Annotated in this window: 43 protein-coding genes (1 of these 43 running past the window's edge); 29 read left to right on the top strand and 14 right to left on the bottom strand. The window is 59.5% G+C overall.

The window, feature by feature from the left end; translation table 11 throughout:
• Together HNR46_RS11790 and HNR46_RS11785 are read left to right on the top strand one after the other, a co-directional pair.
• Positions 1 to 704 carry the 3' portion of a hypothetical protein gene (locus tag HNR46_RS11790; protein ID WP_184019026.1) on the top strand. 28 nt of this gene lie to the left of the window's left edge, so 704 of the gene's 732 nt are visible here — the last part of the coding sequence; the start codon falls outside the window, past its left edge; its stop codon occupies positions 702 to 704.
• Positions 701 to 1420: a hypothetical protein gene (locus HNR46_RS11785; RefSeq protein WP_184019024.1), complete on the top strand. Its 720-nt coding sequence runs from the start codon at positions 701 to 703 to the stop codon at positions 1418 to 1420. The genes HNR46_RS11790 and HNR46_RS11785 overlap by 4 nt, the downstream gene beginning before the upstream one ends.
• 15 nt (positions 1421 to 1435) lie before the next feature.
• Here HNR46_RS11785 and hpt read toward each other — a convergent pair whose 3' ends face one another.
• Positions 1436 to 1969, bottom strand: coding sequence for a hypoxanthine phosphoribosyltransferase (gene hpt, locus HNR46_RS11780; protein WP_184019022.1), 534 nt, complete (start codon positions 1967 to 1969; stop codon positions 1436 to 1438).
• Positions 1969 to 2241: an FtsB family cell division protein gene (locus HNR46_RS11775; protein WP_184019020.1), complete on the bottom strand. Its 273-nt coding sequence runs from the start codon at positions 2239 to 2241 to the stop codon at positions 1969 to 1971. The genes hpt and HNR46_RS11775 overlap by 1 nt, the downstream gene beginning before the upstream one ends.
• 262 nt (positions 2242 to 2503) lie before the next feature.
• On the opposite strand from HNR46_RS11775, the gene HNR46_RS11770 reads away from it, so the two are divergent.
• From HNR46_RS11770 to speA, 7 genes are all read left to right on the top strand, one after another.
• A complete protein-coding gene (locus HNR46_RS11770) occupies positions 2504 to 3493 on the top strand; it encodes a malate dehydrogenase (RefSeq protein ID WP_184019018.1) in 990 nt (329 codons plus the stop codon).
• A 122-nt stretch (positions 3494 to 3615) separates the two neighbouring features.
• Entirely contained in the window at positions 3616 to 4398 is a 783-nt protein-coding gene (locus tag HNR46_RS11765; RefSeq protein ID WP_184019016.1) for a thiazole synthase, read from the top strand.
• A 63-nt stretch (positions 4399 to 4461) separates the two neighbouring features.
• Positions 4462 to 5004, top strand: coding sequence for a peptidylprolyl isomerase (locus tag HNR46_RS11760; RefSeq protein WP_184019014.1), 543 nt, complete (start codon positions 4462 to 4464; stop codon positions 5002 to 5004).
• A 327-nt stretch (positions 5005 to 5331) separates the two neighbouring features.
• On the top strand, positions 5332 to 5805 hold the full coding sequence (locus HNR46_RS11755; RefSeq protein WP_184019012.1) for a hypothetical protein: 474 nt from the start codon (positions 5332 to 5334) through the stop codon (positions 5803 to 5805).
• Between the two features lie 136 nt (positions 5806 to 5941).
• Positions 5942 to 7918 (top strand): ABC-F family ATP-binding cassette domain-containing protein, encoded by a 1977-nt coding sequence (locus HNR46_RS11750; RefSeq protein ID WP_184019010.1) that lies wholly within the window; start codon positions 5942 to 5944, stop codon positions 7916 to 7918.
• 66 nt (positions 7919 to 7984) lie between these two features.
• Positions 7985 to 8686 (top strand): peroxiredoxin-like family protein, encoded by a 702-nt coding sequence (locus tag HNR46_RS11745; RefSeq protein WP_184019008.1) that lies wholly within the window; start codon positions 7985 to 7987, stop codon positions 8684 to 8686.
• A gap of 181 nt (positions 8687 to 8867) precedes the next feature.
• The gene (speA, locus tag HNR46_RS11740; RefSeq protein ID WP_184019006.1) at positions 8868 to 10823 is read left to right on the top strand and encodes a biosynthetic arginine decarboxylase; all 1956 of its coding nucleotides are present in this window, start codon (positions 8868 to 8870) and stop codon (positions 10821 to 10823) included.
• A gap of 63 nt (positions 10824 to 10886) precedes the next feature.
• Here the strand turns inward: speA and HNR46_RS11735 are convergent, their stop codons facing one another.
• The 3 genes from HNR46_RS11735 to HNR46_RS11725 form a co-directional block, all read right to left on the bottom strand.
• The gene (locus tag HNR46_RS11735) at positions 10887 to 11600 is read right to left on the bottom strand and encodes a hypothetical protein (RefSeq protein ID WP_184019004.1); all 714 of its coding nucleotides are present in this window, start codon (positions 11598 to 11600) and stop codon (positions 10887 to 10889) included.
• Positions 11601 to 11714: 114 nt separating this feature from the next.
• Positions 11715 to 13898, bottom strand: a complete 2184-nt coding sequence (locus HNR46_RS11730; RefSeq protein WP_184019002.1) for a sulfatase family protein — start codon at positions 13896 to 13898, stop codon at positions 11715 to 11717.
• A 5-nt stretch (positions 13899 to 13903) separates the two neighbouring features.
• The gene (locus HNR46_RS11725) at positions 13904 to 15007 is read right to left on the bottom strand and encodes a hypothetical protein (RefSeq protein WP_184019000.1); all 1104 of its coding nucleotides are present in this window, start codon (positions 15005 to 15007) and stop codon (positions 13904 to 13906) included.
• 74 nt (positions 15008 to 15081) lie between these two features.
• Here HNR46_RS11725 and HNR46_RS11720 point away from each other — a divergent pair, with 74 nt between their 5' ends.
• From HNR46_RS11720 to HNR46_RS11705, 4 genes are all read left to right on the top strand, one after another.
• Positions 15082 to 16188, top strand: coding sequence for an MGDG synthase family glycosyltransferase (locus tag HNR46_RS11720; RefSeq protein WP_184018998.1), 1107 nt, complete (start codon positions 15082 to 15084; stop codon positions 16186 to 16188).
• Between the two features lie 145 nt (positions 16189 to 16333).
• Complete coding sequence (locus tag HNR46_RS11715; RefSeq protein ID WP_184018996.1) at positions 16334 to 16858, top strand: hypothetical protein; 525 nt, start codon at positions 16334 to 16336, stop codon at positions 16856 to 16858.
• A gap of 48 nt (positions 16859 to 16906) precedes the next feature.
• The gene (mgtE, locus tag HNR46_RS11710; RefSeq protein WP_184018995.1) at positions 16907 to 18307 is read left to right on the top strand and encodes a magnesium transporter; all 1401 of its coding nucleotides are present in this window, start codon (positions 16907 to 16909) and stop codon (positions 18305 to 18307) included.
• Between the two features lie 4 nt (positions 18308 to 18311).
• Positions 18312 to 18707, top strand: a complete 396-nt coding sequence (locus HNR46_RS11705; protein WP_184018993.1) for a BUD32 family EKC/KEOPS complex subunit — start codon at positions 18312 to 18314, stop codon at positions 18705 to 18707.
• 27 nt (positions 18708 to 18734) lie between these two features.
• Here the strand turns inward: HNR46_RS11705 and HNR46_RS11700 are convergent, their stop codons facing one another.
• Positions 18735 to 19112, bottom strand: coding sequence for a globin domain-containing protein (locus HNR46_RS11700; RefSeq protein WP_184018992.1), 378 nt, complete (start codon positions 19110 to 19112; stop codon positions 18735 to 18737).
• 62 nt (positions 19113 to 19174) lie between these two features.
• Between HNR46_RS11700 and uvrA the strand changes: the two genes are divergently transcribed.
• The 3 genes from uvrA to fabV are packed head-to-tail and all read left to right on the top strand — an operon-like array spanning position 19175 to position 27502.
• Positions 19175 to 24952 carry an excinuclease ABC subunit UvrA gene (gene uvrA, locus HNR46_RS21410; RefSeq protein ID WP_343076037.1) on the top strand — a complete coding sequence of 1926 codons (5778 nt, stop codon included), beginning with the start codon at positions 19175 to 19177 and terminating at the stop codon, positions 24950 to 24952.
• A gap of 54 nt (positions 24953 to 25006) precedes the next feature.
• The gene (locus HNR46_RS11690; RefSeq protein WP_184018990.1) at positions 25007 to 26263 is read left to right on the top strand and encodes a hydantoinase/carbamoylase family amidase; all 1257 of its coding nucleotides are present in this window, start codon (positions 25007 to 25009) and stop codon (positions 26261 to 26263) included.
• Between the two features lie 45 nt (positions 26264 to 26308).
• Positions 26309 to 27502: an enoyl-ACP reductase FabV gene (gene fabV / locus HNR46_RS11685; RefSeq protein ID WP_184018988.1), complete on the top strand. Its 1194-nt coding sequence runs from the start codon at positions 26309 to 26311 to the stop codon at positions 27500 to 27502.
• A 498-nt stretch (positions 27503 to 28000) separates the two neighbouring features.
• On the opposite strand, the gene HNR46_RS11680 is transcribed toward fabV, so the two are convergent.
• From HNR46_RS11680 to HNR46_RS11670, 3 genes are read right to left on the bottom strand one after another with little or no spacing between them, the layout of a single operon-like run.
• On the bottom strand, positions 28001 to 28726 hold the full coding sequence (locus tag HNR46_RS11680; protein WP_221285134.1) for a DUF2459 domain-containing protein: 726 nt from the start codon (positions 28724 to 28726) through the stop codon (positions 28001 to 28003).
• Between the two features lie 23 nt (positions 28727 to 28749).
• Positions 28750 to 29955: an FKBP-type peptidyl-prolyl cis-trans isomerase gene (locus HNR46_RS11675; RefSeq protein ID WP_246418061.1), complete on the bottom strand. Its 1206-nt coding sequence runs from the start codon at positions 29953 to 29955 to the stop codon at positions 28750 to 28752.
• A gap of 34 nt (positions 29956 to 29989) precedes the next feature.
• Positions 29990 to 30304, bottom strand: a complete 315-nt coding sequence (locus HNR46_RS11670) for a DUF3817 domain-containing protein (RefSeq protein WP_184018984.1) — start codon at positions 30302 to 30304, stop codon at positions 29990 to 29992.
• A 120-nt stretch (positions 30305 to 30424) separates the two neighbouring features.
• On the opposite strand from HNR46_RS11670, the gene HNR46_RS11665 reads away from it, so the two are divergent.
• The 4 genes from HNR46_RS11665 (at position 30425) to ptsP (ending at position 34845) form a co-directional block, all read left to right on the top strand.
• On the top strand, positions 30425 to 31648 hold the full coding sequence (locus tag HNR46_RS11665; RefSeq protein WP_184018982.1) for an OmpP1/FadL family transporter: 1224 nt from the start codon (positions 30425 to 30427) through the stop codon (positions 31646 to 31648).
• Positions 31649 to 31735: 87 nt separating this feature from the next.
• Positions 31736 to 32704, top strand: coding sequence for an HPr(Ser) kinase/phosphatase (gene hprK / locus HNR46_RS11660; protein ID WP_184018980.1), 969 nt, complete (start codon positions 31736 to 31738; stop codon positions 32702 to 32704).
• 65 nt (positions 32705 to 32769) lie between these two features.
• Complete coding sequence (locus HNR46_RS11655; RefSeq protein ID WP_184018978.1) at positions 32770 to 33036, top strand: HPr family phosphocarrier protein; 267 nt, start codon at positions 32770 to 32772, stop codon at positions 33034 to 33036.
• Positions 33037 to 33078: 42 nt separating this feature from the next.
• Positions 33079 to 34845 carry a phosphoenolpyruvate--protein phosphotransferase gene (gene ptsP, locus HNR46_RS11650; protein ID WP_184018976.1) on the top strand — a complete coding sequence of 589 codons (1767 nt, stop codon included), beginning with the start codon at positions 33079 to 33081 and terminating at the stop codon, positions 34843 to 34845.
• A 341-nt stretch (positions 34846 to 35186) separates the two neighbouring features.
• On the opposite strand, the gene HNR46_RS11645 is transcribed toward ptsP, so the two are convergent.
• Together HNR46_RS11645 and fabG are read right to left on the bottom strand one after the other, a co-directional pair.
• A complete protein-coding gene (locus HNR46_RS11645) occupies positions 35187 to 35660 on the bottom strand; it encodes a SixA phosphatase family protein (RefSeq protein WP_184018974.1) in 474 nt (157 codons plus the stop codon).
• Positions 35661 to 35668: 8 nt separating this feature from the next.
• The gene (fabG, locus tag HNR46_RS11640) at positions 35669 to 36418 is read right to left on the bottom strand and encodes a 3-oxoacyl-[acyl-carrier-protein] reductase (protein ID WP_184018972.1); all 750 of its coding nucleotides are present in this window, start codon (positions 36416 to 36418) and stop codon (positions 35669 to 35671) included.
• A gap of 211 nt (positions 36419 to 36629) precedes the next feature.
• Between fabG and HNR46_RS11635 the strand changes: the two genes are divergently transcribed.
• The 3 genes from HNR46_RS11635 (at position 36630) to HNR46_RS11625 (ending at position 44449) form a co-directional block, all read left to right on the top strand.
• Positions 36630 to 42191: a LamG-like jellyroll fold domain-containing protein gene (locus tag HNR46_RS11635; RefSeq protein ID WP_184018970.1), complete on the top strand. Its 5562-nt coding sequence runs from the start codon at positions 36630 to 36632 to the stop codon at positions 42189 to 42191.
• A gap of 41 nt (positions 42192 to 42232) precedes the next feature.
• On the top strand, positions 42233 to 43306 hold the full coding sequence (locus HNR46_RS11630) for a pyridoxal-phosphate-dependent aminotransferase family protein (protein WP_184018968.1): 1074 nt from the start codon (positions 42233 to 42235) through the stop codon (positions 43304 to 43306).
• Positions 43307 to 43741: 435 nt separating this feature from the next.
• The gene (locus HNR46_RS11625) at positions 43742 to 44449 is read left to right on the top strand and encodes a 3-keto-disaccharide hydrolase (protein WP_184018966.1); all 708 of its coding nucleotides are present in this window, start codon (positions 43742 to 43744) and stop codon (positions 44447 to 44449) included.
• 16 nt (positions 44450 to 44465) lie between these two features.
• On the opposite strand, the gene HNR46_RS11620 is transcribed toward HNR46_RS11625, so the two are convergent.
• Genes HNR46_RS11620 through HNR46_RS11610 form a run of 3 tightly spaced genes read right to left on the bottom strand, consistent with a single transcriptional unit; the run spans position 44466 to position 47827 of the window.
• Positions 44466 to 45566: a hypothetical protein gene (locus HNR46_RS11620; RefSeq protein ID WP_184018965.1), complete on the bottom strand. Its 1101-nt coding sequence runs from the start codon at positions 45564 to 45566 to the stop codon at positions 44466 to 44468.
• A 52-nt stretch (positions 45567 to 45618) separates the two neighbouring features.
• A complete protein-coding gene (locus tag HNR46_RS11615; RefSeq protein ID WP_184018963.1) occupies positions 45619 to 47388 on the bottom strand; it encodes an Hsp70 family protein in 1770 nt (589 codons plus the stop codon).
• Between the two features lie 55 nt (positions 47389 to 47443).
• Positions 47444 to 47827, bottom strand: coding sequence for a hypothetical protein (locus HNR46_RS11610; RefSeq protein WP_184018961.1), 384 nt, complete (start codon positions 47825 to 47827; stop codon positions 47444 to 47446).
• 797 nt (positions 47828 to 48624) lie between these two features.
• Between HNR46_RS11610 and HNR46_RS11605 the strand changes: the two genes are divergently transcribed.
• The 6 genes from HNR46_RS11605 (at position 48625) to HNR46_RS11580 (ending at position 57592) form a co-directional block, all read left to right on the top strand.
• On the top strand, positions 48625 to 51396 hold the full coding sequence (locus HNR46_RS11605; protein WP_184018959.1) for a bifunctional aconitate hydratase 2/2-methylisocitrate dehydratase: 2772 nt from the start codon (positions 48625 to 48627) through the stop codon (positions 51394 to 51396).
• A 298-nt stretch (positions 51397 to 51694) separates the two neighbouring features.
• The gene (gene acnA / locus HNR46_RS11600; protein ID WP_184018956.1) at positions 51695 to 54535 is read left to right on the top strand and encodes an aconitate hydratase; all 2841 of its coding nucleotides are present in this window, start codon (positions 51695 to 51697) and stop codon (positions 54533 to 54535) included.
• A 161-nt stretch (positions 54536 to 54696) separates the two neighbouring features.
• The gene (locus HNR46_RS11595; RefSeq protein WP_184018954.1) at positions 54697 to 55392 is read left to right on the top strand and encodes a class I SAM-dependent methyltransferase; all 696 of its coding nucleotides are present in this window, start codon (positions 54697 to 54699) and stop codon (positions 55390 to 55392) included.
• Between the two features lie 364 nt (positions 55393 to 55756).
• The gene (locus HNR46_RS11590; RefSeq protein ID WP_184018952.1) at positions 55757 to 56236 is read left to right on the top strand and encodes an EF-hand domain-containing protein; all 480 of its coding nucleotides are present in this window, start codon (positions 55757 to 55759) and stop codon (positions 56234 to 56236) included.
• A 196-nt stretch (positions 56237 to 56432) separates the two neighbouring features.
• The gene (locus HNR46_RS11585; protein ID WP_184018950.1) at positions 56433 to 56921 is read left to right on the top strand and encodes a DUF6515 family protein; all 489 of its coding nucleotides are present in this window, start codon (positions 56433 to 56435) and stop codon (positions 56919 to 56921) included.
• A 98-nt stretch (positions 56922 to 57019) separates the two neighbouring features.
• On the top strand, positions 57020 to 57592 hold the full coding sequence (locus HNR46_RS11580) for a rhomboid family intramembrane serine protease (RefSeq protein WP_184018948.1): 573 nt from the start codon (positions 57020 to 57022) through the stop codon (positions 57590 to 57592).
• The last annotated feature ends 79 nt before the right edge of the window (positions 57593 to 57671 follow it).

The following is a 57671-nucleotide window of genomic DNA, read 5'->3' as shown; positions in this document are numbered from 1 at the left end:
TTCGATGGGGACTCGTGGTCAGCCTCTCCTTGTTCGGGTGGATGCTCCTCTTTGGATCCGGTCCGGTGGTTTGGATCTTCCTCATCATCTGGCATCTCGGCACTGGTTGGATCCGCCACCCGATCGTCAATTTACCCCACCTCTCGTGGGATCCACTCACTCTTGCTTTCTCTCTCTTCGCGACTGCTGCCGCCGTGCTCCTGCTCCACGGATTTCTTCGCCGAATGACCACGTGGATCCAGCCATTCTCCACCACTCTCCGCGCGACCGGACTTCTTCTCGCTGCCATGGCAGCCGCCACCTCCATGATCGGCATCGTCCACGAAAGCGTCTGGCTGGGCAGGAATCGCATGATCGTTCACTCCTTCCGCTTAGCAAGAGTCATGGCCCTCAATCGGGGGATTCATCTCCATCATTGGCTCATGGAATCCGCAGCCAAAGGTAGGCATCCTCGCACCATTGAGGACATCGTCGCCGCGGATCCTGCGGCCGTCCATCTGGTCCGCTACCCTCCATCCCAGTCGAGCCGTCACATGGAGCCGTTCATCCTGCTCCAACCCGGGGCCGACATCACCACTCTCCCGTCCTCGACGCCCATCCTCGTCGCTACCGAAGTGGAAGGAAACGCTCCGCTGATCATCTTCGCGGATGGTTCCCACCAATTCGTTTCTCCTCAAAAGCTCGACGCCCTCCTCCCGCCATGAAGAGTTCAAGCTTCTCCCGATGGGCGCTCGGAGCGTTCCTTTTCGTTCTCGTCCTGTTCCTTACCGGTCGAGGGCTTCCCGCAACCCTCTCCTTTCTCAAGCATCTCCTTTGGGGTTGGATGGGGTTTTTGAGGAGAAACCTTTCCTCGATGTCGATCGATCCCGAGATTCTCGTCGCGTGGGGAGTGGCCAGCTTGGCGACCATCGGGATCCTCCACCACCTCGCCCGCCGTGCCTTTCGCCTCCCCGGCTGGAGATTCCGCACCTCGCTTGCCGTCGTTGCGGGGACGAGTGTGCTCTTTGGGGCTTCGTTCCTCATTCCTGGGATCTTACTCATGGTTCGAACGCCGATGGATGGATCCTGGACCCAGACTCATCGTCCCTCCCATCTCGGTCACCTCAAGATGCTGGCACTTGTCTTGGAGGACTCGGTGGGTGATGCCAGCCGGTATCCCGAATCTTTGGAATCCATCTTCCTTTCGGAAGACATGGATGCCTTCGACACCCGGGCACTGTCGTGGACACGCCAAAAGGGTGTGCTGTATCCCGCAGCCGGTCAGCCGTTGAGTCAGAGCGACACATTCCCACTGCTCATCTTGCCGCCGGATGAGGATCAAAGGGGAGGCGTTGTGTTCGCGGACCTCCACATGGCACCCATCTCCGCGGAAGATATCGAAGGACTTCTCGATCGGGTCCCCACTGCTTCGACTCCCTGAGCCGCGCGGGGCGGATCAGATCGCGTCCGGACTCAGGGTGCCGACATAGGGCAAATTCCGGTATCGACCCTGATAGTCGAGTCCGTAGCCAATGACGAATTCATCGCCGATGACGAACCCCACATAGTCCGCCTCCACCTCGGCGTTGCGTTCTTTGTCCTTGGCCAGCAACACGGCGGTTTTCACCTGCGCGGCACCTTCCAATTTCAAGCGGTCGACTACGGCTCTCAAAGTGAGCCCAGTATCGAGAATGTCGTCCAGCACCAGCACCTGGCGGCCTTTCACCTCCGGGAGCTTGTGATCGAGGAAGTTCACCTGACCGGAACTCTCCATTCCTCCGTGGTAACTCGCCACATTGATGCACTCGATCTCCAGCATCCGCGGAATTCGCCTCGTCAAATCGGCCGCAAACACCAGGGCCCCTTTCAGCAAAACAACCACCTGAATCACCTCACCGGGAAAGTCCGATTCGATCCGCTTCGCGAGCACGTCCAGTCGCTTGTCGATCACGTCCTCAGCGATCAGCACCCGTTCGACATCCTGTTCCATTAGCGTTGGCGTTCGATGCGGTAAACCGTCGTACCCGGGCGGTACAAATTGAGGCGGTCCACCGCGTGAAGCTCAAGGTATTCCTGATCGTCCCGCATCGCGTCAAGGGCAGCCTGATGATCCTCTTTTTCGGCAATCACCTTTCGCTCCTGTTCGAGAATCTGCGCCAGCTCCAGCTCTTTCTCGTCAAGCTTGCGGCGCTGCGGCCACGCAGAAGCCACCGTGAGAGCCCCAATGGAAATGCCCAAAAGACACAAAATCACCCCGTTCATCCCACGGATCGCCTTCGTTTGCGCACGCAAACGGCTGATCTTGGCCCGGGGAGCTGGAGATTTCTTCGGCAACGACGGGGGGGTGATTAACAAATCCCAACTAAAACGGAAACAACTTTCCCTCTTTCCGTGGAGGAATGCGCACATCCGATCAAGCTCCACGCACCCCTTCCCTTGTCGGTCGTCCATCGTTGACCCACCTCCGAGCTGCACCTAATTCCTTTATTGCGACTTCGAAAAAGCGCATCCATCCACTGAACCTATGAAGGATCCCATTACCGTCTCGATCACCGGCGCCGCCGGTCAAATTGGTTACGCTCTTCTTTTCCGCATCGCTTCCGGCTCGGTTTTCGGACCCGATCAACCCGTCAACCTGCGCCTCATTGAAATCGAACCGGCGCTTCCCGCCCTGCAAGGGGTGGTGATGGAGCTCGACGATTGCGCGTTCCCACTGCTTCGCGAGATCGTTCCGACCTCGGATCTGGCCGAAGGCTTTCGCGGAGCCAATTGGGCACTTCTGGTCGGCTCCGTTCCCCGGAAAGCCGGCATGGAGCGCGGTGACCTACTCGGCATCAACGGCAAGATTTTCACCGGCCAAGGTCAGGCCATCGCCGCCAACGCAGCCTCGGATGTCCGCACTCTCGTCGTCGGCAATCCGTGCAACACCAACGCCCTCATCGCCATGGCCAATGCTGAGGGCATTCCGAACGAACGCTTCTTCGCCATGACCCGGCTCGATGAAAATCGCGCCAAGTCACAGCTCGCGGCAAAAGCTGGAGTCCATTCTTCCCAGGTCAGCAACCTTTGCATTTGGGGCAACCACTCGGCCACTCAGTATCCAGATTTCGTCCACGCCAAGATCGACGGCAAACCGGTCACTGAGGTGATTTCCGATCGCGCCTGGCTGGAAGGAGAATTCATCACCACCGTGCAGCAACGTGGTGCCGCCATCATCAAGGCCCGCGGCGCTTCCTCAGCGGCATCCGCCGCCAATGCCGCTCTCGATACGGTCATGGCCCTCAGCCAACCCACCGCTGAAGGGGATTGGCACAGCGTCGCCGTGTGCTCGAAGGGCGAATATGGCATTGAACCGGGATTGATCGCTTCCATGCCCATTCGCACCAAGGCGGATGGCTCGTGGGAAGTGGTCGAAGGCCTCGAAATCGATGCCTTCAGCCAAGCAAAAATCGATGCCACCATCGCCGAACTCAAAGAAGAACGAGAAGCCGTCAAGGACCTGATCCCTGGCTGACCCCTTCTCTCTTTCCGCGAAAAGTCACTAGCCCGGCTCTCTCCGTAGAGTCGGGCCTTTTCTTGCCTGGAAACCATCGATCCGGGTTGGACGTGATCCACCGGATACGCCAACCTCCCGCCGTGCCCGCACTTCTCACCATCGCTGATCGCACCTTCGACTCACGCCTCTTTCTCGGAACCGGGAAATTTTCGTCGAACGAATCCATGCGCGACGCCCTCGCTGCCTCAGGGACCTCAATCGTCACCGTCGCCCTACGGCGGGCAGACCTCTCGGGCAGCCATGATCCTTTCGCCAACATCCTCGATTTCATCGACTCCGAAAAGTACCTGCTACTTCCCAACACCAGCGGCGCGATGAATGCCGAGGAAGCGGTCCGCCTCGCTCGCCTCGCGGCGGCCGCGGGTCTGCCGAAATGGGTCAAACTCGAGATTCACCCGGATCCGACCTACCTCCTTCCCGATCCCATCGAAACCCTCAAAGCCGCGGAAACCCTCGTCAAAGAAGGGTTCACCGTTCTGCCATATATCAATGCCGATCCGGTCCTCGCCAAACGTCTTCAGGAAGTGGGAACCGCTACGGTGATGCCCCTCGGAGCGCCCATCGGATCGAACCGTGGGCTCGCCACTCGAGACCAACTCCGCATCATCATTGACCAAGCCACCGTCCCCGTCGTTGTCGACGCCGGCATCGGTGCCCCCAGTCACGCGGCCGAGGCAATGGAACTCGGTGCCGATGCTGTCCTCGTCAACACCGCCATTGCCATCGCCCCTGATCCCGTGCGCATGGCTCGCGCTTTTCGAGCAGCGGTCGAAGCCGGTCGAGAAGCCTTCGAAATCGGCCTGCCCGATATCCTGGACACCGCCAGTGCCACCAGCCCCATCGATGCGTTTCTTCATTCGTGAAGCGACTTCGGGTGCCTCGCTTTTCGCTGGCCCGCAGACCCGGCCCACACGAAGCTTCCGGCCATGTCTGATATTCGCATCACGCTGCACACTGACAAAGGTGACATCCAAGCCACGATGTTTGCCGACAAGGCCCCTCTGACGGTCGCCAACTTCCTCAACCTGGCCAAAAATGGCTACTACGATGGCGTTGCTTTCCACCGGGTCATCGATCGGTTCATGATCCAAGGAGGTGACCCCACCGGCACCGGCCGCGGGGGCCCAGGCTACAAATTTGCCGATGAATTTCACCCCGAGCTCCGCCACAACAAGCCGGGGATCTTCTCCATGGCGAACGCCGGGCCTGGCACCAATGGTTCGCAGTTCTTCATCACCCTCGTCCCCACCCCTTTCCTGGACAATCGCCACTCCGTCTTCGGTGAGGTGACCGAGGGCCAGGACGTCGTCGCCAACATCATCGGGAAGGTCAACACGGGCGAGCCGGGTTGCAAAGCCGACGGCAAGGGAGACGCCATCCGCTCAATCACGATCCTTGATGACACCACCGATCTCTTCGAATCACAGAAAGATCATATCGAACATTGGGACTCGATTTTAAAAAAATAACCCTCAGGTTTGGAAGTTTGTTTAACTTCTTCTGAAAGTCTCGAACCTTCTTAGGCCCTGAATTCTTCTCAGAATTCAGGGCTTTTTTGATGACCAAAATCCCGGATAATTGACTCATCCGGACATTTTCATCCCAATCGCTTCCCACGCGATCGCGTAGTCAGGGAAACTGAGGTTGATTCCCTATCAGATCGACCCAAGGCTCCAGACGTGTTCCGACTCCCCCGTTGGAACTTCCCCCCATCCCGGCATTTCCCGGCCGGATTTCCCCCACATCCCCCAAACCCCACCCCCCAAAAAAAGACACCCCCGTCCCCCCGTCCCCCGATGAAAGCAGCCCTGATCCTCTTTGGATGGGTCATGGTCTGCGGCCTCACCGCCGCTCGACCCACCCCCGAAACTCCGAGCTCCCCCGTCTCGGCCACCGCCCTTGGCGATGGAAGCGTGAAGAAGGAATCCGAATCCCCCGGAGATTCCGTCATCCTTCACGATGGCACCAACTGGACCATGGTTCCGCAGGGCGCTTTCTTGTTTTTCCCGGAAGCCCTCCAGACTCACATCGTCGATCGCCCCTTGGGCCGCCTGATGTCTTGGAAAGACTTCCTCCGCCGCAATCGCGATTGGATCCGAGCCGAGCGCATCACGCTCCAGCAAGCAGATGGATCCGCACCCTTGGATCCGCGGCGGCTCGACTACTTTACCCGCCAAACGCGGGCCATCGTAGCCGTAGCGCCGGAAACGCCAGTCATCGTCGCCCTCCAGGCTCCTCTGGACGGCACGGAAACCGCGCAACTCCGCTGATCGCATCCTTCTCGAGGTACCGGCCGGGTGAACGGGCTTTTTTCGCACAGCCTTGCCCCGGGCATCCGGCCGGTCCTCTCCCTCCTCCAGTCCACAGTGGACCTCCGCAGCCGGACGTGCATGCTGCGCCCGCCGCATGCTTTCCATCCAGAACCTCCGCGTCGAATTCGGTCCACGCATCCTCTTCGAAGACCTCTCCTTCACCGTTCAACCGAAGGAGCGAATCGCCTTCGCCGGCCACAATGGCGCAGGGAAGTCGACCCTGATGAAGTGCGTCGCTGGAGTCATCGAAGCGACCTCAGGAAAAATCGCCCACCCCAAAGGCTTTCAAATCGGGTATCTCCCTCAGGAGGGCATCCACGTCCACGGCTGTAGCTTGTGGGATGAAACCATGTCCGCTTTTGGCGAAGCCCTTAGCCTCCAGGAAAAGATCGACCGGCTCGCAGCGGAGCTTCCCAAGTTGGATCCTCGGTCCTCGCCCTATGCGGAGCTTCTGGAGGAAATCGGAGACCTCGAACTTCGCCTTGAAGCGGCCGATCCTGCCCGGCTCAAACCCCGCGCCGAATCCGTCCTTCAAGGCCTCGGCTTCAAACGCGAGGACTTCACCCGCGATTGCGGCGAATTCTCCGGGGGCTGGCAGATGCGCATCGCCATGGCCAAGCTGTTCCTTTCCGAGCCGGACATCCTCCTCCTCGACGAACCCACCAACCACCTCGACATCGAAAGCCAGCGTTGGGTCGAACAATATCTTCACGCCTATCCCGGTGCGATCCTGATCATTTCCCACGATCTTTCCCTCCTCGACGCCCTCTGCACCCGCACCATCGCCTTCCACCACGGGCGTGCTGAAGAATACTCTGGGAACTTCTCCTACTTTCTCCGGGAGTCGGTCCACCGCAAGGAAGTCCACCGCAAACGCTACGAAGCCCAGCAGCGGGAAATCGCCGAAACCAAACGCTTCATCGACCGCTTCCGCGCCTCCGCCAACAAGGCTTCCCTCGTCCAGTCTCGCATCAAACTGCTCGAAAAGATCGAACTCATTCCCGCGCCCGAGGACGATGATGCCGTGATGAGCTTCCGTTTCCCGCAACCGAAGCCCTCTGCTCACCTCGTCGCTCGTCTCTCCGCCGCCACGCAACGCTATGGTCCATTGACCGTCTTCGAGAACTTTGATTTTGAAATCAACCGTGGCGAAAAACTTGCGATTGTCGGCCCAAATGGAGCCGGCAAATCCACCTTTTGCCGCATGATCACCGGCCAGGAGGAGCCCATCTCCGGCAGCCACGAATTCGGCGGAAAGGTCGCGACTTCCTTCTTCTCTCAGACCCACGCTGACACTCTGGACCCCGAGAAAACCGTCCTCGAAACCATCGAGGAAGCCACCTCCCGCGAAATGGAAGGCCAAGCGCGCAACCTCCTCGGCTGCTTCCTTTTTCGCGGCGATGAAGTCTTCAAAAAAGTCGGCGTTCTCTCTGGTGGCGAACGCTCCCGCGTGGCCCTTGTTCGCATGCTCGTCCAGCCAGCAAACTTCCTGATCCTCGACGAACCGACCAACCACCTTGACGTTCAAAGTCAGGAAGTCCTCCAAAACGCCCTCCGCGACTACGAAGGGACCGTCATCATCGTCTCCCACAACCGATCGTTCCTCGATCCCTTGGTTTCCAAGACCCTTGAATTCCGGCCAGGTCACTCTCCCCGTCCCTTCGCCGGGAATATCTCCTACTATCTGGAAAAAACCGCTGAAGAATCCACAGCGTCGACAGGTCCCTCCACCAAGCCTGCCTTGGCATCTTCGGTGAGTGCCTCAGCTCCTTCCGGCAATCGCAAAGAGCAGCGCAAACAGGAAGCCGAGCTCCGGCAGAAAAAAGCCAAACTGCTCAAACCCCTTGAGTCCGAATTGGAACAACTCGAAACTCGGATCGCAGAACTCGAAGGAGCTCAGGCCACTTTGACCCAGGCGCTTTCCAGCGACGACGTGGCAGCAGATCCCGACAAGCTTCGGCAAACGGCCAACGCCGTGCAACAACTCACCGACAAACTCGAAATGGCCTACTCCCGCTGGGGGGAACTTTCCGACCAAATCGAAAAAGTCCAAGCCGAGCTGGAAGCCTAAAGACCGGTCCCCCATCGCTTCTCGATACTTTTGGGAATGCCTGGGTCACGCGGACCTCGTATCGCCATGCGCTTGTTTCTCGCCTCCCTGCTCCTCCTCGGTTCCGTTCACGCCGAAACCCTCGCTGAAAAACTTGAGGCTCGATCGGCCGAAGCCGACAAGCAGGGAGATCCCGCCGTCCGCCGCGAGTTTGCCAAAGGCATCGAAGCCGTCGCCGCATCCGGAATTCTCGACCGTGCTCTTCAAGTCGGGGACACCGCCCCGGATTTCACTCTAAAAAACGCTCTCGGCCAAGAAGTCCAACTATCCAAAGAACTTACCCAGGGTCCCGTGGTCCTGACATGGTACCGCGGCGGATGGTGCCCCTACTGCAACATCGCGCTAGCGGCCCTGCAGGAGAAACTTCCTGAAATTCGCCGTGCCGGGGCGCAACTCATCGCACTCACTCCCGAACTTCCGGACAAATCCCTTAGCACCGCGGAAAAAAACCACCTCGAGTTCCAAGTTCTCACCGACCTCAATCATCAGGTCGCCAAAACCTACGGGATCGCCTTTGAACTCACTCCCACCGTTCGCGAACTCTACCAAAAGTTCTTCGACCTCACCGAATTCAATGGCGCCGAAGCCGGCCATGCCACCCTTCCACTCGCCGCCACCTACATCATCGGCCAGGATGGCAAAATCCAGTGGGCTTTCCTCGATGCCGATTACCGCAAGCGCGCGGAACCCGCTGACATCGTGGCTTTCTTGAAAAAACCCGCCGAGTGATTCGCTCCGCGCACCCCACGTGCGCCCCCCCTCACCTCCCCCCACCTCCGGCATCAGGATAAGCCGTGCCCCTGGCTCGGTCAGATCCGCAGCGCCCCCTCCCAGTTGCCCTCGCGCAAAACTTCTCCCTCTCCCGGGCATTTCCCTTTCAATTCCCGGAAAATCCCTTTTCTTCCCGGCCATGGTTCCGCCGCCTTCCCGCACCACGGCTGCCAAGCCGAAAAAGTCTCAAAACTCTTGGTCCCCCGAGCAGTCCTCCGACCTCTATGGAGTCGAAGCGTGGGGCCATGGCTTCTTCGGAGTCAATAAACACGGACACGTCACTGTCCGCCTTCCCGAAGACGAAGGCGGTTCAAAGAAGAAGGACATCTCCCTCCACGAAATTGTGGAAGGCCTCCGTGACCGAGGCACCGACCTGCCTGTCCTCCTGCGATTCCGAGACCTCCTCCATTCTCGCATCGCCGAACTCAACGAATCCTTCCGCGAGGCCATCAAGACCACCGGATATCACGGAGAATACCGCGGCGTCTATCCCATCAAGGTCAACCAACAACGCCAGGTCATCGAGGAAATCTCCGAATTCGGGAAAAAATACCACTACGGCCTCGAGGCCGGCTCCAAGCCCGAACTCATTGCCGCGCTGTCGCACATGCACGACACCGAGGCCTACATCGTCTGCAACGGCTACAAGGATGAGGAATTCATCGACCTCGCCCTGCACGCCCAAAAAATGGGCCTCAAGGTCATGCTCGTCCTGGAGATGCCGACCGAACTTGAGCTGGTTCTCGAGCGCTCCCGCAAACTCGGAGTTCTGCCGAACCTCGGAGTTCGCGTCCGTCTTTCCACCCGTGGCTCCGGTCACTGGCAGGAAAGCGCCGGCGACAAATCCGTCTTCGGACTTTCCGCCAGCCAAGTCATCGCCGTCGTCGATCGACTCAAGGAGACCGGCTACCTCGGCTGTCTGAAAATGCTCCACTACCACCAAGGGAGCCAAATCCCCAACATCGCGGCCATTCGTGAGGGGGCCACCGAGGTCACCCGCATGTACTGCGATCTCGTCAAAGAAGGCGCTCCCATGGGAGTCCTCGACATGGGCGGCGGCATGGCCATCGACTACGATGGCTCTCACACCAACTTCCAATCCTCCTGCAACTACTCGGTCCTCGAATACTGCACCGACGTGATCGAAACCATCATGCAGGTTTGCGACAAAGCCGGAGTCACCCACCCCAACCTGATTTCCGAGTCCGGCCGCGCCATTGTGGCCTACTACTCCGTGCTCGTCTTCAACATCCTCGACGTCTCGACCGTCCAAACCACTGAGGAAGCTCCTCCTGTTCCCGAGAACGCGCCGCAAAACCTACTGAACCTCATTCACGTCAACAAAGACCTCTCCAAACGCAATCTCCAGGAGTGCTTCAACGACGCCGTCTACTATCGGGATCAAGTCCGCGCCCAGTTCTTCTACGGCGCCGCCACCTTGCGGGAACGCGGCCTCGCCGAGGCTTGGTTCTGGCACATCATGACGCGCATTTCCAAGCTCCTCCAGGAACTCGACGTGATTCCTGAGGATCTCCGCGAACTCTCTGACAGCCTCGTCGACTTCTACTACGGGAATTTCAGTTTGTTCCAATCGCTTCCCGATTCATGGGCGATCAAACAGCTCTTCCCCGTCATGCCCATTCATCGCCTCGAAGAGCGCCCGCGCCAGCGCGCGGTACTTGCCGACATCACCTGCGATTGTGACGGCAAAATCGATCGCTTCATCGACCGCGAGGATGTCGCCAAGGTCCTGCCCCTCCACGCCCTCAAGCCCGATGAACCCTACTACGTCGGGGTCTTTCTCGTGGGTGCCTATCAAGAAACTCTGGGGGATCTCCACAACCTCCTTGGCGACACCAACGTCGTCGGTGTTCACCTCGAAGAAGGCAAACCTGTCTACACTCACGAAGTGGAAGGTGACACCGTCGCAGACGTTCTTTCCTACGTCGAATACGACCCCAAGGAACTCGTCACCCGCTTCCGCGGCTTTGCCGAGAAAGCCGTCACCCAAGGTCGCATCAGCCCCAAGGAACGCCGGGAGGTCATGGATTTATTCCGCACCAACCTCAACGGCTACACCTACTTCGAGAGCTAAATCGAAGGTGCCCCACCGCTGCGATCGACGAGGTCGCAGCGAATTCTCCCTTGAAGCCGTCGATCACTTCCCCTTCGCCAAGCTCAGGGAAAACACCACCACTCCGGCCACCGCCCCACCGACGATCACCTGCCAGAACCCTGGCATCACCATGACCTCTCGGGGCGGGTTCATGCCGAAGATCGCCACCAAAGTGGCCAGCGGGAAAAAGAACGCCACCAGCCGATTCAACCGGCGCGCTTCCATCCCAGCAGCATGGGCCGCGCACGCTTGACGCTCCCCACTCATCGCCAGCGAAAAGTCCATCCCCGCCTTCGCATCCCCGGTGGCGAGATCGATCGCACGCTCCAAATCGATCGCCCGGTCACGCAAAACAATCAGTCGGCGCTCATCGGACCGTGCTTTCCGGGCCCCTTCCATCACCGTCAGCAGGTTTCTGGTGGCCCGCAGCAAAGGCTGTGCCCGCCTCATCACCGCAAAATACTCCTGCGGCTCTTGCGCGGCTTCCCCATCGGTGTCCACGGCATGGATGGCCGTGGCGTAGCTCTTGAGGTGCTCTTCCAAGGCCGCCAGGCCACCGGGGCCGGGATGACTCTTCCACGTTCCGTCCGGCAAGGACCACAAAAGAAACGGTCGACGCAATTCATCATCTTCCGGCTGCGGAACTTCATGAAGAATCAGCAACAGATGCCCATCCTCGTCCATCCACCGCTGACGCCCCGCCTCATCTCCCAAGCGGCGACGAATCGAAACCGGCAAATCCCAGGTCTTCGGCACGAATGGCAAAGAGCGTCTTTCCACATCCCCATCCTGCCACGCCGAGACCTCTCCCGTCAGTCGGATTCTACGCTCGGCCCCATTTTCTGCTAGAAGGCAAGACCCTCACTTCCATCAGTTCGGTTCGCCAGCAGGAAAAATTTCGTCCACGGCGGTTTCCTCGTGAGCATCCATCCACCGATCCATCGCCGCTTTCATCGGGGCTAAAACTTCAGGCCTCTGCGCCGCTAGATCCACCATCGCATCCGGATCTTCGGCCGTGTGAAAGAGCTGATAGTGCCGCCCACCGCTGCGAGTCGGAGTCATCACCAACTTCCATTGTCCCGTGCGCAGGCAACGCTGCTTCGCATCCACCACTGGCTGGCGGTACTCCGCTTTCATCACAAACTGATGATTGAAGGACGGATCGATCGTGGTGAGCTCGTCCATCGGTGGCAAGAGCGGCCGCTCGATCCCGGCGACGTGGAATTGAATGAAAGGAAACTGGGTTTCTCCGAAATAGGGTCGGTCCTGAGGGGTGCCCGTCCCGCGAATCCAAGGCATCAAACTCTGTCCTTCCCACCGCTCGGGTTTTTCTGCGCCAGCGAAATCAGCCAAGGTCGGAGCAATATCCAGTGTCCTCACTTGCTCCGTGAAACGGCCTCCGGAAGTTCCAGGAACGCGAATCACCAAAGGGATGTGAAACCCCTGATCTCCCCCAGCAAAGGTCAGCCCATGGCCCAGAGTCACCTTTGGCTCATAGAGATCATCCCCATGGTCCGCGGAAAGCACCACGATCGTATCGTTCTCCAACCCATTCTCCGCGAGAGCTTTCAAAATGCGTCCAAAACAATCATCGAACTGCCGAGTGCATCCATCATAGAGCGCTCGAATCTGCCGTGCTTCCTTCTCCGGCAAAGCTTTCCATTTCTGTTCGAGATCGGTTCCGCCAATGAACTCATCAATGTCGAAATCGACCCCTGATTTGTTCGGTCCCTCGTAGTTTGGATCCGCAAACATGCTGCAGTACGGCTCCGCCGACCGATAAGGAAGGTGATTGCAGGAGAAAAACACGTTCATGAAGAACGGCCGGTCAGACGCCGACTGCTGCCGTAGCAGCTTTTCCACACGACCTGTCACCACCTCAGGAGTCACAAATGAGGCAAACGATTGGATCTGAGGAAACAGTTGATAACCCAGTTCGTTGTCAAAGTAGAGAGGCACCACAAAGTGAGCCATCATCACAGCCTGCGTCATGTAGATCCGAAAATTGTCGAAACTTGAGACCCGGATATCGTCGAAGCCCAGGGGAGCCACATCGAAAAATCCGGCACACCAATCCCCGATGGCGAATGTCTGATAGCCGCGAGCCTCAAGCACTTCTGCCACGGGAATCGTCGATTGCTGCATCGCCTCCACTTCCTCCCGCGGGGGGAACATTTGGCGAATGCCGTGCGTGTGTGGATACGACGAGGTCATCGTCGAGATGTTCGACTCCAACGTGGAACCCATCGGCGTCCGGCATTGGAGAAACTGATAGGCGTCGGATGCCCACTGGTCGATGTGAGGAGAGACTCCCTGCGCGGCAAGACCGTCCGATCGTTGAGGCCGATATCCGGCAAACCCCAACTTATCGCCACGCAATGAGTCCGAACCAATGATCAACACATTCGGAGCGCGATTTCCTCCCGCCATCGGGGCTGCCGAAACTCGCCATGCGCGACCCAAATGCATCACCCCTGACCCCACCGCCGCGACCAAAATCAATCCCACACCCCAGCGGCGTACCCACGCCACCCTGCGCGCCCAGGAAATCGCTGCCAGAACCACTCCCACCCAAGGCAAAGCGACAAAAACCAAGCCGTGGATCACGGGCCGCCAGGATTCCGGAGGAAGCTGCAGCCAACGCTCATATCCCCCCCCGAAATGACCCTCCCCCATGAAATACGGACGCGACCAAATCAGCCGAAACATGAAGTAACCATGGATGGCCCAAACCGCCACGAGGGTCAGTGCCGCGGTCTTCACCAAGGGGGCTCGTCCACGGGCAAACCGTCTCATCAACGGAAACAACAACAACCATGCCGCCACGCCCAATAGCAGATAGGCGACCCCCACCCGAAGATTCTGTGCGATCAGAAACGACAGATATTCCGACACCGCCAGCTTACTGAACTTGCTGTCCATGCTGCCCGTATTCGAACTCAACCGGAACAGTGCGATGCCATACTGGATGACGAGAAACAGCCCGATGCCCAAGGCCACCGCCCAGCCTGCCCGCCGGTCGCTCACCCTCTCCCTACAATTTTCGTTCTCCATGTGCCTCAGGAGGGATCGGTCGAGATCACCCAATTGTCACTGACCAATCGGTCAATATAGACCCCACGGATCGATCCCGCGTTCTCCGGAACCCGCAACCTCAGCACCAGGGCCACCTTCATGCCCTGATTGGCCACGATCATTTGACGGAAAAATTGATCCAGCGGCTCCCCGCGCTTCACGTAGCCAATCAAATAATCGGAGGAGTCGCGGGTCGTCAGCAGATACCCTGACCACTCCTCTTCATTCTGGAATTCAAAGGCATAGAGATTCCCCAAATCCGGTTCCAGATAGATGCGGAAGTCCATTCCGTCATTCTCAGGGCGCTTTTCGATGAAATCCTCCCACTCCATCGGCTGGTAACACACGAAGGTTTCCCAATCGACTTTCACCTGCCCATCGGGATCCGCATCCACCAATAAGGTCCTCGTGACTTCCTGTTGATCAATGTATTCCACCCTCCAGAACACATGTTTCCCCCTTTGCATCACCGGGGACACCCCGCCAAAGAAACTCATCGGCGGGGTTTGGATGGGATATCGCGAGACCCAATCGTGCACCAATGGGGCGACCCGCTCCGGCTCCCGAATCAACGGCAACCAATCATCTGCCGAATCCGCCGCCACAAAATCCGTCACCAACTGGCGAATCTTTGCCACAAATGCTGCCGCTTCCTTATCCGCCTCTTTGTCCTCAGCGATCTTTTCCATCGCCGCATGGCGAGCAATTTCCGTTTCCTGCTCACCCGCAGGACGACGTAGGAAAAACACCGAGACGCCGATCGCGGTCGCCAGCAAAATGAAGATCGCGACGAACCACCCGTGCGGCACAGCCGATTTCCGGCCCTCCGCCTCTTTCCACTCTGCCTCTGGATCCATTTCCACCCGGCCATCTTCAAGGAGCACCGAAACATCCGGCTCCTTCTCGCGTCGCGCCGCACCCTCTCCTTCCCGCTCCAGCCGGGTCACCTTCGGTGACAATTTCGGCATCGGTGCCGAATCCACCTTCACCGCCTTATTGCCCTCCAAACGAAGCACTTCTTCCGATTCCTCGGAATCTTCCTCGACGAGTCTCAGCTCGACATCTCGATGCGGTTTTCGGTCTGACATCCGGCGCAAACAAACCTGCATTTGCGATTCGACGCAATACCCCTCGCACCTCTAAATCCCTGCGCCGGCTCCCCATGTCGCCTCGAATCCTCATTCTCACTGCCGCTTTCGGCGAAGGTCACAACAGCGCAGCCAAGCACCTTGCCCTTGCGCTGGAAGAGCTTGGCGCGGTTTCCCGCGTCGAAGACCCTTGCATGCTCGGTGCCCCTGTCACGACGCGAGCACTTTCCAAGGGATATCGTTTGGTCACCACTTACTCGCCGAAACTTTGGGAAGTCCTCTACAAACATACCGGTGATGTCGATTTCTCCAAACAGCGCATGCCGCTCATGCGCCGCCCGGAAAACCTCGTCGAAGACCTCATCCGAGACTTTGCGCCTGACGCCATCGTCAGCACCTATCCTCTCTATCCCTATTTTCTCGACCGCATCTTCAAGGCCCGTGGAAAGCGAATTCCCGCCTACACCGTGGTCACCGACTCCATCGAGGTCAATCCAGCTTGGACTCAGGGCCCGGCCGATGCCTGGCTCGTCACGGATTCCGATACTCGTGCCTCCATGGTGCAGGCTGGCATCCCCGCTCAAAAAATCGTCGAAACCGGTTTTCCCGTGCATCCCTCCTTCTCCCGGCTTCCTCGTCGCCCGGTGGAAGACCCCTGCGATCCCTTTGACGTCATCTACTTCACCACCTCGAAGGTTCCCCACGTCCGCCGCATCGCTAAAGCCGTCCTTCACGCCTCCCCTCGGACCCGCATCACCCTCATTCTCGGAAAAAATGTCCGCCTGCTCTATCGCAAGGCGCACGAAATCCAATCCCGCTTTCCCGGCCGCGTCATGCTTAAGGGATGGACCCGCCGGGTGCCTCAGCTTCTCAGCTCCCATCATTTGGTCATCGGCAAGGCCGGAGGCGCCACCGTCCACGAGTCCATCGCTGCCTGCTGCCCGATGCTCGTCCACCACCTCGTCCCCGGTCAGGAAGAGGGTAATTTGGAGCTCCTCCGACGCATCGGCGGCGGGGACTACGCACCCGGCCCCGAAGCCATCCGCAGCCAACTCACTCGCCTGCTAGAAAACGATGCCGCCGCATGGCGCGACATGAAGCAAGCCCTCGAAAATCACGGACGTCACGACGGCGCCCTCGCCGCAGCCCGCTTCGTCCTCGACCGTCTACCCATCACTTGAGGGGCGAGATCGTCCCTTTTCTAGCGGCCTTTCGATCCGTCCGATCGGGGCAAGAGACTCCCGCTGAACGACTGGACTCTTGAGGCCACGCTTTTTTCGGCCAACTTCTTTCCATTTCCGGTGGAAGGACTACCATGGTGCACCTGTGATTTTGGCCCTTTCCTCCCTGTTCCTTTACCCCTTCCTCGCCGTTCTCGGCTTTTGGGGGCTGGGTTTGGGCCTCTATTTCCTCCTCAAACACCGTGCCGAGCGACAACTGCGCGAGGCGGAACATCCGGACAGCCTCACCAGCGAGGAGCTTCTCGACGAACTCCGCCACGGCTTCATCCAGCGCCGCAAGGTCACCGTGAGGACCCACACGGAATACCTCCCCTTCCTCATCGAGCGCATTCGCGAAACCATCGATCGCGGATTGGGTGACGATCAGGTCCAGTCGCTCCTCGAGCGCATCGATCTTCACAAACCCGGAACTCACCAGAAGGCGATGTTTCCCATCGAATGCGACGGCATCAGCAGCGATCTGATGCTCGAGTGGATACGGGATTCCGCCGACCGCATTGAGCTGACGATTTGGGCCATGCGCCCCGTTGCCAAGGCCGTCAAAAAATTTGCCGCCGGGATTCCCCGCGCGATTCCTAACCGCGACGCCGCCAATCGTCTTCAGGATTAGCTTACCGTGAGGCTTGCGGGTCCCCGGGTCGGCGTTGAGACTGGACGCATGCCCGAGGAGACCACCGCCCACCCCGTCGAAGCGCTGCTGCGCGCGGTGGAAGCGGATGATCAGAGCGCTGTTCTGGCGATCGCCTCGGAGATTCACTACGCCGACCTTGCCCAAGCCTATCAAGACTTGGACGAAGAACGGCATCCGGTGTTTCTCAAATCGATCGGCCCGGAACTCGCCGCCGATATGCTGGTCGAACTGCCGGAATCGATGATCGAGGAAGCCCTCGACCACTTCCGTCCTGCCGAGCTGAAAGTCCTTTTCCGCGAACTCTCGGACGATGACCGGGTCGACATGCTCCAAGCTGTAGGAGATGAAGCTCGGCTGCGCTATCTCGGGCTGCTCGGCCCGGAAGATGAAGAGCTCACCCGCAGCCTGCTGCGCTACGAATACGACACCGCCGGCGGTCGGATGACCACCCGCTTCGGCCGTCTGTTCGCCAGCATGACGGTCAAGCAAGCCATCGAATACCTGCGTCGCGATCAGGACAACACCGAGACCCTCTCCCGCATCTTCGTGGTCGATGCCAAAGGCCATCTCATTGGGCGCGTGCGCCTCCGCGACCTTGCTTTCAACACCTGGGATACCCCGATCCGCGATATCATGGCGGAAGTCGGCTCCGAGCAACGGGTGCTCGCCACCGCCGACCAGGAAGAAGCGGCCAATATCCTCCTGAAATACGACTTGGTCGTGCTCCCGGTCATTGATGAATTTGACCATCTCCTGGGAATCATCACTCACGACGATGCGATGGAAATCCTTCAGGAAGAAAGCACGGAGGACTTCGAACGCTTCGGCGGGATTGCAGGGGATCAGGACGAGGCCACCTATCTGAATACTCCGACTTTCAGCCATTTTCGACGCCGTGCTGGCTGGTTGGTGGGATTGGCCTTTGTTTCCATCGTGTCGGGTTACGTCATGATGCGATTTGGCAGTGTTCTCAGCCAGGCCTTCGTCCTCTCGCTCTTCCTACCGATGGTCGTCGCAGCCGGGGGCAATTCCGGCGGACAGGCCACCACCATGGTCATTCGAGCCATGTCGCTCAACGAGTTGATCCAAGGCACCGGAACCCGGGTGGCGTGGAAAGAGCTTCGCACTGGCTTCCTGCTTGGGCTATTGCTGGGAATCTGCATGGCCCTGTTCACAGCATTCATTCTTCCCGCCTTCAGCCCCGGATTGCCGGCGGGCATCGGCTACCCACGGCTCGCCCTCTCCGTCGCCGTGGCCCTCACAGCGCAGGTCACATCCGCCACTTTTCTCGGCTCGCTTTTGCCCTTTGGCGCCCGCGCCATGAAACTCGATCCCGCGGTGGTTTCGGCCCCCGCCATCGCCGCTATCGTAGACGTTTCGGGGATGGTCATCTACTTCTCCGTCGTCCGCACCCTCCTCGGCCTCTGATCCTATGAGAGAACTCAAAGACGGCATCCGCTCTGAAGTCCGGCTCGATTGGATGGGCCGTGTCCACAAACGCTTTCGCGGCACCGATGCAGACCAACGATACGCCGTTGAGGTCAAAGTCCTTCGAACCCTTGAAGAACGCGGCTGCCCCTATGTCCCACGGCTTCTTGAAGAGCATCCCGAGGAGCTCTATTTCGTCACCACATCCTGTGGCGAACCCGCCACGACCATCAGCAAGGAAAAGGCCGCCATGCTCTTTGCCGATCTGGAAACACACTATGGCGTCCGTCACCTCGATGCCGAACGCCGCAATGTCACCTACAACTCCAAAGCCGGTCGCTTCTGCCTCATCGATTTCGAGCTCGCCGAGATCCTTCCTGATCCTCGCACCGATCCCTGACATCACGGATCCGAAGTCGCGCGAATCTCATTGATTCCGCATGAAATCAGCCACTTGGGCGAAAAAGGGCACGAGAACCCTCTGCGCCTCAGCGCTCACCTTGGTTTCCTCCATGGCGGATTCCATCAAACTCAGCCAACGATCCCGCTCGGCCTCCCCAATCGAAAAGGGCATGTGCCTCATCCGCAGTCGAGGATGCCCGCGCTTGAGCTGATACATAGGATCCCCCAACAGACGGAACTTCAGGAAATCCCGCAGTCGCTCCTCCGCCCCCTCCAGATCCGAAGAAGGATACATCGGGCCCAGCAAATCATCGCCCGGCACTCTGCGGTAGAAAGCCGCCACCAGGGCATCCAATCCCTCTCGATCCAGCTCCCGCGCCACGACCTGCTCCAATGTTTCCATGCCTCGGCATAGTGCCTGCAAACTCCACTGGCAACCCTCCCTGAGCTGCCTAATCTCCCGCCGTGCCCGCGAAAAAAAAATCCGCTGCGAAGAAAAAGGGAACGTCCAAAACTCCTCCCCCATCCCTTCCAGTTTCCCCTCAGCCCGCGTCGTCGATCCAAATTCGCGGTGCTCGCCAGCACAACCTCAAGGACCTCGATCTCGACATCCCCTTAGGCAAACTCACGGTCGTCACCGGTCCCTCCGGCTCCGGGAAGTCCTCGCTCGCCTTCCACACTTTGTATGCCGAGGGCCAACGACGCTATGTGGAGACCTTCTCGCCGTACGTCCGCCAGTTCTTTGATCGCATGGACAAGCCCGATGTCGATCGCATCGACGGCATCCCCCCAGCCATCGCCATCGAGCAAAAAAACCACATCCGCACCACCCGCTCGACCGTCGGCACCCTCACCGAAATCAACGACTACCTGAAACTCCTGTTTGCCCGGGCAGCAACAGGCTTCGACCCCAAAACCGGTGAAGAAATCCACCCGGATAGCCCGGAGTCGGCCGCCGCATGGGCCCACGAGCACCTCCCGGGAGAAGCCGTCCTCATCACCTTCCCGGTTCCCATCCCCGCGGAGACCAAACCCAATGAGCTTTTCCCTTTTCTCAATCAACAGGGCTACCTGCGCATCCTCACGGCAGAAGGAGAAATCCTGCGGACCGACGAACCGGAGTCGGCCCCTGATCTCCTCGCACGCTCCGTTGATGTCATCCAAGACCGCCTAACGGTTTCCTCCAGGACCCGCGCGCGACTGTTCGAAGCCCTCGAGCATGCCTTCCAACTCGGCAAGGGCCATGCCCAGATCACCACGGTCTCTCGCCAAACCCGCCAAGATTTCTCGAGCCTCTGGGAAAATCCCGCCACCGGCTTCACCCTGAGGCCCCCCTCCCCAGCGCTCTTCTCCTTCAACAATCCCTTGGGGGCATGTCCCCACTGCCGCGGTTTCGGACGCGTCATCGGCATCGACCTCAATAAGGCCCTCCCCGACCCTTCCCTCTCCCTCAAACAGGGAGCCGTGAAACCTTTCCAAGGAGAACGAGGTGAAGAATGCCAACGCGATCTCCTCCGCAATTGCCGGGAACGAGGCATCTCCATCACCACGCCCTTTGAAGAACTCTCGGAAGACCTCCAGGAGTGGGTCAAATACGGAGACCGCCCAGATGCCTCCATGGACGAAATGGAAGCACTCTGGCGAGACGGTGGCTGGTATGGCATCAAAGGCTTCTTCGATTGGCTGGAAACCAAGGCCTACAAGATGCACGTCCGCGTCTTTCTCAGCCGTTTCCGTTCCTACACCGCCTGTCCGAAATGCCGGGGCAAACGCCTCCAGCCCGAGGCCCTGTGCTTCAAAGTTGCCGGGAAAACCCTCCCTGAAATGTGGCAGCTCCCCCTCGCCGAATTGCGGCTGCTTTTCCAATCCATGGATCGCAGCCGCCCCACCACCGGCAGCAAGGATTCCCCTATCGACCTCGTCCTCACCGAAATCACCAGCCGGCTCCGGTATCTCGACGAAGTCGGCCTTTCCTATCTCACGCTCGATCGTCCAGCCCGCACCCTCTCTGGGGGTGAAATCGAACGCGTCAACCTCACCACCTGTCTCGGCGCCTCCCTGTCCAACACCCTCTTTGTACTGGATGAGCCGACCGTCGGCCTTCACCCGCGCGACGTCGAGCGCCTCGTCGGCGTCATGCACGACCTGCGCGACAAGGGCAATACTCTCGTCGTCGTCGAGCATGAGGAATCGGTGATGCGCGCCGCCGACGAAATCATCGACATCGGCCCCGCATCCGGCGATCAGGGCGGATCCCTCATTTATCAGGGCCCCGTCCATCATCCCGAAAAGTCTCCTCGCTCGTCCAATCACGGCGTCACGTCAGAACGATCGGAACTCGCCCGGCACCTTCCCGGCACGGGAACACTGCCATGGCTCACCGGCGAGCGTTCCATCGCCCCGCCCAAGACCGTTCGAGAACCGGGGGACGGGTTCCTTCACCTGCGCGGAGCCACCCGCCACAACTTAAAAAAGCTCAATCTCGATCTCCCCCTAGGACTCTTCGTCTGCCTCACCGGAGTGTCTGGATCGGGCAAGTCCACCCTCGCCCACGATGTCCTCTTCGCCAACCTTGCCAAGCGGCTCAAAAAAGACATTCCGGAACTCGATCCCGCGCCCCTCAAAGAACTCCGAGGAACCCAGTACTTGAGTGATGTGCTCATCGTCGATCAATCTCCGCTGGCTCGCACACCGCGATCGACACCTGCCATCCTCCTGGGTGCCTTCAACGAGATTCGACAACTTTTCGCCCAAACTCCCGACGCCAAATCCCGAAACTGCAATACCGGCTTCTTCTCGTTCAACTCCGGAGAAGGGCGCTGCGACCGTTGCTCCGGTGCCGGCTTTGAAAAAGTGGAAATGCAGTTCCTTTCCGACATTCAGGTCACCTGCCCAGACTGCGGCGGACGTCGCTACAAGCCGTCGACCCTCGACATGTTGTATCGCGGAAAATCGATCGCCGATGTCCTCGAGCTGACCATCGATCAAGCCCTCACGTTCTACGCCGACGATCCCTCTTCCACTTCTTCCACCCGCAAACGGCACAGCTCCATTCGGCGCGCCCTGCTCCCCCTGAGCGAAGTGGGCCTCGGATACATCAAGCTCGGACAACCTCTCAACACCCTCTCTGGAGGAGAATCCCAGCGCCTCAAACTGTGCCAGATCATCGCTCAAACAGGTGGCAAAGCCGATGCACGCCACTCACGCTCGAAATTGCTGATCCTTGATGAGCCCACCACTGGGCTTCATTTTTCCGACGTCGAACGGCTGCTCGGAGTGTTCCAACGACTCGTCGATCACGGCCATTCACTCCTCGTCATCGAACACAACCTCGATGTCATTCGCTCGGCCGATTGGCTCGTCGAACTCGGTCCCGGCGCTGGAAAAAACGGCGGGCAAATCGTCGCCGAGGGCCCGCCGGCCCAAGTCGCCAAGCTCGCGACCGAAACCGCACGATTCCTTCGACCGGCCAGCCACTCACCGCGTCCGGACGCATCTCCCACCTCGTCCCCTCCTACCTCAACAGCAGGCGCAGTGATCTCCCTCCGCGGAGCCCGCGAGCACAACCTCAAGAATATTTCCGTCGATATCCCCCGCGATCAGCTGGTCGTCGTCTCCGGCCTCTCCGGCTCGGGCAAATCCACCCTCGCCTTCGATATCCTCTTTGCCGAAGGCCAACGGCGATTCCTGGACTCGATGTCCGCCTATGCCCGCCAATTTGCCGAGCAGCTCGAAAAACCCGACCTCGACCAATTGAGCGGGCTCCCACCCACCGTCGCCATCGAACAGCGAGTTTCCCAAGGCGGCATGAAATCGACCGTCGCCACCGTCACCGAACTCTGGAACTTCATCCGGCTTCTCTACGCCAAACTCGGCACCCGCTACTGCCCCGACTGCCAGGTTCCCGTGGAAAAACAATCGCTCGCTGCCATCGAAAAGAGCATTCGTGAACACCTCAAAAGAGGCCCGGTCGCCCTCCTCGCCCCCGTCATTCGCGGTCGCAAAGGCTACCATAGCGAAGTCGCAGAGTGGGCCCTCAAACAAGGCTTCCAACGCCTTCTCGTCGACGGTCAACTTCGCCAGGCGGAAGGCTTCACCCGCCTCGAGAGATTCAAGGAGCACGACATCGATGTGGTCGTCGCCGAAGTCGCCCAAGCCGAGGTCTCGCGCTCATCCCCAGCTGCCAAAAACCTGGGTGCCTCCCAGGGGCTTGACCCCTCCTCCATTGAGCGCGCCCTTGATATCGGAAAAGGCACTCTCAAAATCATCACCCCAGAAAAGAAAATCGTGGTTCTCTCCACGGAAGCCGCCTGCCCGAGCTGCCGACGCTCCTTCGACGAGCTCGACCCACGCCTGTTTTCTTTCAACTCCCCCCATGGCTGGTGCCCGACCTGCCGCGGACATGGCCGCACTCCCAAACGAGGCCAACGTCTTGACCTTTCCAGGCATGACTCGGTTCTCGCCGCGGAATTGGACGCCGATCGGCAAATCGACCGCATGGATGAAGCCGAATTGATCACCTGCTCCGCCTGCCAAGGTTCCCGCCTCAACCCCGAGTCCCGCGCGGTCCGGCTCGGTTCCACGCCCATCGCAGACCTCGCACACCTTCCCGTTTCCGACGCCACCCGCCATTTCGCCAAAGTTCACTTCACCACGGAGCGCGACCAACTCATCGCCCGCGATATCCTTCCCGAAATCACCCAACGTCTCTCCTTCCTCGACCACGTCGGGCTCGGCTACCTCCAACTCGATCGCTCGGCAAAAACCCTCAGCGGTGGTGAAAGCCAACGCATCCGCCTCGCCGCCCAACTGGGCTCAAACCTTCAAGGCGTCCTCTACGTCCTCGACGAGCCCACCATCGGCCTCCACCCACGCGACAACACCCGTCTCCTCGACACCCTCACCGCACTTCGCGACCGGGGCAACTCCCTCATCATCGTCGAACACGATGAGGACACCATCGCCCGTGCCGATCATCTCATCGACCTCGGCCCCGGAGCCGGTCGTCTTGGTGGTGAAATCGTCTATCAAGGTGCCCCTCCCCAAATCCCGAGTCCGCCCCTCCCCAATGCGCCCCCCTCTCGCAAGAAGAACGAAAACGCCTCCACCACGGCAGTCACGCCCTCCCACGCCGCCGCCTCTCCCACCTATCAGGCCCTCACCCATCCCATTTCTCACCCCATGCGCGGTGAGCGCCGCCCGATCGGCAAAACTCACCCCCTCCTCAAACTCATCGGCTGCCATGCCCACAATTTGAGGTCGATCGATGTGGCCATCCCCTTGGGCCGCCTGACCGTTCTGACCGGCATTTCCGGATCCGGAAAATCCACTCTCATGCACCAATGCCTCGCGGCCGCTTTCGAACGCCAAAACGCCGCCGCCAAAACCTACAAATCCGTCTCCGGCCACAAGGGAATCAAGTCCGTCTACGAAGTCGATCAATCCCCCATCGGGAAAACTTCGCGCTCCTGCCCCGCGACTTACGTCAAAATCTTCGACGACATCCGCAAACTGTTTGCCCAGCTCCCGGAATCCCGCATGCGTGGCTACGATGCTTCCCGTTTTTCCTTCAACACCGGCGGAGGTCGTTGCCCCGTCTGTGAGGGCAATGGCCGCGTGAAACTGGAAATGGACTTTCTCCCCACCACCTGGGTCCCCTGTGAGGCCTGCGACGAACTCCGCTACAATCCCGCCACGCTCGACGTACGGTTCCGGGAAAAGAATATCGGCGAAGTCTTGCGCATGACCATCGAGCAGGCTGCTGCTTTCTTCGAAAGCCAACCTCGGATCGCAAGCCCCCTTCAACTCCTGGCGGATACCGGCCTCGGATATCTCCAGCTCGGCCAACCATCACCCACACTCAGCGGCGGAGAGGCCCAACGCATCAAATTGGTTTCCCAACTCATTCGAGGTCGCTCGGCCAAAGCCCAGCTCACCACCCGGGAACTCAAAACCAGCAACCTCTACTTGATTGAGGAGCCCACCGTGGGACTCCACCTCGAAGACGTCCGGCGACTCATCGACGTCCTCCATCGCCTCGTCGATGAAGGCCACACCGTCGTTGTCATCGAACACCACATGGCGGTTGCGGCCGAAGCCGACTGGATACTCGACCTTGGCCCTGAAGGGGGCGACGGTGGCGGGCTCCTCGTCGCCTCAGGCCCACCAGAGAAAGTCGCTCGATCCAAGAAATCCGCCACCGCCCCTTTCTTGCAGGCCGAACTGGCCCATACCCGAAGCTAGCCACCCGAAGATTTCCCCCGACTTGCGGCACGTCATTCGCTACTTTTCCCGACCATGAGTCTGGATCCGCAACGCACGCTCGCCGAGTTGAAGGAACTGCGCTCCCTCACCGGAGACGAAAATGGGGCCCAGCGCGTGGCTTTTACCGAAACTTGGTCACGCGCCCGCGAGTGGTTTCTGGGACTGCTCGAAGATCTCCCGGTCGAGACACACCGCGATGCGGCCGGGAATCTCTGGAGCACCCTGCGTGGCGAATCCGAGCACGCCTTGCTCATCGGCGGTCATATCGACTCCGTGCCCAATGGCGGCTGGCTCGATGGCTGCCTCAACCTGCTCACAGGAGTCGCCATCCTGCGTCGCCTAGTGGCCGAATACGACGGTTGCCCACCCATCACGATCCGCCTTGTCGATTGGGCTGACGAAGAAGGCGCCCGCTTTGGGAAAAGCCTCTTTGGCTCCTCCGCCTGCTCGGGGAACCTCGATATTGAGGAAGCCCGTGGTCTGATCGATCGAGACGGCATCCCCCTCCCCGAGGCCCTCGCCGCTTGCGGCCTTGACCTTGATGCCGTGCTCACCAGTGGTCGCGAACTCACCCACGCAGCGGCTTACATCGAGCTCCACATCGAGCAAGGTCCCGTCTTGCTCGACCTCGACCTCCCCCTTGGGGCCGTCCTTGGAACTTTCGGTGTCGAGCGCCACGCCATCACATTCCATGGCCAAGCCGCTCACTCGGGCAGCACCCCCATGAATCGCCGCCGGGATGCCCTGCTCGCCGCTGGCAAAATGAGCGCCGATATCTATGCCATCGCCGACCGCAGCGGAGAAGGCGTGTGCACCATTGGCTCCTGCACCACCACACCGGGCATCGTCACCAGCGTGGTCGAAACCTGCCGCATCACCCTCGACCAACGCCACCTCGATGCAGAAAAGCTCTCTTCGATGCTGATTGAGGCCCGCGATGCCTCAACCCGTTTCGCCGAGGAAGGCGGGCTTACCGTGGATTGGGAGCGGCTTTGGCACATCGCCCCTCGCCCCTTTCATCCCGAACTCATCGACCTCTGCGATGAGGCGATTCTAGAAACCTGCGGTGTCTCGCACCGCCTGCCTTCCGGTCCCCTTCACGATGCTGCCGAGATCGCCGCCGCGGGCGTCCCTACCGTGATGATGTTTGTCCAAAGCCTCCATGGCATCAGCCACAACAAGATCGAAGACACCCTGGAAGAGCACATTCTCCAATCGGTAACGGCCTTCGACCGGCTGGCCGACAAGGTCTTGGCATGGATCCGAAGACAAGCCGCCACCCCCTTGTGAGATGGACTTGCCGCGCCGGGAACCGCCCCCTAGCGTCGCGCCATCATGATCGTCGAACCGAAGATCCGAGGTTTTATCTGCACCACCGCGCATCCCGATGGCTGCGCCCAACATGTCGCCGACCAAATCGCCCTCGTCCGCTCACGCGGTCCCGTCGATCACGGCCCAAAGAAGGTCCTCGTGGTGGGATCTTCCACCGGTTACGGTCTTTCCTCGCGCATTGCGGCGGCCTTCGGCTGCGGCGCGGCAACCGTCGGTGTCTTCTTCGAAAAGCCCGGTGAAGAACGTCGCACGGGTACGGCGGGCTGGTACAACTCCGCAGCTTTCGAAAAGGAAGCCCAAGCTGCCGGTCTCTACGCCCGTTCGTTCAATGGCGACGCCTTCTCCGACGAAATGAAACAAACCGTGATCGAGGCCATCAAAGCCGATCTGGGACAAGTCGATTGCGTCATTTACTCCCTCGCCTCCCCACGCCGCACCCACCCGAAATCAGGCGAGACCTTCAAGTCCTGCCTCAAACCCATCGGGCAGACCTACACCAACAAGAATCTCAACACCTCCACCAAGGTCGTCGACGAAGTCACCATCGAACCCGCCAGCCAGGAGGAAATCGATCAGACCGTCGCCGTGATGGGCGGCGAAGACTGGGAAATGTGGATCGACGCTCTGAAAGAAGCCGGCGTGCTCGCCGATGGCGTCGTCACGGTTGCCTACTCCTACATCGGCCCTGAAGTGACCTGGCCCATCTATAAGGACGGCACCATTGGCGCAGCCAAAATCGATCTCGAACGCGCGCAACAAGCCCTCGATGAAAAACTCTCCGAGCTCAGCGGAAAAGCCTGGGTCTCCGTCAACAAAGCGCTCGTCACTCAAGCCTCCTCGGCCATTCCTGTCGTGCCTCTCTACATCTCGCTGCTCTACAAAATCATGAAAGAGCAGGGCACCCACGAGGATACCATTGAGCAAATGGACCGACTGTTCCGCGATCGTCTCTATGGCAAGGCCGACCCCCAGCCCGACGAAGCCGGCCGGATCCGCGTCGACGACTGGGAAATGGAACCAGCGGTTCAGGCTCAAATTGCCGAAGTGTGGGAGGCCGTGAATACCGCCAACCTTTTGGAACTTGCAGATGTCGAAGGCTACGAAAGTTCCTTCCTGCGCCTGTTCGGCTTCGGACTCGATGGCGTGGACTACAGTGCCGACACCGACCCTGCCACCAGCGTCCCTTCTCTCGGCTAAACGCTGGCTCAAGCCCCCTCTATTTACGGACAGTGGGAATCCAATTCCCCTGTCCGTTTGTTTTTCCGCCCCGAGCCCCCCGGACTTCCTCCTAGGGCAAGCCTTCCCGGATCACGCGATCACCTGCCCCGCCATCCCGTGATGGGAAAAGGTCGCCCGCCAGGTCAGGATCAAGCCCTTGAACGTCGGCACCTTCCCCATCTTTTCCTCCCCTCATTTCCGGGCGAGGTCGGACGATTCAAGTCCCTCGATTACGGGGGAAACTCCTGCGGCACTCCTCCCACCGCAGGTCCACGCGACCATATTGCCTTCCCCCCGCAATCGGTCTTTTCACGGAGACACCCTCCGCCCGCAACCGGACGGAACTCCAAACTGTGGGGAAGTCCTTTGGACCTGAGCCTGGAAGGCTTCCCCCTTCGACACCGGCGGGCTTCCTCGGACTCCCCCAGGAGGAACGCCGGTGTCCCCTCTCCACTCGAGGGCAGCATCCTCAATCTCTCATGGAGACAGCTTCCCGCTCATCTGCCATGAGGGATCCCAAATCTGGGCAAATCCATTCTTCCGAGCCGTCGCCTGGCGGATCACTCCCGCGGCAGACAACCCCGTCCAGCGGTGGAACTCAAAACCCGCGGCATCGAGTGCCTCGACCGTCCACACGTTGCAGATCCGAGGGAAATAGTAAGAGTGGGGAGAACGAACCATCTCTCCGCCCCCCCAACTCGAGGGCCCGAGCACCGATGGCACCCCTTGAGCATCGCGCAATGTCGTGAAATTCAAGTAGGCGGCAATGTCTTCACCCGCCGCTTCGGTCGTGAAACCCTGATAGAGCCGCTGATGGTGGCAGACTTCGGGAATGTTGTAGTCGAAAGCGATGATCTCCATCACCGACCGAGACGGCAACGCGAATGCCTGAAACACCTGGCCCGGCGTCAGCCATTCCTTCTGCACATAGGCCGTTTCATCCCCCCAGCTGAAGGCCGCCCAACGGTAGGATTTCACCTCCTCGGGCGGCACATATCCGTGGCGGCGCAACCAGCGAAGATCGAGGATCACCCCCGTGTGCAGGCGGTCCGCAAAGATCACCACCGGCACTGTGCGCGGCTCATCCGCAGGTCGCGCGACTTCCTCTCTTCGGACTGCCTCGCGTTCCCGATCCTTCGGAAACGCGATCATGCAGCCCGGCAACAGGAGCGACGACACCAAGAGCGCCACAAACCGCCACATGCCCGGCATCAATCAGATCGAGATCACTTCACGATCTCCAGCAGCTCGACGTCGAAGACGAGCATGCCACCCGGACGACCACCGCCGGGGTTTTCGCCATAGGCAAGGTCTGCGGGAATCCAGAAGCGGCGCTTCTCACCCACGCCCATCAGCTGGACACCTTCCGTCCAACCCTTGATCACCCCGTTGAGCGGAAACTCAGCCGGCTCATCACGAACCACCGAGCTGTCGAACATTTTGCCATCGGTCGTCCAACCCGTGTAGTGGACCTTCACCGTATCGGTCGCCTTCGGCTTTTCGGCCCCCTCAGGAGCCGCCGTGAGAACCTTCGAAGCCAGACCGCTCTCGGTCTTTGCCGCATCGGCGGGCACTGCGGCCACCTCCTCAGGAGCTTCAGGTGCCGGAGGTGCAGGCTTGAAGGAAATCAATTCCAGCTCAGCCACGATAAAGCCACCGGGCAGACGGGCCTCAGGCAACCAAGCCTTGCGGACTTCACCCGGACCCATATCGCCAAGCATGCCCTTCATTTCAGGCGGCAACTGGGCCAGAGGAACCGTCGGCGGAGTCGGCTGTTGATGCGTATCCTGCAGATCCTGGCCTTCCATCGTGGAACCCTTGAAGTGGAATGTCACCAAGTCCCCCTCAGCCGGCTTGCCTTCCGCGGTGGCGGGCGAAACCTTCTGGAAAGCCACTCCATCGGCAGTCTTTTCCGCATCCGCCGGGACCTTAGGCACTTCCTTGATGCCCAGAAGCTCCACGTCGAAAACCAACAAGCCACCCGGACGACCCCCACCGGGGTTTTCACCGTAGGCAAGATCGGCCGGAATCCAGAAACGACGCTTTTCCCCGACGGTCATCAATTGCAGACCTTCCGTCCAACCCTTGATCACTCCGTTCAGAGGGAAGCTGGTCGGCTGACCCCGCTTCACCGAGCTATCGAAAAGCTTTCCGTCCGTCGTCCAGCCCGAGTAGTGGACCGTCACCGTATCCGTCGCCGTAGGCTTTTGATCGCCCGTGCCAGGAGTGAGAACTTTCGAGGCCAAACCGGATTCGGTTTTTTCGGCATCGGCGGGAGGAGCAGCAACATCAGCAGGAGTTTCAGGCATATTTTCAGCAGGTTGGGCCGCGGGGACTTCCACGGGCGGGGTAACGGCGGATTCCTCCGCGTGCAGGGGGGCAATTGCCGCGGCCATGGCCGCAGCGGCGGTGAATCGGATCCGTTTCTTCATGCTTCGCGGAAGCATCCACGGACGACCGGCGGTGTCAACCGGCGTCCGTTTCCCTTTTTGCCAGCCGGGAATCGACCACAAAGGGGCCAAATGGCAGCAACGAAGCCCCCATCACCATCGCCGCTGTCTTCAACGGGATGCATTTCTCCAGCCAAGCAATGCCCACCAAAAGCAACAGGAGAAGGAACAGAACACCGTGAGCCATCCCCGTTACCTTCACCCAAATCTCCTGGTCGGCCAGATACTTCATCGGCATCGCGACCCCCAATAAAAACAGGAATGACACCGCTTCGATACGGCCAACCCAGCGAATGCGGCCGATGGGATCCTTGAGTGAGGCATGCGACATGCCGCCCCCTCGTGCAGACCTCAGCGAATGTCAACTCGGGCTGACACGAGCTTGTCGTTTCCCGCTTGCCGCCATCTTTCTTCCTCTCATGATGGAATTCTACTCCACCCTTCCCTTTGCATGAAAGTCCCGCGCGCCCTCTGCGCCACTGTCCTCCTTGCCGACACCGCTCCCGGTGCCGGGTTCCAGCTCCAAGAACGTTCCGCTTCTGGCCTCGGCCGCGCCTTTTCCGGTGAAGCGGCCATCGCCGAAGACGCATCGGCTCTCGCTTCAAACCCGGCCGCCATGCTCCTCATCCCCGGGGACAACTCCGTTTCTGTAGGCATCACGGCCGTTCTCCCCAACATTGAATTGCGCGGCATCTATCAAACGGGCGCCACTCGCGTCGCCACTTCCGCGGATGACCTCGCCGAAGACGCCTACATCCCCTTTGTCTACTTCACCCATGCGCTCACCGAGGATCTGGCCATCGGCTTCGGCTCCTTCACCCTCTATGGGCTGTCGACCCAATACCCTCAGTCCTTTGCCGCGCGCATGATGGCGGACAAAAGCGAACTTAAAACCGTCAACCTCAACCCGTCCCTTGCCTGGCGCTTCCTTCCCGGATGGTCCCTCGGCCTCGGCTTCGATGCGGTCTATGCCGATGCCACCTTGTCCTCCTCCATCCCTGTGCCCACCTCGCCCGTGCTCCTCGATACCGCAGGCGATGACTGGGGCTACGGATTCAATGTCGGTGTGCTTTACGAGATCAGCGATCGCACCCGCATCGGCATCCACTATCGTTCAGAAGTCGACTTCACCCTCAAAGGACGAGTCATCTCCGCCGCCATTCCCGCCTTCAATGGGCCTGGCACCGCCGCCCTAACCCTTCCGGACACCCTTGAAATCAGTGGTTATCATGCAATCGACGACCGCTGGGCACTCCACGCCGATGCCCTCTGGACCGGATGGAGCGACTTCCAAACCCTCGCCCCCCAGGTCACCGGCAATCCTCCGGCGGCCCAGCCTCCCGTCACCTCCGAAAACTGGAGCGATGTCTGGAGATTCTCGGTCGGCACCACCTGGAAAGCTTGTGACCCCCTTACCCTCCGCGCCGGGATCGCCTACGACGAATCGCCCGTCGAATCTCGCAACCGCACCCTGCGCATTCCGGATACCGACCGCATTTGGCTGAGTTGCGGCGCCAGTTGGCATTTCAACCCCTGTTGGAATGTCGATTTGGGCTACACGCACCTCTTCACCGACTCCGTCTACCTGAACGAAACCAATCCCGGTGGCAACTTTACCGGCACCGTCTCCGGTGGCAGTCATATCGTTTCCCTGGGCGTTTCTGGAACCTTCTGAGGGAAACCCTCCCCAGCACCCCGGATTCACCGAAACGGCGTGTGTTTTCCATCGCTTCCCCATCGTTCATTCCTATAAATCCCCACCATGCCGCCGCGGATCAAAAAAGTCTTCTCTGTGCCCATCGGGGAGTTTTTCGAACGCCATGGAAGCGAACTTTCGATGTCACTCATCAGTGAGCGGCACGGCTTCGAACGCCCCATCGGCGAACCTGCGCCCAACCGACCAGGCCTCGCCCTCGCCGGATTCTTCTCCTACTTCGCCAAAAAGCGCATTCAGGTGCTGGGCAACTCAGAGATGTCCTATCTGAAAAAGCTCACGCCACAGATGCGCGCCGAACGATTCGGCCGGATGTGCGAGCGAGACATTCCCGCCATCGTCGTCTCCCGTGGCATCCCCGTCCCTCCCGATCTCTTGGAAATCTCCTCCCATCACCACATCCCGGTGTTTTCCACCACGCTGGTGACCATGAACTTCCTCAACGCCGCTACCCTCAAATTGGAGGCGGAATTCGCACCATCGACGACGCTTCACGGCTGCATGGTCGATATCCGGGGCATCGGAGTCCTCATCATGGGTAAGAGCGGCAGCGGCAAAAGCGAGACCGCCATCGGCCTCCTCGAACGCGGAGCCGCCCTCGTCGCCGATGACATGGTCCGCGTTCGCTGGGCCAATGGCGAACTCACCGCCAGCGCACCAGAGCTTTCCCGCGGCTATATCGAAATTCGTGGCATCGGCATCGTCAACGCCGCCAACCTGTTCGGCCTCACCTCCATTCGCCCCGAAAAACGCCTCGATCTCGTCGTCACCCTCACGACCCATGGTGACCTCAATGAGGTCGACCGCGTCGGCATCCAACAGAAGACCTTCGAGGTTCTCGGTCAACCGGTTGCCATGGTCGAAATCCCCGTGGCGCCCGGTCGCGATACCGCCCGCATGGTCGCCATCGCTGCCCTCCACCAGCAACTCCGGCGACTCGGATACAACATGGCCGATGAGTTCAACGAACGTCTGCTCCAACACATGTCACGTAACAACCCGACGAGGGAGCTTTGAAAAATCCCTTGGCCAACCTCACCGCCTCTCCCTAGACTTCCGCCGCCCCAAGGCAATTTACCCTGATGGTCCAACGAGCATTCACCATCCAAAACAAGCTGGGAATCCACGCCCGGCCTGCCGCCCAATTCGTCAAAACCGCAAGCCGTTTCACCTCCGAAATTCGGGTGGAGAAAGACGGCGAGGAGGTTGATGGCAAGAGCATTATGGGCCTGATGATGCTCGCTGCCGGGCATGGCTCCGTCATCACGGTTTTCGCTGAAGGCGATGACGCCCAATCCGCCATGGATGCACTGGCTGACCTCGTTGAGCGCAAGTTCGAGGAAGATTAATTCTTCTTTTCCCTCCCCCCTCCGTCGACCAGCATCGCGCTGGTGAAGGACAATACGAGGCGACAAGAAACGGAGGAGCGGGTACTCCAAGGTACCGCCGTTTCACGGGGCATCGGCATCGCCCCGCTCCATGTTGTCGCCCGTGGGTTTTCCGCTCCGGAAGTCTACTCCATCACCGATGTCGACGCGGAGCGCGAGCGCTTCAAGGAAGCCCTCGACATCACGAAGGGCCAACTTTCCGCCCTCCAGAAACGCATTGAGGCCATTTCCGGCGAGAAAGAGAGCCGGATCTTTGAGGCGCACCTCATGATGCTGGAAGACAAGGCCATCGTTGACCGCGTCAACGAAGCCATTGCCGAGCGCAAACAAAACGCCGAGTTCGCTCTCTACGCCATCGCCCAGAACTTCCTCGAAGCGATGCGCCGGGTCCCCGATCCCTATCTCCGCGAGCGAACCGCCGACATCGAGGATGTTTGCCAACGGGTCCTTCGCAATTTTTCTCACGAGGAACCTCGCGACGGAGCCCCGCTCGATCACCACATCCTCGTCGCCTACGACCTCACCCCCTCTGACACGGCCTCCATGGATCGGCGCCAGCTCCAAGGCTTCGCCACCGAGATGGGCAGCGTCAATTCCCATACCGCCATCCTCGCCCGCTCTCTCGGCATCCCTGCCATCGTTGGCCTGCAAGGTGCCGTCCTCGAAACCCGCGCCCTTACCCCCGCCATCATCGATGGCTACAGCGGCAAGCTGATCCTCTATCCCACTCCGGAAACCCTCCTCCATTACGAGGCCCTCCGCTCCGAAAAGGAACGCGTCCGGCATCGTCTCGAAGCCCAGCGCAATCAAGAAGCCGTCACCACCGATGGCCGCAAGATCACCCTTTCCGCCAACATCGAGCTCGTCAAAGAGCTCCCCTACGTCAAACACAGTGGCGCTCGTGGCGTCGGTCTCTACCGAACAGAATTCCTTCTGCTCGAAGGAGAACAAATCCCTGGCGAGGAATCTCAAACGAAAATCTACACCGAACTCGCTCGCTCCCTCGCTCCCGACCCGGTCATCATCCGGACCCTGGATGCTGGAGGCGACAAGCTCCCCGTTGAACCTCTCCTCGAACCGGAGCCCAATCCTTTCCTCGGATGGCGGGGCATTCGCGTCTCGCTCGACCGCCCAGCAATGTTCAAAGAACAGCTTCGGGCAATTCTCCGAGCCAGTGCCCATGGCAAGGTTTCTGTCATGTTCCCCCTGATTTCCGGAATCATGGAACTCCGCCGCGCCAAGGATCTCGTCAAAGAATCGATGGACGAACTCGCGGCACGCGACATCCCTTTCGATGAGAACATCGACATCGGTGTCATGATCGAGCTGCCTTCGGCTGCCATCATTGCCGACCTCATCGCACCGGAGGTCGATTTCTTCTCCATCGGCACCAACGACCTCATTCAGTACACCGTCGCGGCAGACCGAGTGAACTACCGCGTCGCCGACCTTTATCGCCCCACTCATCCTGCGGTCATTCGCCTGATCAAACGCACCATTGATGCTGCCGTCCAAAACGGCATCTGGACGGGTGTCTGTGGTGAAATGGCTGGAGACCTCCGCCTGACGCCTCTCCTGCTTGGTCTCGGCGTCGAAGAACTCTCTGTCGGACCTCATCAAGTTCCTCGGGTCCGCCACGCCATTCGCGCTTTGTCCCATGCCGAATGTGCAGCCATGGCGGACGAAGCGCTGCGCACTCCTCTCAGTCGAGACACCCTCGAACTCACCTCCGACCTCGCGATGAGATACTATCGCGAGTTGATCGATTGATCGACGGATCGACGGATCGACGGATTCCGAACTCGGCACCACCTTCGGACTGCGGTGACACGTCACCGCTTTCCCAAAACCCTCGCCCCCACCTCAAACACCACCCCGGAGCCGACACGTCGGCTCCGCCCTCCACCATCCGCCCCACCCCAAACCTTTTCGGACTGCGGTGACACGTCACCGCTTTCCCAGAACCCTCGCCCCCACCCCAAACACCACCCCGGAGCCGACACGTCGGCTCCGCCCTCCACCATCCGCCTCACCCCAAACCTTTTCGGACTTTGGTGACACGTCACCGCTTTCCCAAAACCCTCGCCCTCATCGGACGCCGGTCCCCCATCCTACGAACCACCCACCATCTTGGGCGGAACCAAAAACACCAACCTCCCCCCGCGCCTAGGAGGCATCACCTCCAGCCCCACCAGCGCCCCCTTCTTCACCTCCACCCCTCCCCGGCATTCGATCCAGCTTTCCACCAGCATCGAAAAATCCGGCTCGTGTCCCACGATCATTACTCTTTCAAACTCACTGAACGCTGCCAGCTCTCGCATGGCTTCCTCGGGATTCATCCCGCAGTCCAGCCATGACTGAATCACCGGCGCCCCCAATCCCACCTCATCGCAGAAGTGTTCAGCCGTCTCCTTTGCTCGGATTCGAGGGCTGCTCAGAACCACCTCCGGCAGTCGATCCAGCCCGCCCAGCAAACGCGCTGCCCGCCGCGCCTGGCGCATCCCTTTGTCCACCAGTCGACGATCAAAATCGCCTTCCGACCGGTGGTCTTCGGCCTTTCCGTGACGCAGCAGAATCAGCTCCATGGTTCTCCTTATTGCATGGTCATCCCGCCATCCACCGCCATCACCTGACCCGTGATGTAGCGTGCTCCGGGACCCGCGAGAAACAATACCAGCTGGGTCACATCCTCGACCTTGCCAAAACTCCCGAGCGGAATCTTCGCCATGATGTCCTCACGCACCTTTTCAGGGAGCACATCCGTCATGTCCGTCGAGATAAATCCAGGCGCGATGGCATTGCAGGTCACGGCTTTACCCGCCAGCTCACGAGCCACGGATTTGGTGAAACCAATCAAGCCCGCCTTGCTCGCCGCATAGTTCGCTTGGCCCGCATTGCCCATCAAACCGATCACCGAAGCTATATTCAAAATCCGACCCTGATCCGACTTCATGATCGGCCGCATGAATGCCTTCACCGTGTTGAACGCGCCCTTCAAATTGGTATCAAGCACCGCCATCCAGTCCTCATCTTTCATCCGCATCAACAAGCCATCGCGGGTCACCCCTGCATTGTTCACCAAAATATCGACGGACCCAAAATCCGCCAAAACCTGTTTGCCCAACGCTTGCACGGCCTCGTGATCCGCCACGTCCACCGCATAGGCCTTTGCCGCACCCGGGAAATCCGCATGGATCGCCTCTGCTGTCGCCCCACAACTGGATTCACTTCGGCTGATCACCGCCACCTTCGCACCCCGCTCGGCCAATGCCCGCGCGATCGCTCCGCCAATACCCCGACCACCACCGGTCACGACCGCCACTTTTCCTTCAAAGGATTGCATGCCCCGAGGCTGCGCATCCGGCCATCGGATGCAATGGGAAACTCCTCCAGTCAGTCCAACCCCGCATTTCCGTGACGAATTCGCCACCAAACAATCCACCACCTCTCTGAATCCCCTTCTAACCTGATCGGGTTACCCTCGGGGGACCGTCCCAAGATCGGCACCCTGAGGTCTTCTTTCATTCCACGTCTCGGCAAAACCCACCCGACTCATGGCACAACCCAAAGGTCTTCTCCTCTCCGCCCTCTTCGCGATTCTCTCGTCCCATCTCCCCGCCCAGACCCACGGCTTGTCCGAGCGTCCTACTGTGGGCCCCTATTGGGACGGAACCTTCCCAACAGAGCCTCCGGCCATCCCCACGGACTATTCGACGGTTCTCGCCTTTCCCAACCTCACATTTCTCAATCCCGTCGGCCTGACCTCCATCCCCGGCACTCAACGACTCATTGTCTGGGAAAGGGAAGGGAAAATCTGGTCCTTCGAGAACGATCCCGAGACCACCGAGAAAACTCTGGTCATCGACCTCTCAGGAAACACTCAGGGGTGGGACGACTCGGGGATGCTCGCCGTCGCCCCTCACCCGGATTTCCAAAACAACCGCCAGATCTTTGTCTACTACAACTGGCGTGGTGGCATCTCGGGTGCCAGTGGTGACCTCGGCCCGGTTCTCGGCGATGCCAACAATCGCCCTCCCACCGCCACCCCAACTCGTGACCGCCTGTCGCGCTTCACGCTCGACGCCACCTACCAAGCCGACCCCAACGACGAATACGTCGTCATCGACCAACAGGACGCCACCGTATGGCACAATGGTGGCGGCATGTTCTTCCACCCCGACAACGGATTTCTCTACCTCACCAATGGTGACGATGCCAATCCCGGTCGCAACGGCCAAGTCATCGATACCGGACTATTCTCCGGTGTCCTGCGCATCGATGTGGACCAGCGGGGCGGCGACATCAGCCACCCCCCCACCGTCCGAGCCATCAATGAAATCAGCCCGGACTGGCCCCGCTATTTCATCCCCAATGACAACCCCTTCGTAGGCCAACCCGAAGCCCTCGAAGAGTTCTATGCCCTCGGTCTGCGCAGCCCCCACCGCATGACTGTCGACGCCATTACAGGACGGATTTTCATCGGCGACGTCGGCGCGGAAGCCCGCGAAGAGATCAGCGTGATCGAACCGGACGATCCTCCCGGCCTGAATTTTCAGTGGCCCAGAATTGAAGGCAATACCGGAGACCTCACCCCTCCGTATCCCGGCATCAGCAAGCGCCCCATCATCGACTACCCTCACGGCACTGGCGACGGCAGCTGCGTCATCGGTGGCTACGTCTACCGAGGTAGCCGCTTCCCCGAACTCTTCGGAAAATATCTCTTCGGCGACAACATGAGCGGAATCGTCTGGTATCTCGACGAAAGCGTCTCTCCCGCCACCAAGGTACCTCTCGCCATCCTTCCCGACGGACCCGGTCCGAATTCTGGTAACGACTATCGGGGCCTCGGCTCCTTCGGCACCGACGCCCAGGGAGAAATCTACCTCTGCCAACTCAGTAGCACCGAGGGACGCATCTACAAACTTGATCGAGGAGCCACCGAACCCGGCGAACCGCTTCCAGCAACTCTCAGCGCCACCGGAATTTTTCAGAACCTTACGACTCTGGAACCCGGCGATCAGCTGATCCCCTACGAAATCAATGCTCCATTCTGGTCGGACGGCGCCGTCAAAACTCGATTCGCGATGATCCCAGCCGGCACCACCGTTGGATTTCACGCCACAGGAGGATGGGATTTTCCACCCGGCAGTGTCTTTGTGAAACACTTCCAATTGCCTGTGGACGCCTCCAATCCCAGCATCCTGCGCAACCTCGAAACCCGCGTCTTGGTCGTGAAGGAAGACGGCGAAGTTTACGGTGCCACTTACAAATGGCGCGCCGATCAGACGGAGGCAGACTTGCTCGACGGATCCCTGGCGGAAAGTGTGACCATCACCACCGACCCTTGGGACGCCCTCACCTCCGTGGACATCGGCAATCCCACCTATCCAGGCTCTACTTCCCGCAATGGCAATCTCGTGACCATCCACGCCGGTGGCACCGACATTTGGAACACCTCCGATCAATTCCACTTCGCTCACCAGACCCGCACCGGGGACTTCGACGTCGCCGTACGGGTCGAAAGTGTCGTCCAATCCGACCTCTACACCAAGTCCGGCCTGATGGTTCGGGACTCCTTGGCGCCCGATGCCCGCCACATCATGGCATTGGTCTTTCCAAGCAACGCGGAGCGCAACAACAACACGGGCGGCTACGAATTCCAGTACCGAGCCACCACCGGAGGCAATGCCACGGCCCTGTATCCTCCCCTCCCCCAACCCACCGTCAGCTACCCGAACACCTGGCTACGCCTCCAACGGAGCGGAGATACCTTCATCGCCTATTCCGGCAGCGATGGCTTCACCTGGATGGAGTATGCTCGCGTCACTCTCGATTTCCCCGATTCCGTAGAATTCGGCCTCGCCGTCACCGCCCATACTGCAGATGCCGAAACCACCGCCCGTTTCGAGGTCGGCACCCGCCGTCAGCCATGGTACTACCCAAGCCGTAGCGATTGCCTCACCTGCCACAACCCCCAGGCTGGAGGCGCCCTTGGACTCAACACCCGGCAGTTCAATCGCACCCTCGAATATCCCAATGGAATCACCGACGAGCAGCTGCTCGCATGGGACCATGTTGGCCTCTTCGATACCCCTCTCAGCGCAGCCGACCTCGCCACCTTCGACCGGCTTCACGACCACGACGACACCACCTCCACCCTTCAGCAACGAGCCAAGTCCTACCTCGATTCCAACTGTGCCTACTGCCACCGCCCAAATGGCGTTCAGGCATTCTGGGACGCCCGCTACGATGCCGAATTTTCCGAGCAGGGCATCTACTATGGAATGCTCGTCAACGAACTTGGAGATGCCGACAATCGCGTCGTAGTTCCCGCCGATCTCGACCACTCCGTGCTCTATCGACGAGTCAATACCAACGGCGAGATCCATATGCCTCCTCTCGCCCGCAATCGCATCGACGAGGAAGGCGTCGCCATGCTTGCGGAATGGATCCTTTCCCTCCCCGAAGAAGAAGTCGCCGCCCCCACTCAGCTCACCGCACTCCCCACCTCCAACTCGACAGTCGAACTGGCCTGGGCCGACCTCTCAGACAACGAACAGGGATTCGTCATCGAACGTTCCATCGCCGGAGGCGCGTTCGGAATACTTGGCTATGTCGATCCGGGTTCCACCCGCTTCATCGATACGGCTGCCGCGCCCTTCCAGGAAAACACCTATCGCGTCAAAGCCTACGGCGAATACGTCCAGTCGGACCCGTCCAACTCCGCCACGGCCATCCCCGATGTCGGCCCGCCCGCTCCCGAGATCCAACTCGCCGGACTCGGCACCGAAATTTTCCACGCCGATCTCGTTCCTGATCTCCTCGATGGCACCGATTTTGGCGTCGTCACGGCAGAGACCGGTCCCGTGACCCGGACCTTCACCCTGAGAAACCTCGGCAACCTTCCTCTCCAGCTCACCACCACACCCGCGGTGACGCTTCAAGGCCCGGGATCCCCCTCCTTCTCTCTCACGATCACTCCAGAATCTCCCATCGCCGCCCGCTCCGAAACCACCTTCTCCATCACCTTCGACCCCATCGGAGCGTCCCGTCAGGAGGCCACGGTCTCCATCGCATCCAATGATCCGGATGAGCCCCTTTTCACCTTCGCCATTGCGGGCACGCCCCTTGATGTCGGGCTCGTCGCCTGGTGGCGATTGGATGATGGATCCGGGACCACCGCCATGGATGCGACGGGTGCCGGTCACAATGGCACCTTCTCTGCCCCCCTCCCCGTATGGAACTCAGCGGGCCACCTTGGGGGATCCCTGACCTTCTCCGGCGAACAAGGTCAAAGCCTCGAAGTGCCCTCGCATCCCGACCTCAATCCCACCACGGCCCTCACCCTCACCGCTTGGGGATTGGCCGCCGATTGGTCCGGAAACCGGCGCATCATTCAGAAAAGCACCAACGACAACCAATATCGACTCCTCGCCGAAGGAGGGGCCCTCGTTTTCGAAATCACCAACATAGGCCGCATCGAATCCGCGCTCCCTTCCGCGGGGAGCTGGCACCATTTTGCCGCCACCTACGATGGCTCTCTCATGATCCTCTATGTCGACGGCATTCCGGTAGCCTGGGACGAAGCCAGCGGAGCCATCCCCACGACCAATGATCCCCTTTGGATCGGCACCAAAACTCCCAACTCCATTGCCGGGGACCACTGGTCCGGGGACCTCGACGAAATCCGTCTCTACAACCTCGCCCTCTCCGGCGCGGACATCGCGGCGCTGGCCGAAGCCAGTCTCGACAGCGGGCTGGTCGCTCACTGGCCCCTTGATGCCAGTTCTGGGACCGTCGCCCGCGACACCTCTGGACGAGGCCACCACGGCACCCTCACCAGCCCCTACCCAAGCTGGGTCGACGACGGCCGCCTCGGCCAAGCTCTCGCCTTTGATCACTCCATCGGCCAATCCGTCACCGTCGCCTCTACCGATGCCCTCAACCCTCCCGTCGCCATCAGCATTTCCGCATGGGTCCGGGCCAACAACTGGATCGACAATGGACGCATCCTTCAGAAGGGATCGAGCGACAACCAATACCGCTTTCACGCCGAAAATGGCTTCTTTATTTGGCAACTCGCAGGCATCGGCCGCCTCGAAGCTCCCCTGCCGGACACCGGTCGCTGGGTTCACGTCGCCGCCACCTTCGACGGCTTGCACATGATCCTCTACTACGACGGAGAGGAAATCGCTTCCGCCGACCACTCCGGACTCCTGGCATCCAGTACCGATCCCCTTTATCTCGGCACCAAACTTCCCAATGGATCCGGAAAAAACACTCTCGATGGTGATTTGGATGATGTCCGGCTCTACGCACGAGCCCTAACCTCCAAAGAACTCGCCACTCTCGCTGTCCAAGGAAGTCGACTCTCCCTCACCGCGACGGACTCCCTCGCCCGCCGTGGCACAGGAGACACCGCCGAGTTCACCCTGAGCCGGACTGGCCCCACCACCCACGCCCTCGAAATCCCTCTTTCTTTTGAGGAAAGCGCCACTTCGGCCACTCCCGGAATCGACTTCACCACCTCCCCCCTCACCTCATACTTCCTCATCCCTGCCGGAGCCTCCAGTGCCACACTGCGGGTCACTCCGCTCGATGCGACCCATCCCACTGGCCCACGAACCCTCACTCTGATCGCCGAGGAAATCGATGGCTATACCGCCGATCCCGCCAGTGCCACCGCGGTTCTCGAAGATTCTCCCGTCAACGAATGGAAAATCGAATCCTTCGGCGGCCTAACAGGCGCGGCAAGCGATCAAGCCGCCGATGATGCTGATCCCGACGGTGATGGCCTCGACAACCTTCTCGAAGCAGCCCTCGGCACCCACCCTCTGCATGCCGACACCGATGTCCTGCCTGCGCCAGCACTCCGTGAGATCGACGGAATCCGTTACCTGACCTCGACCTACCGACGCCCCCACCCGGCTCTTGAAGGACTGAGCTACTGGCACCAAACCGGCACCCACCTCGGCACCGATTGGCAACCCGCCATGCTCCTTCCCGGCTATCCGCTCGACCATGGAGATGGCACCGAAACCGTCATTTTCGCCTCTCCAACTCCCATCCCGGAAGCCCCTCGACAGTTCCTCAGACTCCGTGTCAGCCGCCCCTAATTCCGCTTGGCCTTCTCCCTGACGCCGTTACGGTTCCGCGCATGTCGTCCCCGAAACTGTTCGCACCCGGTCCCATCGATGTTTCGCCCGAGACCTACGCGGCGATGTCCCGCACGATGATCGGGCACCGCGGCAAGGACTTCGAGGCCCTCTACGCCTCGCTTCGCCCCGGCCTCCAGGAAATCGTCGGCACCACCCGCCCCGTCTTTCTTTCCACCTCCTCCGCCTGGGGCGTGATGGAGGGAGCGCTCCGCAATCTCGTCCGTGAAAAGGTTCTCTGTCTGTGCTGCGGCGCCTTTTCCGACAAGTGGTTCAGCGTCGCCAAAAGCTTAGGCTATCAAGCTGACAAAGTTCAGGTCGAATGGGGACAGGCCATCGATCCGGAACTCGTCCGCGCGAAATTGGAAGAGGGTGGTTTTGACACCGTGACCTTCATCCATTCGGAAACTTCCACTGGAGTTCTCAATGACCTCGAAGGCGTGGCCAAGGTCGTCAAGTCGTTCCCCGATACCCTGCTGATTGTCGATACCGTTTCATCACTTTCCACCGTTCCGGTGAAATTCGACGAGCTCGGGATCGACGTCATGATTGCCGGTGTCCAAAAGGCTCTGGCCCTTCCGCCCGGCCTCGCCGTGTTCGCCGTTTCCGAAGCCGCCATGGCTCGGGCTGCCGCCACCTCGAACCGCGGTTACTACTTTGATTTCTTGGAGTTCGCCAAGAACGACGAAGCGAATAACACGCCTTCCACCCCGGCGATCTCCACTCTTTTCGGGCTCCAATACATCTTGAGCAAGATTGCCGAAGAAGGCCTTGAAAATCGCTTCGCCCGCCATGCTCGGACCAATGCCATGATCCACGCTTGGGGAGCCAAGCACGGCTTCGAGATTTTTGCCCAGCCAGGGCATCAGTCCCAGGCTCTTACCTGCTTCACCACTCCCGAAGATTTTGATCTCCCTGGTTTCATCAAGGCGCTCAAGGAGAAGCACGGCTTCCTCATCAATGGCGGCTACGGCAAAATCAAGGGCCTCACATTCCGGATCTCCAACATGGGCAATGAAACCGAAGCGACGATGCAGGAACTCATCGACGCCATGGACGAGGTCCTCGCTGGATAGCCACCCCCCTCTCGGACTGCGGTGACACGTCACCGCTTTCCCCTTCCAGCTTCTCCCTCCCCATCACCCTCCCCGGAGCCGACACGTCGGCTCCGCCCTCCCCCTTTCTCCCACCCCCTTCTCGGACTGCGGCGACACGTCACCGCTTTCCCTTCACACTTTCTCCCTCCCCATCACCCTCCCCGGAGCCGACACGTCGGCTCCGCCCTCTCCCTTTCTCCCACCCCCTTCTCGGACTGCGGTGACACGTCACCGCTTTCCCTTCACACCTTCTCCCTCCCCATCACCCTCCCCGGAGCCGACACGTCGGCTCCGCCCTCCCCCTTTCTCCCACCCCCTCTCGGACTGTGGTGACACGTCACCGCTTTCCCCTTCATCCACTTCATAAAAATCCGCCGAAATGCCAGAGCTCGTGGCTGCGTATGACACGCCCGAATGAAAGCCGTATCAACCCTACCTCTGGCCCTCGCCCTCCTCGCCCCGACCCTCCTCGCTGCGGAACCCAACACCCTGACCCCTGAAGAAAAAGAACAGGGCTTCGAACTCTTGTTCGACGGCAAGTCACTGGATGGCTGGCGCACTTTCCGCGAAGAAGAACCTCGCGCCCAATGGAAAGTCGTCGATGGCACCATCACCCTGACCGAAGGCGGCGGTGGCGACCTCATCACCAAGGAAGAATTTGGTGACTTCGATTTCCGCTGCGAATGGAAAATTGTTTCCGGCGGCAATTCCGGAATCATCTGGCGCTCAACCGAAGAGCACAACTACCCTTGGGTCAGCGGTCCCGAATATCAAATCCTCGATTCCTTCCCGAGCCCGACTCACAAGTACCCTCACGAAATCGAGGCCAAGAACCTCGCCGGGGGCCTCTATGCCCTGAAGTCCGCCAAGCCTGAGTGGTCCAAACCCGCCGGAGAGTGGAACGAAGCCCGCCTCGTCATCCAAGGCACTCGGATCACCCTTTACCTGAACGGCACCGTCACCGCCGACGTCGATTCGACCACCGATGAATTCAAGGAGATGCTCTCCAAGTCGAAGTTCAACGGCTGGGAACACTTCAACAAAGCCAAACAGGGCCACATCGCCCTCCAGGACCACGGAGATACCGTTTCCTTCCGCACGGTCCGCCTGCGTAAGCTGTAAGGCAGATCGACCGAATCTACTCTTCTTCTGGGGCCTCCGCTGCGGCGGGGGCCTTTTTTTCGTCCATTCCAGAGTCCCCGAGGTCCATCCAATGGCAAGCCATCACCTTGTCGAGGCGCAGAGTTACGCGACCGTGCTCGTCTTTGGGACCCAATGTCAATCGGACGCGCACCCGAATCATCCCGGCGGGATCCCCCTCCGTCAGCCGGCTGTGAAATGGCGCATCTCCGGCATCCCGCAAGCGAAAGGCTTCCGAAAGCATCATCCCATCTTCCGAATTAGGATCCACGATGACCTCCGGAGAAGCATGACCATACTCCCCAGGACGGCGGGCACTTGGCTGATGAAAAACGATGCGGGAAACATCCCCCACTCCCAGTGAATCGGTCGCCCGACGGCGAGCGAGTAGGCGAAACTCACCACTTTGTTGGCTCAGACCACTTAGAAAAACAGGCCACACCTCACTTGAGTAGCGCACCATCTGCTCCCAATCGATCGCCCACTGATCTTCATCGTCCTTCCGAAACACCGCCTCGACCCGATCGCCGTTCTCCAACTCCCAACGACCTGCCGCTGTCTCGCCCTCAGAGGTTTGGAAAACTCGGAACGTCTGGTTGCGCAACAAAGTCGAGGCATCAATCAAGACCATTTCCTCCGGCCAGCGGCTCATCCGCTCCAGCGTCCGGCTCGGATGCAAGGTCAATGGCCCCCGCAGCTCTGGCGACACACTCGAATAATATGCCCGGACTTTCGGATAGCACTTCGAAAACGCCTCATTGATCTCCTGAAGGCTCTCGGTCTGTTGGCTGAAATCGAGGGCCTCCTTCGGCCCTTCTTCTCGGAATGCTCGAGCCAAAGCGATCACACCGCCGATCACCACCAAAAATCCCAACCAGGCCAGGGTGAACTTCACCAGGCCATCGGATTTCCCGCGTGGCCGGAGGGATGCAGAAGTCGCCGCCACTTCGCGGGTCTCCGCCACCGCCTGGTGATAGGCCACCTCCGAATCACTGATGATCGGGCTCTCACCACATTGTGGACACAGCCCCGTGTCTGCAGCCTCATAAAGATGGCCGCAGCGCCCGCAATGATACCAACCTTCCGCTTTCTCCGTCATGGCAATGTCCGGCCATGATCCAAGGCAGCTCAGCGGCCCGGGTCAATCCGAACTACCCGCCCATTTTGCGAAGAAGCGCCTCTTCCATCGCCCGTTCCACCAATCGCGCGGCTACCGCCTCCGTCGCATGATCCAATTTTTGCACCGCGGCTTTGAGCTCGTGAGCCTTCCCGACCTCCAAAGCCACCTTCACTTCCGCCACCACGGCGCGAATCTCCGTTTCCTCCACCTCCGTGACAAGATCGCCTCCTTGGGTGAGCACCTGATCCACCGCTGGCAAGAGTTCCTCGGCCTTCAAACGGGCTTCCGTGAAAATCCGCTCCGCCATGTCGTCAAAGGCATACTCCACCGATTCGCTCACCATTCTTTCCACCTGCTCATCAGAAACATCCACGGCTGCGCTGCGAATCTCCATCACGGTGTCATGGCCGGTTGCTGTATCCCGCGCCAGAACTTCTAGAATCCCATTTTCATCGATCCGGAACTGCACCCCCACTCGAGCCCGACCTTTCTCCGATGCCTCAAAGGGAACTTCGACTTCGCCTAACGGCCAGTTGTCGCGGGCCATCTCCCGTTCGCCCTGCAGCACCCGAATTTGCATCGAACGCTGCCCCGCAGCGGCATTCGTAAACATCTCACCCGCCTTGCAGGGGATCGTCGTATTCCGCGGGATCAGCACATTCATCAGCCCCCCAAAGGTTTCAATGCCCAAACTCAGAGGAGTCACATCGAGCAGAACCATCTTTTTCATGGCACCACTGAGCACCCCCGCCTGAATCGTGGCTCCCAGCGCCACCGCTTCATCGGGATGTTGCGACAAGTCCGGCTCTCGACCGAATGCCTCCGCAACGGCCTGCCGAACTGACGGAATCCGCGTGGACCCTCCCACCAGAATCACCGCATCCAACTCGTCCGCAGTCACCCCTGCATCCGCCAAGGCACCCCGACAACATTGCAGAGTCTTTTCAACAAACGGTCGCGAAAGAGCCTCAAAGTCCTCCCGGCTTACTGGAATCTCCAAGCTCCTCTGACCATCGAAAAACGGCAACCGGAACGTCTCCCAATCTTTCTGACTCAATGCCCGCTTCACCCGCTCCGCCTCCTCGACCCATCGCACATCGGTCGACTCCACTCCGGCTTGCCTCGCGCACCACGTCACCAAGGCCGCATCCAGATCATCGCCTCCAAGCCGCGTATCTCCCCGCGTCGCCAGCACCTGAAATACCCCATCCTGCATCTCCAACACCGACAAATCAAAGGTGCCCCCCCCGAAGTCATACACGGCAACCCGCGATTTCTCGCCAAGCTTGTCCAAACCATACGCCAGCGCCGCAGCCGTCGGCTCATTCACGATCCGGACCACCTCCAAGCCCGCCAACTCCCCGGCCCGCTTCGTCGCATTCCTCTGTCCATCATGGAAATATGCCGGAACCGTGATCACCGCTTTGTGCACGGGTTGCTCCAGCCGCCATTCCGCCACGCGCTTCAACTCCCGCAGAATCTCCGCGCTCACCTCCTCGGGCGTATGACCCTCCACCCGGAGCCGGCCTTCTCCGTCGATCTCGAGAGGCAGTGAAAAATCCAGCACCTCCTCACCTCGACGCCCCATGAGCCGCTTCACGCTGGTGACCACCGGTCGCATCGATCGCTGACGCAGCGCCTTTTCCCCGACCTGAACCTCACCCTCCGGACCAAAGGCCACCGCACTCGGCGTAATCCTTTGGCCGGCAGCATTGGCCAGCAGGATCGGGAATCCGCTATCCACCACCCCGATGGCAGAATTCGTCGTGCCCAAGTCGATTCCGACAATCAGCTCACTCATCCCGGCCAAGATGGCCACCATCGCCCGGCTGGCAACCCGGCATTCAAGCTTCAGATCAGTCGTCGTCGCCTTTCACCGCAACCACATAAGCAAGCACCGCCTTCTCGTCTTCGGAACCGAGACCTGCGTGGCCAATCATGGTGGGGATCGCATCCTCCCATTCATCGATGAAAAGATCCTTCGGCAGCTGATACGCATGACACTCCCCACATTTGAGCATGTAGACCACATGACCGCGCTGCAGCGTCTCCAACGAAGTGCCACTAGCCCGAGCCATCTCTGGCGTCGGGTTCGGGACCTCAGAAATGCCGCCCGTCGCACCATCATCGGTCGCAATATCGCCCATTTCACCCGACGAAGCTCCGGAAGGCCCTCCGGCACAACCCGAAAGCCCCCAACCTGCCACCAATCCGACGGCCATCATCAACATGCGATGCATCCGCCCAGCCTACCCCCCCAGCTTCCAACAGCAAGACTCGGATCATCCAAATCCCCACCCATCGGACTGCGGTGACACGTCACCGCTTTCCCCTTCCACCTCCGTCCAACCTCACCACCCTCCCCGGAGCCGACATGTCGGCTCCTCCCTCCACCTCTCTCCCACCCCACCCATCGGACTGCGGTGACACGTCACCGCTTTCCCCAACCACCTCCACCCAACCTCACCACCCTCCCCGGAGCCGACACGTCGGCTCCGCCCTCCACCTCTCTCCCACCCCACCCATCGGACTGCGGTGACACGTCACCGCTTTCCCCAACCACCTCCACCCAACCTCGCCACCCTCCCCGGAGCCGACATGTCGGCTCCGCCCTCCCCTCCACCACTCTCCCACACCACCCATCGGAATCACCGCTTTCCCTCACCCATACTGTAACGAAACCTGAGGTCCCTTCACAGAAACCCCCACCCCGGCGCGCCTCCTGCTAGACATCCGCAACCCTCGGCCGACCGCCACCTCTGACAGTCATCATTCTTTGACATCCATCCCCCCCCCGGTAATCTGCGCGCCCATCCCACAGAGTCCGCGGATTGCCCTGAAACCGATGGGTTCCTGACTCCGACCTCTCTCCGAAAAACTCACCGAAACCCAAACCGCCCGCCACCATGGAAAACCCCAGCGCCATCACCTTCGCACCGGCTCTCATCGGTGTTCAGGAAATCGCGCCTGCTGGGTTCTGAGCATGGCCTCCGGCCATGGGGCACTCCCACCAGAAAATCAACGCCGTTGAGCAGACATGAGCCTGTATCAAGAATACATTAAGGAAATTGAGGAGCGGAAAGAACAAGGCCTGCACCCCAAGCCCATCGATAGTGGTGAGCTGCTGGCCGAAATCATTTCCCAGATCAAAGACCCCGCCCATGAAGCAAGGAAGGACTCCCTTCAGTTTCTGATTTTCAACACCCTTCCCGGCACCACAAGCGCCGCCGGCGAAAAGGCCCAATTCCTTGAGGAAATCATTCTCGGAACGAGCTTGGTTGACGAGATTTCGCCCGAGTTCGCCTTCGAGATGCTCTCGCACATGAAAGGAGGACCCTCCATTGAGGTCCTGCTCAACCTCGCATTGGGAGAAAATCCAGCCGTCGCGCTGCAAGCCGCTAAGGTTCTCAAAACTCAGGTTTTTCTCTACGAGGCGGACACCGCACGGCTCGCCGCAGCCTTCGAAGCCGGAAATCCCATCGCCAAGGAAATCCTCGAAAGTTACGCCCAAGCCGAGTTCTTCACCCAACTCCCCGAGGTCCCCGAAGAGATCCCCGTCGTCACTTACATTGCCGCCGAAGGCGACATTTCCACCGACCTCCTTTCACCTGGCAACCAGGCCCACTCACGCTCCGATCGTGAACTGCACGGGAAGTGCATGATCTCCCCGGAAGCCCAATCTGCCATTCGCAGCCTGCAGAACATTCACCCCGACAAGAGCGTCATGCTCATCGCCGAAAAGGGCACCATGGGCGTCGGTTCTTCGCGCATGTCCGGCGTCAACAACGTCGCCCTCTGGACCGGAAAGCAGGCCAGCAAGTTCGTACCCTTCGTCAACATCTTCCCGATCGTCGCTGGCACCAACGGGATCTCTCCGATCTTCCTCACCACCGTCAGCGTCACCGGTGGCATCGGCATCGACCTCAAAAACTGGGTCAAGAAAACCGACGCCGATGGCAAAACGGTTCTCGATGCCAATGGCGACCCGATTCTCGAACAAGTCTACTCCGTCGAGACCGGCACTGTCCTCACCATCAATACCAAGGACAAAAAACTCTACGGAAGCGGCAAAGAACTTGTCGACATCGCCTCAGCTCTCACCCCGCAGAAGATGGAATTCATCAAAGCCGGTGGCTCCTACGCCATCGTCTTTGGTAAAAAACTCCAAACCTTCGCAGCCAAGACTCTTGGCATGGAGGCACCTGCCGTCTTTGCCCCATCCAAAGAGATTTCTCACGAAGGTCAGGGACTCACCGCCGTTGAAAAAATCTTCAACAAAAATGCCGTCGGCACTACGCCAGGCATGACTTTGCACGCCGGTTCCGACGTTCGCGTGCAAGTCAATATTGTGGGCTCTCAGGACACCACCGGCCTGATGACCTCTCAAGAACTGGAGGCCATGGCGGCCACCGTCATCTCTCCCATCGTCGATGCGGCTTACCAGTCCGGTTGCCATACCGCTTCCGTTTGGGACAAAAAAGCCCAAGCAAACATCCCGAAGCTCATGAAATTCATGAACGGCTTCGGACTCATCACGGCTCGGGATCCCAAAGACGGCTACCATGCCATGACCGACGTCATTCACAAGGTCCTCAATGACCTCACTGTGGACGATTGGGACATCATCATTGGCGGAGACTCTCACACTCGGATGTCCAAAGGTGTCGCATTCGGAGCGGACTCCGGCACCGTCGCCCTCGCCCTCGCTACGGGCGAGGCCACCATGCCCATCCCGCAATCCGTCAAGGTCACCTTCAAGGGTGAGCTCAAACCTTACATGGACTTCCGCGACGTCGTTCACGCCACTCAGGCACAGATGCTCAAAAAGTTCGGTGAGAATGTCTTCCAAGGCCGCGTCATCGAAGTTCACATCGGCACCCTGCCCGCCGACCAAGCCTTCACCTTCACCGACTGGACTGCAGAAATGAAGGCCAAGGCCTCCATCTGCATCTCTCAGCCCGAGACCCTCATCGAGTCCCTGGAAATCGCCAAAGCGCGGATCCAAATCATGATCGATAAGGGCATGGACAACGCAGAACGCGTTCTCCAGGGCCTCATCGACAAAGCCGACAAACGCATCGCCGAGATCCGCTCCGGCGAAAAACCGCCTCTGGCTCCCGATGCCCATGCCAAGTACCATGCCGAATTCGTGGTCGACCTCGACATCATCGACGAACCGATGATCGCCGACCCCGATGTCCACAACGATGACGTCTCCAAACGCTACACCCACGACGTCATTCGCGGTCTCTCCTACTATGCAGGTGAGAAAACCGTGGACCTCGGATTCGTGGGCTCATGCATGGTCCACAAAGGCGATCTCAAGATCGTCTCCCAAATGCTCCGGAACCTCGAACAAGCCAAGGGCAAGGTCGAATTCCAGGCACCGCTTGTTGTTGCGGCCCCTACTTACAACATCATCGATGAGCTGAAAGCGGAAGGCGACTGGGAGACTCTCGAAAAATACTCTGGCTTCGAATTCGACGACGACGCGCCGAAGGCCGCCGCGCGCACCGAATACGAGAACATGATGTATCTTGAACGTCCTGGCTGTAACCTCTGCATGGGCAACCAAGAAAAGGCCGCCAAGGGAGATACCGTCATGGCCACTTCTACCCGCCTCTTCCAAGGGCGTGTGGTCGAAGACTCCGAACGGAAGAAGGGGGAGTCGCTGCTCTCCTCCACTCCGGTCGTCGTTCTCTCCGCCATCCTCGGCCGGACGCCGACGCTCGACGAATACAAGGTCGCCGTCGAAGGCATCCCCCTCACCCAATTCGCACCTCCCGTGGCCGAAATGGTATCGAACTGATGCGAGCAGGCCTTTCGCGGCCTCCACTCATCTCGATCCTTCCTATCCATGGAGCACCTCCTCCGCCTTCCGAATCAAATTCGGAAAGAGAAGGTGCTCCCGGACCTTTCGTTTCCTCTTAATGAGTGGCCATTCGGCTCTCCTGAGGCATCGGACTGCAGCCACTGCGGTCGAAGAGGCAAATTCAGGAGCCAAGCGAAGGTCAACGGCGCGGACGCTTTGCCGACTCAGGCATCCCCTAGTCGTGCCACCTTCATTTCCACACGACGCTTTGCCATTTCTGTTCTAGGCTGGCGCCATGGATACCTTGCGCACCTTTCAGACCGGCTCTGGAGCTGACGGCCATTTCCACTCATTGCCCGCTCTCGCAGAGCAGGGATTTCCCCACCTCGCCAAGCTCCCCGTTTCCATTCGGATCGTATTGGAATCGCTCCTGCGGAATATCGATGGCCGCAAGGTCACTGAAGAAGACGTCAAGAACCTCGCGAGCTATCACGCCCCGTCACCTGGCAACTACGAGATCCCCTTTACCGTCGCACGCATCGTCCTCCAAGACTTCACCGGAGTGCCGCTGCTGGTCGATGTCGCCGCCATGCGAGATGCTGCCGTTGCCCGTGGCGCCTCCCCGGATCAGATCGAACCCCTCGTCCCTGTCGATCTCGTCGTCGACCATTCCGTTCAAGTCGACTTTGCAGGTTCGCAATCGGCGCTGGACCGCAACATGGCCATCGAATTTATCCGCAATCGCGAGCGCTATGAGTTCCTTAAGTGGGGCCAACAAGCATTCGATACCTTCTCCGTCGTTCCCCCGGGCATCGGAATCGTCCACCAAGTAAACCTTGAATACCTCGCGAAAGGGGTGCTCTCGAAAGACGGCGTGTATTTCCCCGACACCCTCGTTGGCACCGACTCCCACACCACCATGATCAATGGACTCGGGGTTGTCGGCTGGGGTGTGGGGGGCATTGAAGCGGAAGCCGGCATGCTCGGCCAACCCGTCACCTTCCTCGTTCCCGAGGTCGTGGGAGTCTACCTCCATGGAACGCTTCCCGATGGGGTCACGGCGACCGACCTCACCCTTCGCGTGACCCAAATGCTTCGCCAACATGGTGTGGTCGGAAAATTCGTCGAATTCTACGGTCCCGGAGCCAAAGCCCTCTCGCTCCCTGATCGAGCCACCATCGCCAACATGGCCCCTGAATATGGGGCCACGATGGGCTTCTTCCCTGTCGACGAGGAAACTCTCGCCTACCTCCGTGGCACCGGCCGCTCGGACGAGCACTGTGCTACCGTCGAAAACTACTACAAAGCCCAAGGCCTCTTCGGAATTCCCGACAAAGGCCAATGCGAATACTCCTCTGAGCTCGAACTCGACCTTTCCACCATTGTCCCTTCCGTTTCCGGCCCGAAACGGCCGCAAGACCGGATCGATGTCCCCGCACTCCGCGAGACTTTCGATGCCCTTTTCACCGCCCCGCCATCATCGGGCGGCTACGGTCTTTCCTCCGAGCAAAGAGAAACCACGCTCGCACTCAATATGCCCGAGCCCGCTGGCTATGCCGTCGGCTCCCTGCTCGAACCATCCGAACCAGGTTGCGACATGGATCAGGCGGAAATGACCACCAACCGCCCCGCTCCCCATACGATCTTTGCCAGAGAAGCCTTTTCCCCCATCACCACCGAACTCCGGCACGGAGCCGTCTTGATCGCGGCCATCACCTCCTGCACCAATACCAGCAACCCCAGCGTGATGCTCGCCGCGGGACTCGTCGCGAAGAAAGCAAACGCCCTTGGCCTGACCATCGCCCCCTACGTCAAAACATCACTTGGCCCTGGCTCCCGCGTCGTGACTGACTACCTCGAAGCCACCGGCCTTCAGGCAGAACTCGATGCCCTCGGCTTCCAAACGGTCGGCTATGGCTGCACCACCTGCATCGGAAACTCAGGCCCCCTCCATCCCGCCATCGAAGGAGCCATCAAAAAAGGCAACCTCGTCTGCGCCTCCGTTCTCTCGGGAAACCGTAACTTCGAAGCCCGGGTCCATGGTTCGATCAAGGCCAACTTTCTCATGAGCCCTCCTCTCGTCGTCGCCTACGCCCTCGCAGGTCGCGTGGACCTCGATCTCACCACCGAACCTTTGGGTCACGACTCCCAAGGTCAACCGGTCTTCCTCAAAGACCTCTGGCCGAGCCAAGCGGAAATCAAAGCCCAACTCGAAACGGCCCTGAAGCCTGCGGTCTACCAAAAGCTCTATGGCGACGTTGCCTCCGCCAACCCCAAGTGGGGCGAAATCCACGGAAGCTCCGGGGCCACCTACGATTGGGACGATTCCTCGACCTATATCCAATCTCCGCCCTTCTTCGACGGCACCGCCGGAACCTCGGAGGATCTCCTAGGCGCACGACCCCTCGGCATTTTCGGAGATTCCGTCACCACCGACCATATTTCCCCTGCGGGAGCCATTCAGCCCAGTTCCCCGGCTGGACAGTACCTCTTGGAAAATGGCGTCGAAAAATCTCAATTCAATTCCTACGGCGCTCGCCGTGGCAACGATCGGGTGATGACACGCGGAACCTTCGCCAACGTCCGCATCAAGAATCTGATGTGCCCCGGAATCGAAGGGGGATACACCCAGTATTTCGGCAAACTTGACGTCGCCGCTCCCGATCAGGACATCGCGTCGGCCAGCTCAGCCAAGCCCTGTTTTATCTACGACGCCTCCATGGCCTATCAAGCCGAAGGCACCCCCCTTATCGTCGTGGGTGGCGACGACTACGGCATGGGAAGTAGCCGCGATTGGGCCGCCAAAGGCACTCGACTGCTCGGCGTGAAGGCAGTCGTCACCAAGAGCTTCGAACGCATTCACCGCTCCAATCTGATTGGCATGGGGGTTCTTCCGCTCAACTTCGTCGACAAAGCCGATTACGATCAGGTCAAAGAGCTCACCGACGCCACTTTTGACATCATCGGAATCGCAGGTGATCTCACACCCGGACAATCTGCCACCCTCGTCGCCCACAAGGCCGATCACTCCACATTGGAGATACCACTCAAGGTCCGCTTGGATACCCCAGCAGAGGTGGACTACTACACCTCGGGTGGCATCCTACCCTACGTTCTCAACCAAATTCTCGGCTAAGGACGCTTCCAACTCCCTAGCGTCGCATCTCCACGGAGTTCGTGGGAGATCGCCGTCGATCGGTGGCCTTTCCCCAGACCCATCCATCGCGATGGCAATTCCCCACGCACCGCGACTCGCCCATTGCGTTCCGACGATTCCCGGCTTTTTTCCCACCACCCATGGACGCGGATGCCATCACCCAGATTTTCGACCAGCAAGCTGCCCAATATGACTCCCAGTGGAGTGCTTTATCGGCCCTCAATGAAGCCCTTCACCTCCTCACCTGTGCCGCGCTCTCCGCACTACCCGCCGAAGCCCACATCCTCTGTGTCGGAGCGGGCACCGGGGCCGAAATTCTGGGGCTCGCCGAACACTTCCCTGGCTGGCGCTTCACTGCCGTCGAACCCTCCTTCGCCATGCTGGAAGAATTTCGTCGCAAGGCCGCTACCCGGAACCTCTTGTCGCGCTGCACCCTGCATGCCGGCTTTTTAGACACCCTTCCGGCAGGTCCACCCTTTCACGCTGCCACGGCATTTCTTGTCTCCCAGTTCCTCACCAAGCGTTCCGCAAGAATCAGTTTTTTCCAATCCATTGCCAACCGGCTCTGCCCCGGGGCCCCCTTCGTCAGCTCCGATCTCTCTGGCGACCTCAATTCCCCCGATGGGGAACGACTCCTCAACATTTGGTTCCAGATGATGAGTGGCCATGGGATCACAGAAGAAGGCGTTACCCGCATGCGCGACGCTTACCGGAAGGACGTTGCGGTCGTTCCGACCGATCAGGTGGAAGCTCTCCTCATAGAAGGTGGATTCGACACCCCTCTGGCCTATTTCCAAGTTGGCCTCATCCACGCTTGGTCTTCCATCCGTCGCTGAATCGGCCGTTCCATATCGGTTCATCTCAACCCAGAGAGGCCCTTCGAATCCCTTCGACGGAGACGGACACTTGCCCCTTCGCGAAGGCACGACACGAAATTCCTTGGTCCCCACCGGCCACGACATGCCCTTCTCGAAGCAACTTCCCTTGAGCCGCACCTTCTTGGCAAATCGACCCGCCTTTTCCATCGGAGATTCTTCAACTTTGCCTGAATAATTCCCGAATCGACTCGTCCTGTTGATGAAGCCCGCCGTCACCCCACCGACGGCGAGGCCTCCCATCATGGAAATTTTGAAAAATCCCCTGCCTTGACGAAACCTCGCTCGAGATTTATTTAAGTTTCCCTAATTTTAAATCGCTCTTATGAAATACCTCCTTCTCCTTCCCCTCCTGGTCGGATCGCTTCAAGCCACACAACTGAAGAAACTTGAGCGGAAGTTCGAGCGGTTCGATATCGATAAAGATCTCGTTCTCGATACCGTTGAATGGTTGCAAACCCAGCCTCGGCAAAACTCAGTGGCCAAGGCCATGTTTCGTTTCGCTTGGGCCGATGCCGATGTGAATGGCACCATTGATCGTGTCGAGTTCCTCGCCTCCCGAGGTGGCAAAGTAGGCGGCAACCCCAACAAGGCTGAGATTTTTGAAATTGCCGATGAAGACGGCGATGGCCTCCTCAATCCAGAAGAATATGCCAACACTCTCGGGCAAGGGAAATCTTGGGCCAAGGCTTTGCGTCAGTTCGCCAAAAAGGACAAGGACGACAACTACTACCTCAGCCGTTGGGAGTTTGGGATTCGCAACAATCAAGTAGTCGTCTGGCCTCCCTTCTTCCCCCGCCTCTGATCGGTGGTTTGCGTCGTGCAATCCCGCTTCATCACCGTTGCGGGATGCATGACAAACGAATGAACCCCGGACAACAAGGATTCACGCAACCCACTAATAACACGCCATCTACTCAAATTTGAGATCATCGGCGCAGCGAATGCGACACAGAGGCCAACACGAAAGTGCCCGACGCTCTTTCCAACCCCTGTAACTGATGAAACTTCAAAACCTTGTCATCTCCGCTGCCGCCCTCACCGCAGCACTTTCCCTCTCGAGTTGTGTCGACCCCTACTATGCTGGCCCTGCTTCGGTGACCACCTACCAACCGGGCTACGTCGTCAATACCCTTCCTTCTGGCTACTCCACGGTGAGCGTCAGTGGAACCACCTACTATCGGCACAACGACGTCTACTACCGCCCACGTGGAAACCGATACGTCGTCGTGGAGCGTCCCGGAGGCCAATACATTGGCCCCCACGGAGATCGTGATCGCGATGGCCGCCCCAACTGGCGTGACCAGCGAGACAACCGCTACGATCGCCGAGACGGCCGCTACGACCGCGATTCCCATGCGCACTTCGTTCAGACGCTCCCTTCCGGCTATCGCGTCGTGACCCATCGAGGCACCCGTTACTACGTTGCAGGTAACACCTATTACCAACCCCAAAACAACGGTTACGTCATCGTTGCGAATCCTTTCTAAGCGCGCGAAAGCGCCTTGAGCAACCGACGGCCGACCTCTGGGAAGGGGGTCGGCCGTTTCTTTTTGTCGATCGGCATTTCCGGCTTCTACACTCGCGCATGCTATTTCCGCTGGCGGATGACGACCGTAACCTCCTGCGACCTGCCTGGATTTCCATCGGACTTCTCGTCGCCAACGTCGGCCTCTTCTTTGCTCAACTTCTCCATCCCGAGTTCACTCACGGCTTCAGTGCCGTGCCATTTGAAATCACGACAGGCAAAGACCTCATCGGTGAATTTCCCCTCAACGTGGGTTCTCAGTTGGCTTGGGTTCACCACAGCCCTGGACCTCAGCCCATTTATCTGACGATCCTATCCGCCATGTTCCTGCATGCCGGATGGATCCACCTCGCGGGCAACATGCTCTACCTGTGGATCTTCGGCGACAATGTTGAGCATCGCTTCGGAGCGTGGAGATTCCTGGTCTTCTATCTCATCAGCGGCATCGCTGCCACAGCGGCACAAGTTGCCGTCGACCCAGACAGCATCGTCCCCACCCTCGGCGCTTCTGGTGCCATTTCGGGAGTGCTGGGTGCCTACATCGTTTTATTTCCGACGAACTCCGTTCACTGCGTCGTGCTTTTTCGGATCGTGTCCCTCCCGGCGATCCTGGTTCTTGGAGCGTCCCCCTGAAGAGTTGGACAGACAATAAGGAGCTCGAGGAGCGACGGACAAAGGTCCCCTATCAGACGAAGTCGGGGACTTTGTTCGG

This window comes from Haloferula luteola (assembly GCF_014201715.1).
Classification (GTDB): Bacteria; Verrucomicrobiota; Verrucomicrobiia; order Verrucomicrobiales; family Akkermansiaceae; genus Haloferula; species Haloferula luteola.
The sequence above is the reverse complement of the archived record's forward strand: the minus strand, read 5'-3'. Positions and strand labels throughout refer to the sequence as shown.

Coding starts and splice junctions, on each gene's coding strand:
- speA (WP_184019006.1), top strand. CDS start 8,868: ATGGTTCCGCCGCCTTCCCGCACCACGGCTGCCAAGCCGAAAAAGTCT.
- HNR46_RS11595 (WP_184018954.1), top strand. CDS start 54,697: ATGGACGCGGATGCCATCACCCAGATTTTCGACCAGCAAGCTGCCCAA.
- HNR46_RS11775 (WP_184019020.1), bottom strand. CDS start 2,241: ATGAACGGGGTGATTTTGTGTCTTTTGGGCATTTCCATTGGGGCTCTC.
- HNR46_RS11785 (WP_184019024.1), top strand. CDS start 701: ATGAAGAGTTCAAGCTTCTCCCGATGGGCGCTCGGAGCGTTCCTTTTC.
- HNR46_RS11745 (WP_184019008.1), top strand. CDS start 7,985: ATGCGCTTGTTTCTCGCCTCCCTGCTCCTCCTCGGTTCCGTTCACGCC.
- HNR46_RS11625 (WP_184018966.1), top strand. CDS start 43,742: ATGAAAGCCGTATCAACCCTACCTCTGGCCCTCGCCCTCCTCGCCCCG.
- HNR46_RS11675 (WP_246418061.1), bottom strand. CDS start 29,955: ATGAAGAAACGGATCCGATTCACCGCCGCTGCGGCCATGGCCGCGGCA.
- fabG (WP_184018972.1), bottom strand. CDS start 36,418: ATGCAATCCTTTGAAGGAAAAGTGGCGGTCGTGACCGGTGGTGGTCGG.
- HNR46_RS11755 (WP_184019012.1), top strand. CDS start 5,332: ATGAAAGCAGCCCTGATCCTCTTTGGATGGGTCATGGTCTGCGGCCTC.
- HNR46_RS11750 (WP_184019010.1), top strand. CDS start 5,942: ATGCTTTCCATCCAGAACCTCCGCGTCGAATTCGGTCCACGCATCCTC.
- HNR46_RS11700 (WP_184018992.1), bottom strand. CDS start 19,112: ATGGAAACATTGGAGCAGGTCGTGGCGCGGGAGCTGGATCGAGAGGGA.
- HNR46_RS11655 (WP_184018978.1), top strand. CDS start 32,770: ATGGTCCAACGAGCATTCACCATCCAAAACAAGCTGGGAATCCACGCC.
- HNR46_RS11760 (WP_184019014.1), top strand. CDS start 4,462: ATGTCTGATATTCGCATCACGCTGCACACTGACAAAGGTGACATCCAA.
- HNR46_RS11690 (WP_184018990.1), top strand. CDS start 25,007: ATGAGTCTGGATCCGCAACGCACGCTCGCCGAGTTGAAGGAACTGCGC.
- HNR46_RS11725 (WP_184019000.1), bottom strand. CDS start 15,007: ATGTCAGACCGAAAACCGCATCGAGATGTCGAGCTGAGACTCGTCGAG.
- HNR46_RS11590 (WP_184018952.1), top strand. CDS start 55,757: ATGAAATACCTCCTTCTCCTTCCCCTCCTGGTCGGATCGCTTCAAGCC.
- HNR46_RS11605 (WP_184018959.1), top strand. CDS start 48,625: ATGAGCCTGTATCAAGAATACATTAAGGAAATTGAGGAGCGGAAAGAA.
- mgtE (WP_184018995.1), top strand. CDS start 16,907: ATGCCCGAGGAGACCACCGCCCACCCCGTCGAAGCGCTGCTGCGCGCG.
- HNR46_RS11615 (WP_184018963.1), bottom strand. CDS start 47,388: ATGAGTGAGCTGATTGTCGGAATCGACTTGGGCACGACGAATTCTGCC.
- HNR46_RS11705 (WP_184018993.1), top strand. CDS start 18,312: ATGAGAGAACTCAAAGACGGCATCCGCTCTGAAGTCCGGCTCGATTGG.
- HNR46_RS11665 (WP_184018982.1), top strand. CDS start 30,425: ATGAAAGTCCCGCGCGCCCTCTGCGCCACTGTCCTCCTTGCCGACACC.
- HNR46_RS11580 (WP_184018948.1), top strand. CDS start 57,020: ATGCTATTTCCGCTGGCGGATGACGACCGTAACCTCCTGCGACCTGCC.
- hpt (WP_184019022.1), bottom strand. CDS start 1,969: ATGGAACAGGATGTCGAACGGGTGCTGATCGCTGAGGACGTGATCGAC.
- HNR46_RS11610 (WP_184018961.1), bottom strand. CDS start 47,827: ATGCATCGCATGTTGATGATGGCCGTCGGATTGGTGGCAGGTTGGGGG.
- HNR46_RS11720 (WP_184018998.1), top strand. CDS start 15,082: ATGTCGCCTCGAATCCTCATTCTCACTGCCGCTTTCGGCGAAGGTCAC.
- acnA (WP_184018956.1), top strand. CDS start 51,695: ATGGATACCTTGCGCACCTTTCAGACCGGCTCTGGAGCTGACGGCCAT.
- HNR46_RS11730 (WP_184019002.1), bottom strand. CDS start 13,898: ATGGAGAACGAAAATTGTAGGGAGAGGGTGAGCGACCGGCGGGCAGGC.
- hprK (WP_184018980.1), top strand. CDS start 31,736: ATGCCGCCGCGGATCAAAAAAGTCTTCTCTGTGCCCATCGGGGAGTTT.
- HNR46_RS11680 (WP_221285134.1), bottom strand. CDS start 28,726: ATGTGGCGGTTTGTGGCGCTCTTGGTGTCGTCGCTCCTGTTGCCGGGC.
- HNR46_RS11620 (WP_184018965.1), bottom strand. CDS start 45,566: ATGACGGAGAAAGCGGAAGGTTGGTATCATTGCGGGCGCTGCGGCCAT.
- fabV (WP_184018988.1), top strand. CDS start 26,309: ATGATCGTCGAACCGAAGATCCGAGGTTTTATCTGCACCACCGCGCAT.
- HNR46_RS11630 (WP_184018968.1), top strand. CDS start 42,233: ATGTCGTCCCCGAAACTGTTCGCACCCGGTCCCATCGATGTTTCGCCC.
- HNR46_RS11770 (WP_184019018.1), top strand. CDS start 2,504: ATGAAGGATCCCATTACCGTCTCGATCACCGGCGCCGCCGGTCAAATT.
- HNR46_RS11585 (WP_184018950.1), top strand. CDS start 56,433: ATGAAACTTCAAAACCTTGTCATCTCCGCTGCCGCCCTCACCGCAGCA.
- HNR46_RS11670 (WP_184018984.1), bottom strand. CDS start 30,304: ATGTCGCATGCCTCACTCAAGGATCCCATCGGCCGCATTCGCTGGGTT.
- HNR46_RS11645 (WP_184018974.1), bottom strand. CDS start 35,660: ATGGAGCTGATTCTGCTGCGTCACGGAAAGGCCGAAGACCACCGGTCG.
- HNR46_RS11635 (WP_184018970.1), top strand. CDS start 36,630: ATGGCACAACCCAAAGGTCTTCTCCTCTCCGCCCTCTTCGCGATTCTC.